The organism is Hanamia caeni (assembly GCF_003721595.1).
GTDB lineage: Bacteria > Bacteroidota > Bacteroidia > Chitinophagales > Chitinophagaceae > Ginsengibacter > Ginsengibacter caeni.
This window is the reverse complement of the sequence record NZ_RJJR01000014.1, coordinates 173,015-223,342: the sequence shown is the minus strand read 5'-3', so window position 1 is coordinate 223,342 and position 50,328 is coordinate 173,015. Positions and strand designations below refer to the sequence as shown.

44 protein-coding genes (1 of these 44 running past the window's edge) are annotated in these 50,328 nt (G+C 39.1%); 20 read left to right on the top strand and 24 right to left on the bottom strand.

Annotated elements, in window-relative coordinates; translation table 11 throughout:
• Positions 1 to 379: 379 nt before the first annotated feature.
• From EFY79_RS16755 to EFY79_RS16730, 6 genes are all read left to right on the top strand, one after another.
• A complete protein-coding gene (locus EFY79_RS16755) occupies positions 380 to 850 on the top strand; it encodes an RNA polymerase sigma factor (RefSeq protein WP_123121876.1) in 471 nt (156 codons plus the stop codon).
• A gap of 5 nt (positions 851 to 855) precedes the next feature.
• Complete coding sequence (locus tag EFY79_RS16750; RefSeq protein WP_123121875.1) at positions 856 to 1,413, top strand: hypothetical protein; 558 nt, start codon at positions 856 to 858, stop codon at positions 1,411 to 1,413.
• Positions 1,414 to 1,498: 85 nt separating this feature from the next.
• Positions 1,499 to 1,978, top strand: a complete 480-nt coding sequence (locus tag EFY79_RS16745; RefSeq protein WP_123121874.1) for a VOC family protein — start codon at positions 1,499 to 1,501, stop codon at positions 1,976 to 1,978.
• A gap of 759 nt (positions 1,979 to 2,737) precedes the next feature.
• The gene (locus EFY79_RS16740) at positions 2,738 to 3,991 is read left to right on the top strand and encodes a hypothetical protein (protein WP_199727562.1); all 1,254 of its coding nucleotides are present in this window, start codon (positions 2,738 to 2,740) and stop codon (positions 3,989 to 3,991) included.
• A 50-nt stretch (positions 3,992 to 4,041) separates the two neighbouring features.
• Positions 4,042 to 5,286 (top strand): dipeptidase, encoded by a 1,245-nt coding sequence (locus tag EFY79_RS16735; protein WP_123121872.1) that lies wholly within the window; start codon positions 4,042 to 4,044, stop codon positions 5,284 to 5,286.
• Between the two features lie 223 nt (positions 5,287 to 5,509).
• On the top strand, positions 5,510 to 6,355 hold the full coding sequence (locus EFY79_RS16730) for a sugar phosphate isomerase/epimerase family protein (RefSeq protein ID WP_123121871.1): 846 nt from the start codon (positions 5,510 to 5,512) through the stop codon (positions 6,353 to 6,355).
• 614 nt (positions 6,356 to 6,969) lie between these two features.
• Here the strand turns inward: EFY79_RS16730 and EFY79_RS16725 are convergent.
• The 3 genes from EFY79_RS16725 to EFY79_RS16710 form a co-directional block, all read right to left on the bottom strand.
• The gene (locus EFY79_RS16725; RefSeq protein WP_123121870.1) at positions 6,970 to 9,825 is read right to left on the bottom strand and encodes a sugar-binding domain-containing protein; all 2,856 of its coding nucleotides are present in this window, start codon (positions 9,823 to 9,825) and stop codon (positions 6,970 to 6,972) included.
• Positions 9,826 to 10,257: 432 nt separating this feature from the next.
• Positions 10,258 to 11,034 (bottom strand): hypothetical protein, encoded by a 777-nt coding sequence (locus EFY79_RS16715; protein WP_123121868.1) that lies wholly within the window; start codon positions 11,032 to 11,034, stop codon positions 10,258 to 10,260.
• Positions 11,035 to 11,381: 347 nt separating this feature from the next.
• Positions 11,382 to 14,552 (bottom strand): type ISP restriction/modification enzyme, encoded by a 3,171-nt coding sequence (locus tag EFY79_RS16710; RefSeq protein WP_123121867.1) that lies wholly within the window; start codon positions 14,550 to 14,552, stop codon positions 11,382 to 11,384.
• A gap of 202 nt (positions 14,553 to 14,754) precedes the next feature.
• Here EFY79_RS16710 and EFY79_RS16705 point away from each other — a divergent pair, with 202 nt between their 5' ends.
• The 3 genes from EFY79_RS16705 (at position 14,755) to EFY79_RS16700 (ending at position 16,836) form a co-directional block, all read left to right on the top strand.
• Positions 14,755 to 15,216, top strand: coding sequence for a PIN domain-containing protein (locus tag EFY79_RS16705; protein ID WP_123121866.1), 462 nt, complete (start codon positions 14,755 to 14,757; stop codon positions 15,214 to 15,216).
• Positions 15,209 to 15,373, top strand: a complete 165-nt coding sequence (locus EFY79_RS21465; RefSeq protein WP_158605235.1) for a hypothetical protein — start codon at positions 15,209 to 15,211, stop codon at positions 15,371 to 15,373. The genes EFY79_RS16705 and EFY79_RS21465 overlap by 8 nt, the downstream gene beginning before the upstream one ends.
• Before the next feature lie 317 nt (positions 15,374 to 15,690).
• Positions 15,691 to 16,836 carry an alpha/beta hydrolase gene (locus EFY79_RS16700; protein WP_199727561.1) on the top strand — a complete coding sequence of 382 codons (1,146 nt, stop codon included), beginning with the start codon at positions 15,691 to 15,693 and terminating at the stop codon, positions 16,834 to 16,836.
• 42 nt (positions 16,837 to 16,878) lie between these two features.
• Here EFY79_RS16700 and EFY79_RS16695 read toward each other — a convergent pair whose 3' ends face one another.
• Positions 16,879 to 18,069 carry a toll/interleukin-1 receptor domain-containing protein gene (locus EFY79_RS16695; RefSeq protein WP_123121865.1) on the bottom strand — a complete coding sequence of 397 codons (1,191 nt, stop codon included), beginning with the start codon at positions 18,067 to 18,069 and terminating at the stop codon, positions 16,879 to 16,881.
• 344 nt (positions 18,070 to 18,413) lie between these two features.
• Here EFY79_RS16695 and EFY79_RS16685 point away from each other — a divergent pair, with 344 nt between their 5' ends.
• Positions 18,414 to 21,029, top strand: coding sequence for an MGH1-like glycoside hydrolase domain-containing protein (locus EFY79_RS16685; RefSeq protein ID WP_123121863.1), 2,616 nt, complete (start codon positions 18,414 to 18,416; stop codon positions 21,027 to 21,029).
• A 49-nt stretch (positions 21,030 to 21,078) separates the two neighbouring features.
• On the opposite strand, the gene EFY79_RS16680 is transcribed toward EFY79_RS16685, so the two are convergent.
• The 6 genes from EFY79_RS16680 to EFY79_RS16655 all read right to left on the bottom strand — a co-directional run bounded on the left by EFY79_RS16680 (position 21,079) and on the right by EFY79_RS16655 (position 26,146).
• Positions 21,079 to 22,653, bottom strand: coding sequence for a carboxylesterase/lipase family protein (locus EFY79_RS16680; RefSeq protein WP_123121862.1), 1,575 nt, complete (start codon positions 22,651 to 22,653; stop codon positions 21,079 to 21,081).
• Between the two features lie 96 nt (positions 22,654 to 22,749).
• Positions 22,750 to 23,352 carry a dephospho-CoA kinase gene (gene coaE / locus EFY79_RS16675; protein ID WP_123121861.1) on the bottom strand — a complete coding sequence of 201 codons (603 nt, stop codon included), beginning with the start codon at positions 23,350 to 23,352 and terminating at the stop codon, positions 22,750 to 22,752.
• A gap of 73 nt (positions 23,353 to 23,425) precedes the next feature.
• Positions 23,426 to 23,767 carry a preprotein translocase subunit YajC gene (gene yajC, locus EFY79_RS16670; protein ID WP_123121860.1) on the bottom strand — a complete coding sequence of 114 codons (342 nt, stop codon included), beginning with the start codon at positions 23,765 to 23,767 and terminating at the stop codon, positions 23,426 to 23,428.
• A 48-nt stretch (positions 23,768 to 23,815) separates the two neighbouring features.
• Positions 23,816 to 24,259 carry a DUF1573 domain-containing protein gene (locus tag EFY79_RS16665; protein ID WP_199727560.1) on the bottom strand — a complete coding sequence of 148 codons (444 nt, stop codon included), beginning with the start codon at positions 24,257 to 24,259 and terminating at the stop codon, positions 23,816 to 23,818.
• Positions 24,260 to 24,271: 12 nt separating this feature from the next.
• Positions 24,272 to 25,204 carry a transcription antitermination factor NusB gene (nusB, locus tag EFY79_RS16660; RefSeq protein ID WP_123121859.1) on the bottom strand — a complete coding sequence of 311 codons (933 nt, stop codon included), beginning with the start codon at positions 25,202 to 25,204 and terminating at the stop codon, positions 24,272 to 24,274.
• Positions 25,205 to 25,441: 237 nt separating this feature from the next.
• Positions 25,442 to 26,146 (bottom strand): head GIN domain-containing protein, encoded by a 705-nt coding sequence (locus EFY79_RS16655; RefSeq protein ID WP_123121858.1) that lies wholly within the window; start codon positions 26,144 to 26,146, stop codon positions 25,442 to 25,444.
• Between the two features lie 198 nt (positions 26,147 to 26,344).
• Between EFY79_RS16655 and guaA the strand changes: the two genes are divergently transcribed.
• Both guaA and EFY79_RS16645 read left to right on the top strand, forming a co-directional pair.
• On the top strand, positions 26,345 to 27,898 hold the full coding sequence (gene guaA, locus EFY79_RS16650) for a glutamine-hydrolyzing GMP synthase (RefSeq protein ID WP_123121857.1): 1,554 nt from the start codon (positions 26,345 to 26,347) through the stop codon (positions 27,896 to 27,898).
• Positions 27,899 to 27,928: 30 nt separating this feature from the next.
• A complete protein-coding gene (locus tag EFY79_RS16645) occupies positions 27,929 to 29,107 on the top strand; it encodes an ABC transporter substrate-binding protein (RefSeq protein WP_123121856.1) in 1,179 nt (392 codons plus the stop codon).
• Between the two features lie 47 nt (positions 29,108 to 29,154).
• Here the strand turns inward: EFY79_RS16645 and EFY79_RS16640 are convergent, their stop codons facing one another.
• From EFY79_RS16640 to EFY79_RS16585, 12 genes are all read right to left on the bottom strand, one after another.
• A complete protein-coding gene (locus EFY79_RS16640) occupies positions 29,155 to 30,003 on the bottom strand; it encodes a formate/nitrite transporter family protein (RefSeq protein WP_123121855.1) in 849 nt (282 codons plus the stop codon).
• 323 nt (positions 30,004 to 30,326) lie between these two features.
• Complete coding sequence (locus EFY79_RS16635; protein ID WP_123121854.1) at positions 30,327 to 30,932, bottom strand: TetR/AcrR family transcriptional regulator; 606 nt, start codon at positions 30,930 to 30,932, stop codon at positions 30,327 to 30,329.
• A gap of 457 nt (positions 30,933 to 31,389) precedes the next feature.
• The gene (locus tag EFY79_RS16630; protein WP_123121853.1) at positions 31,390 to 31,902 is read right to left on the bottom strand and encodes a hypothetical protein; all 513 of its coding nucleotides are present in this window, start codon (positions 31,900 to 31,902) and stop codon (positions 31,390 to 31,392) included.
• A 162-nt stretch (positions 31,903 to 32,064) separates the two neighbouring features.
• Positions 32,065 to 33,135, bottom strand: coding sequence for a fatty acid desaturase family protein (locus EFY79_RS16625; protein WP_123121852.1), 1,071 nt, complete (start codon positions 33,133 to 33,135; stop codon positions 32,065 to 32,067).
• A gap of 33 nt (positions 33,136 to 33,168) precedes the next feature.
• Entirely contained in the window at positions 33,169 to 33,903 is a 735-nt protein-coding gene (bshB1, locus tag EFY79_RS16620) for a bacillithiol biosynthesis deacetylase BshB1 (RefSeq protein WP_123121851.1), read from the bottom strand.
• A 133-nt stretch (positions 33,904 to 34,036) separates the two neighbouring features.
• The gene (locus tag EFY79_RS16615) at positions 34,037 to 34,696 is read right to left on the bottom strand and encodes a DUF4294 domain-containing protein (protein WP_233578042.1); all 660 of its coding nucleotides are present in this window, start codon (positions 34,694 to 34,696) and stop codon (positions 34,037 to 34,039) included.
• A gap of 105 nt (positions 34,697 to 34,801) precedes the next feature.
• Positions 34,802 to 37,318, bottom strand: coding sequence for a cytochrome c biogenesis protein CcsA (ccsA, locus tag EFY79_RS16610; RefSeq protein ID WP_123121850.1), 2,517 nt, complete (start codon positions 37,316 to 37,318; stop codon positions 34,802 to 34,804).
• Positions 37,319 to 37,327: 9 nt separating this feature from the next.
• Positions 37,328 to 37,732: a cytochrome c maturation protein CcmE domain-containing protein gene (locus EFY79_RS16605; RefSeq protein WP_123121849.1), complete on the bottom strand. Its 405-nt coding sequence runs from the start codon at positions 37,730 to 37,732 to the stop codon at positions 37,328 to 37,330.
• A gap of 147 nt (positions 37,733 to 37,879) precedes the next feature.
• Complete coding sequence (locus tag EFY79_RS16600; RefSeq protein WP_123121891.1) at positions 37,880 to 38,434, bottom strand: cob(I)yrinic acid a,c-diamide adenosyltransferase; 555 nt, start codon at positions 38,432 to 38,434, stop codon at positions 37,880 to 37,882.
• Positions 38,435 to 38,644: 210 nt separating this feature from the next.
• Positions 38,645 to 39,352 carry an ABC transporter ATP-binding protein gene (locus tag EFY79_RS16595; protein WP_123121848.1) on the bottom strand — a complete coding sequence of 236 codons (708 nt, stop codon included), beginning with the start codon at positions 39,350 to 39,352 and terminating at the stop codon, positions 38,645 to 38,647.
• An 86-nt stretch (positions 39,353 to 39,438) separates the two neighbouring features.
• Positions 39,439 to 39,729: an Asp-tRNA(Asn)/Glu-tRNA(Gln) amidotransferase subunit GatC gene (gene gatC / locus EFY79_RS16590; protein ID WP_123121847.1), complete on the bottom strand. Its 291-nt coding sequence runs from the start codon at positions 39,727 to 39,729 to the stop codon at positions 39,439 to 39,441.
• Positions 39,730 to 39,888: 159 nt separating this feature from the next.
• Complete coding sequence (locus tag EFY79_RS16585) at positions 39,889 to 40,482, bottom strand: DUF3575 domain-containing protein (protein ID WP_158605234.1); 594 nt, start codon at positions 40,480 to 40,482, stop codon at positions 39,889 to 39,891.
• Between the two features lie 220 nt (positions 40,483 to 40,702).
• On the opposite strand from EFY79_RS16585, the gene trpS reads away from it, so the two are divergent.
• Together trpS and EFY79_RS16575 are read left to right on the top strand one after the other, a co-directional pair.
• A complete protein-coding gene (gene trpS / locus EFY79_RS16580; RefSeq protein ID WP_233578041.1) occupies positions 40,703 to 41,743 on the top strand; it encodes a tryptophan--tRNA ligase in 1,041 nt (346 codons plus the stop codon).
• Between the two features lie 116 nt (positions 41,744 to 41,859).
• Positions 41,860 to 42,495 (top strand): deoxynucleoside kinase, encoded by a 636-nt coding sequence (locus EFY79_RS16575; protein WP_123121845.1) that lies wholly within the window; start codon positions 41,860 to 41,862, stop codon positions 42,493 to 42,495.
• Between the two features lie 90 nt (positions 42,496 to 42,585).
• On the opposite strand, the gene EFY79_RS16570 is transcribed toward EFY79_RS16575, so the two are convergent.
• The gene (locus EFY79_RS16570) at positions 42,586 to 43,200 is read right to left on the bottom strand and encodes a phosphoenolpyruvate carboxykinase (ATP) (protein ID WP_158605233.1); all 615 of its coding nucleotides are present in this window, start codon (positions 43,198 to 43,200) and stop codon (positions 42,586 to 42,588) included.
• Positions 43,201 to 43,361: 161 nt separating this feature from the next.
• Between EFY79_RS16570 and EFY79_RS16565 the strand changes: the two genes are divergently transcribed.
• Genes EFY79_RS16565 through rsmI form a run of 4 tightly spaced genes read left to right on the top strand, consistent with a single transcriptional unit; the run spans position 43,362 to position 46,414 of the window.
• Complete coding sequence (locus tag EFY79_RS16565; RefSeq protein ID WP_123121843.1) at positions 43,362 to 44,654, top strand: aminopeptidase P family protein; 1,293 nt, start codon at positions 43,362 to 43,364, stop codon at positions 44,652 to 44,654.
• 21 nt (positions 44,655 to 44,675) lie between these two features.
• Complete coding sequence (locus tag EFY79_RS16560; RefSeq protein WP_123121842.1) at positions 44,676 to 45,440, top strand: CDP-alcohol phosphatidyltransferase family protein; 765 nt, start codon at positions 44,676 to 44,678, stop codon at positions 45,438 to 45,440.
• The gene (gene purS / locus EFY79_RS16555) at positions 45,437 to 45,682 is read left to right on the top strand and encodes a phosphoribosylformylglycinamidine synthase subunit PurS (protein ID WP_123121841.1); all 246 of its coding nucleotides are present in this window, start codon (positions 45,437 to 45,439) and stop codon (positions 45,680 to 45,682) included. The genes EFY79_RS16560 and purS overlap by 4 nt, the downstream gene beginning before the upstream one ends.
• 48 nt (positions 45,683 to 45,730) lie before the next feature.
• Positions 45,731 to 46,414, top strand: coding sequence for a 16S rRNA (cytidine(1402)-2'-O)-methyltransferase (gene rsmI, locus EFY79_RS16550; protein ID WP_123121840.1), 684 nt, complete (start codon positions 45,731 to 45,733; stop codon positions 46,412 to 46,414).
• A gap of 19 nt (positions 46,415 to 46,433) precedes the next feature.
• On the opposite strand, the gene EFY79_RS16545 is transcribed toward rsmI, so the two are convergent.
• On the bottom strand, positions 46,434 to 47,993 hold the full coding sequence (locus tag EFY79_RS16545; RefSeq protein WP_123121839.1) for a hypothetical protein: 1,560 nt from the start codon (positions 47,991 to 47,993) through the stop codon (positions 46,434 to 46,436).
• Between the two features lie 279 nt (positions 47,994 to 48,272).
• Between EFY79_RS16545 and EFY79_RS16540 the strand changes: the two genes are divergently transcribed.
• The gene (locus tag EFY79_RS16540; protein ID WP_123121838.1) at positions 48,273 to 49,247 is read left to right on the top strand and encodes a hypothetical protein; all 975 of its coding nucleotides are present in this window, start codon (positions 48,273 to 48,275) and stop codon (positions 49,245 to 49,247) included.
• Between the two features lie 197 nt (positions 49,248 to 49,444).
• Positions 49,445 to 50,328, top strand: the 5' portion of a protein-coding gene (locus EFY79_RS16535) for a M1 family metallopeptidase (RefSeq protein ID WP_123121837.1). The gene runs 982 nt beyond the window's last position; 884 of the gene's 1,866 nt are visible here — the first part of the coding sequence; it begins with the start codon at positions 49,445 to 49,447; its stop codon lies beyond the right edge, outside the window.

Sequence of the window (50,328 nt, the reverse complement as noted above, 5' to 3'; positions counted from 1 at the left end):
TTCTTTATCAGTAAAGGAAAGCTTTAGATCCATTTTTCACCATTAAGATTTTCTTACTTCAATTTTAGAAAATAATTTTTATCCGAAACACAATATCAGAGCAGTTTTTATACACATATTCTCCAATGGCCGCCATTAGAAAAATTAGCTAATGAACTTTTTGGGTTTAAACCTTTCCCATTCTGAAGGTTTTTTTTCCCCTGCCAAAAGGGGACGCAGGCGGAACTATCTTCGGCAGACCGTCTGAGTAGTTCAATTAACTACTAAAAATATTTTATAAACCTGTAAGATTTTTCACTAATTAAGCAACCTATGCATTATATAACGTATTTAAAAACGTTATAAAGAAATTCTTAATGACTAAAAAAAGAACGATAGTATGGAAAAGGAATTTTTAGCGCTGGTCCACGACTATCAAAATATCATCTATAAAATTTGCAGGTTATATAGGGATAACAAAGAAGATCAGGAAGACTTATTCCAGGAAATAGTTTATCAACTTTGGAAATCTTATCCGGCCTTCAAAAGAGAATCTAAAGTAAGTTCATGGATGTACAGGATTGCGCTGAATACTGCAATCGCTATTTACCGGAAATCAAAAATATCTGTTGATTATTACCAGGAATTTCCCGAACACCTTCATCTCTCTGACGAAAAATCCATTTCAGAAAATGAGGAGCGGTTATTTTGGGCATTGCGAAAATTGAACGATTCAGAAAAAGCCGTCATATCTCTATACCTCGAAGACTTCAATTACCATGAAATTGCTGCAATAACAGGATTAAGTGAAAGCAACGTAGGTGTACGATTAAACAGAATTAAAAATAAATTGAAACAAATATTAAAATAAAAATTATGGAACTAAATGATCTAAAAGCAGGCTGGCAAAATACGACTGGAGAATTCAAAAGTGAAGAAGATTTAGAACGAATGACCAGAATGGTCAATCACTCATCTATAAAAAAAATAAGAACAAAACTGGTAATTGAGACGATTATCCTGGTATTCTTTTTACTTATTTACTACGATTGGTTTGATGGTGATAAAAAACCGTTTTATGCAAATCTGGCCTTGGTAGTTGGTTTGTTATTATACATTTTCAATGATATTATAGGTTATATTGCCATAATAAGACCTATCAGGGGAGCGAACCTGAAACTGTCAATTCAGGATTATTTAATGAGCGTGAAGCGACTTTCCATTTCTTCAATAATCGTCACTTCCCTGTATAGCCTCTCAATCATTATTTTTTTTACATCAGTAATCAATTTTACAAAGGAAAAAGGGCTGATACTGGTATTTAGTTCAGTGATTGTGTGCCAACTGATTCTTTTATCTTTTAGGATATGGACCAAATGGATTAAAAAATTGAAGCAGCAAGTAAAGGATTTTAACCTTGATGAAGAGGAGTAGTTACTCTTTGCTTCAACGTATGCACAACTAGCAAAACATCTATACGAAAACTGGTTAAACAAAACTTCATAAGAAAATAACAGCTATGACAAAAAGTAAATTGATTGAGATGAACAATGTGGGTATTGTTGTTCAGTCCCTCGACAATGCCATTTCTTTTTTCACAGAAATAGGGCTGAAACTTGAAGGACGGGCAATGATTGAAGGCGAATGGGCAGGGCGGGTGACAGGACTTGGCAATCAATCGGTGGAGGTGGCTATGATGGTTACTCCAGACGGACACAGCCGGCTTGAACTTTCACGATTTCTAATCCCGGATACCATAGCAGATCACAGGACTGCCCCGGTGAACGCTCTTGGCTATCTCCGTGTTATGTTTAGGGTGGACAATCTTGACGAATTGCTATCCAGGCTTGCGAAGCATGGTGCTGAAGTGGTTGGAGAAGTGGTTAATTATGAGAACATTTACCGGCTTTGCTACATTCGCGGGACGGAAGGACTTCTTATCGGATTAGCCGAACAACTCGGTAATCAAACGGCGACAGACGTTTTAGAAAACGCTTGACAAAGCAATTTTGCAAACAACCTGATGGCAATAAAAATCAAGGTTGAAACGGAAATATTGATCATAAAATTTCACACAGCTTTGTTAGGATATTAACTATCGTCTTTGGATTGAAAACTTCTTTCTCAGCAACGGCTCACGATAGTGGACATTGCGCACAGTATGTAATTATATCACATCAATTTCATAACCTCTCGGTTTGGCTGCATGGTCTTTTGCGGAAACTCAGTGAAGCGATAAATAAGATTGATTTTTGTTTCTCAAAAAAGATTTATGATGTTCATTAATGAGATTGCTTCAACACCATGAACATTCCTCAAAAAAATAAAGTTTCCTCCGGTGCTTCGCAATGACGTTCAAAGTAAGTTTTTACTATTAACACGGATGCCAAGCAAAAGCAACCGCAAAAGAGAATTAATACTTCAGCCGGTGTACCTTTTAAAAGTGGAAGCCGTCGTTTTATCCCCAGCCAACAATACCGGTCACCCCATTTTATCTTAGGGATTAGCCCTATTAATCAAATTTTTAAATTTCATCTGCAAAATTTTGTGAGGATGGAATAGATCGTTTTGGAATGGTGAAACATTACTCCGGCAATTGAATTCTGACTCGTAACTTTATTCAAAATCGGGAATTTTAAAAACAATGTCAAAAAAAGGAACAGAGATCGAAGCTGGTAACGAAAAATCAATCCACATTTCTGAAATTATAGAGTCAGACGTACTCTTCAACCGGCGCCAGGTACTTACTATGTTTGGTATGGCGGGTATCACAGCCCTGGCCGGCAACGCAGCCGAAGCTTTTCCCGGGGTTCAGCAAAAAAAACCTCGTATAGCAGTCCTTGCCAGCTATTGGGCTGCTCCACGATCCCATGCGGACTGGATTGCAAATAAGCTGATAGACGGGTATTGGTGGGATGGAGCTTATAAACCTTCACGCGTGGAAGTGGTATCCATTTATATTCACCAGCTTGAAGAAAGCCAGTTGGGACAGAAGGTAGCCAAAGCCAAAAACATCCCCATCTTTAAGTCAGTGAGTGAGGCGGTGACCCTTGGAGGTAAAGAATTGGCGGTGGATGGCGTAGTCATCGTTGCAGAACACGGGAACTACCGGACTGATCTCAAGGGCCACTGGCTGCTGCCACGCTGGTGGATTTACCAGCAGGTTATGCGCGTTTTTGAAGATAGCAAGCGCTCGGTGCCTGTGTTTAATGACAAGCACCTTTCCTACAACTGGAACGAAGCCAAATGGATGTTTGATAAATCCCGGGAGCTAAACTTTCCCCTGACGGGAGGATCTTCCATACCGACTTATTATCGCACGCCCGAGGTGGAAGTTGATATTGATACGCCAATAAAGAATTCGATCGTGTTGGCAGATGCCGCAGATGAGGGAGCCATTTTCCATGCTATAGATGTGCTCCAGTGTTTCGTTGAGCGGCGCAAAGGTGGTGAGACAGGAGTTAAATCGGTACAGTCAATCCGCGGCCCCGAAACCTGGGAATGGGTAAAGCGGAATTCATGGGCATCAAAACTGGTTGAATCCGTGTCAAATAAATTTGAATTGAAGCCGGGACATTTCCAGGAAAACGCCCAGGCAAATACCTGTATCGTAGAGTATAATGATGGAACCAAAGCCGCAGTAATTTCCGGCCATGGCGTTGGCTGGACCTGGGCGGGGGATATCGAAGGGCGTGGTGAACCAATTATAATCTCTATGCTTGGCTGGCCGGGCCCCTTCAGCCAGTATCATGCTTCCAACTCCCAACCCCATTGGATCACAGAAATGATGGTAACCGGGAAGGAACCGTTCAATGCGGAACGGCTGCTTTTATCGACCGGTATTACCAATCACTATATGGATTCGAACTGGGAGAACGGCCAATACTCTCCGTTGGGGCGCCGTATCGAAACGCCATTCATGAACATGACGTATCGTTCTACACGGGGCGCACAATTCAGCAAGGGCGAGCGGCCACCAAACCGCCCTTACATCAGGGGTTTTTCCGATTAAACTTTTGCGCGACAATTGTGAATGCCTGATAAATAAATGAACTGAAAACTATGAAACGGAGAGACCTGATTAAGAGTTTAGCGTTATTGCCTTTAGCCAAAAGTGGCTTTCCACTGGAATCTTTTTTTGCCGGTTCTGTCGATGGAGGCAATCTTCCTTTAGCGGCCAAAAGCGGCCCCATGCCAAAACTGCATCGCGAAGCATTTGTGATGGACGGGCATGTACATGTAATGACGCGTGAACTTTTATTGGGAACAGATATCGGCCAGCGTTACCCGGATGGGACTGTGGATTTACCAAGAGCTAAAGAAGGCGGGCTGGATGCAATGTTCTTCACGGTATATACTCCTGAACAATATTATCCCGGCAGGTTCGAGGTGAAAAACACATTCCGGGTAGTGAACCTTGCATTGGATCAAATAAAAAAGAATCATTCGATGATTGAGCTGGCGCTTACAGCTTCTGATATAGAACGTATCAATAAGAAAGGCAAGATGGCGGCTTTCCTGGACTTGGAAGGCGGCTACGATCTTGATGGCGATATCAACCTGCTGCGCGCGCTGTATCGCTTAGGGCTGAGATCCATGCAGCTTACGGCTCATAATACAACGAACGCTTTCATTGATTCATGCAATGACGTCAGTCGTTGGGGTGGCATAAATGATCCTGGCAAAAAGATCATCGCCGAAATGAACAGCCTCGGCATGGTTATCAACGTTGCCCATGCATCTAACGACGCCATAATTCAAAGCGCGCAGGCAAGCCAGCAGCCAATAGTCTATAGTCATGGTGGATTTTATAGCATTGTGCCACATCCGCGCTGTATTACAGACGAAGCGGCAAAAGCGGTGGCATCAAAAGGCGGAGTAATTGGTATCCAATTCGGAAGCCTGTTTAATAATCCAAAATATTTTGCATGGCAGAAAATACCTAATGAGACGAAGCCGGGAACAGTACATCAATCTCCCTTGAAAACCATTGAAGAGGTTGATAAGGAACTGGCAAAACAGGTTCCATTAAATTTCAAAGGAACCATTCCTGGCGAGTACTGGATGCACGTAGATCAACTGGCTAAAGTGATCGACTATGGCGTCAATTTAGTTGGCGACGATCATATTGCCCTTGGTTCGGATTTCGATGGTGGGCCGGAATTGCCAAGGGAAATTAAAGACATCAGCGATTATCCGCAGATGACCATGGCGATGCAAAGATTGGGCTACAGTGATGAAAGAATAAAAAAAATATTAGGCCTCAACTGGCTACGTGTGATTCGCCAGGTAACTGAGAAAAAATAAGGAATGAAACTTTTGAAAAGGTGTCCTTTGTTCAGACGAAGAGCTCTTGGCCTGTGCCAGATGAAAACCTGCAATCCCTGAATAAAAATCATGATAATTTCTTTTTTTACTGAAGAAATCTTTATAGCCTCTTACATTTATCTTTGATGAGTAATTTTAATTTTTTTCCTTCGCTTCATAAAATTTAAAATACTTTTCTTTTTAAAATATACAATTTCTCCAGATGAAAAAATACCTCACACTTTTATTATTGCCGGTATTGTTTGTTGCAAGAAATGCATTTGCACAAAAATTATACACCGCTCCTCTTGGCATTGAATCATATACTTTCCGAAAAAGTTTTCCTGTTGATATTGTTAAAACACTCGACACGATTCAGCAACTTGGCTTCACTGAATATGAAGGCGGAAGTTATGGAATGCCTGCAAAGGAATTTAAACAACTGTGCAAAGAAAGAGGCATTAAGATCATTGCTACGGGTGCCGATTATAATGAGCTGGCGAAATCTCCTGAAGCAGTAGCGCATACGGCAAAAAGCCTGGGCGCAAAATATGTGATGTGTGCCTGGATACCTCACGCCAATTCAGGCTTTACTTTAGAGAATGCAAAACAGGCGGCGGAAGATTTTAATAAAGCCGGTAAGATTTTAAAGGACAGCGGAATCACTTTTTGTTATCATGCTCATGGTTACGAATTTCAGCCATACCAGGATGGCACTTTGCTTGATTATCTTATTAAAAATACCAACCCGGATGATGTTTCTTTTGAAATGGATATCCTCTGGGTACACTTTGGCGGCGGCGATCCTGTTGCCTTGCTCAAAAAATATGGGAACCGGTGGAAACTGATGCATTTAAAGGATCTGAAGAAAGGAACTAAGAAAGACCTGAGCGGCGGCACTTCCCAGGAAAATGATGTAGCATTGGGGACGGGCGAAATTGATATTCCTGCGATATTAAGAGAAGCCAAAAAAGTGGGAATAAAACATTATTTTATTGAAGATGAAAGCAACCACCCGGGTGAACAAGTACCAAAGAGCATTGCGTATTTAAAAAGCTTGAAAGAATAAAATATTTTCAGGAAAATCATTGCTTCTGTTTTCCTGCACAAAGAAAAGAAGGGGTACAAACGGTGTTTCTTCGTTCTTCCTGGTTTACTTCGTTCTGCTTCGTGGTTTCGTAAGAAGAAAAAAAGAAACGGCCTCATGTCAGAAGGTTTAGTTCCAGGCCGCCATTTATTTTTGGTACAAAAAGTTTAAACCATTTTTCATTTAAATAATTTCTAATTGTTCATTAGATAAGATTTGTTGTTCGTCTGCAATTTTTGGAAGTGCTGCCAGTTTGTTTTTAATTTCCGGTTTCATCTGTTGGTTTTAATATTTTCATCCAATCAAATCCCCACATACGGCAACTATAAATAAAAATGCCGTGAGTAAAGCCTAAAGCGGAACTGGAACGTTTTCAATCTGCAGCTTATGCTATTACACAAAAAATAAAAATCAGAGTAAAAGTTTTCAAAGTAAAAATATGTCGGGTTTGACATCTTTGAAAATTCAAATTCAGGTTATTTCTTCGTTTACTCTACAAATTATTCATTTTGCAACCACATATGTCTTCCGGATTTCTTTGCACCTGATTAGGAAAGGCGAACGGTTGCTACTTTCGCCTATGGGCAAATCTTCCTCTACAGATCTGTAATGTTTTTTACAGGTACGCTGGTTTGCGGTTTGAAACTATTGCTACCCATATATTCTTCGAGGCTAAATAATAATTGTCTTGCCTCGGGCCTTTTATCATTATCGGTAAGCAGATCTATTCCTGAGACAAGCAATTTCCCTTTACCTACTTTACATTCAAATAATAATCCCAACGGCTTTGCCGTAACCCAATCATCAATTACCCTTACAATCGGCTGAAGCCCTTTGGCGACCGAGTCAAGATTAATTGCGTTGGAATGAGTCATCGCATCCCACCACTGCCAGTTACTATAATATTGAGTAGGAAAATCTTTTAAAGCAGGATGCGCCGGATTACATAAAATACCCAAAGTAGTAGGCGGCTGGCCATGAGTCCAGGCAGTGTTCCAAAAAATGCTTGAGAAACCTATTTTGACATCTCCTCCATTTTCTGCTTTTACCGATCCTTTTTCTAAGGTAAGTAAAACTTTGCCGCCTTTATTAAGGACTCGAATCGCGTTTTCATCCAATTGTTGTGTTACTAAAATCCCATTATCTATTTCAGGCAAAGACGCAGGATAAACAAATATTTCCCATGAATTTTCATAGCTACCTATAGAAACCGAAAGCACGAGCCTGGATGCTTTGGTAACAGTGCTTAAAGATTGTTTGATTTCTCCAAGGCTGATTGCATTTCCCAATGGAATATTTGTCTTCGGTAATTGGCCCTGAAATAAAATTTTTCCGGATGCATTTTTTATTTTCCAAACCGGGATTACGTTGTTTAAAGGCACTCCACTGAATTGTGCTACTTCAACAGGCACTGAAAGTTTTTCATTATTCAGATAGATCATTTTTGGCAACAGCGCTAACGGAACAACTGAGTTGCAAAACTTACTATATTCTTTACCGGTAATGTAACCTTTGTCTTCCCAGAAAGGATTTAGAACGCCGACTAAAGCTGTTCCCTGTCCGGGAAAATCATGAAGGTCGAGCAATTGAAAACCTCCAAAACCCGGTGTACGCAAGGCTGCTTCAATATCTGCTTTGTAGCATAAAGCCTGCAATTTCCCGGATGCCAACAGAAAACTATCAGCCAGTCGCCCCATACCGTTTTCAGTCAGTTGATCTTTGAATATTTGAAAATTTTCAGGTTTTAAAATACCTGTATATTCTTTCATTTCTTTAAAATCAGGATAGACACACCATTGTCCTATCTCATGGCTTACGGTAGGATGCTCCCATTTAGAAATAATTTCCGACCAGTTATAATTGCCTTTTGGTGGCTGACCATTAATAATGCTTTTCAGTCCTTCTCCCCAGCGTTGAATTCGTGGGTCTGAGGTGCTGTTATAATTACTTTCAGGAACAACAGGCCAGCCGGCTGCTGTTGTATAAAGGTGTCTTGCATCTTTCTTTTTCCAATAGTTCACAAAGCTGGTAAGAAATTCCTTATAATTTTTGCCTGCTGGCTCATTTCCATAAGCCATCATGCAAAATGAAGGATGATTGCCAAAGGCTTTGACCACACGATTACTTTCATCATAAATATATTGATCAAGCGGCTTGCCATCCCCGATCGTTGCACCCTGGTTAGCCCACGAACTATTTTCTATCTGGAGATAAAAACCTGAACGGTCGGCCGCTGTAAACGCGGCTTCTGGTGGCGTCCATGAATGGAAACGCATGTGATTAAGCCCATAAGAACGGCATATTTTAAAGATGCGCATCCATGATTCCACATCCGTTGGCGGAAAACCGGTCTTGGGAAAAATGGCGCATTCTAAAGTGCCGCGAAGAAAAGTAAGGCGACCATTGATGGTAAACTGTGAGCCTTGGGTTTTAAATTCACGCATTCCAAAACCGACTATTTTCTCATCTGTCCCACTTTTGGTATTCAGACTTACTTTCATTGAATACAGATTTGGATGAAATTCGTCCCATAGCAATGGATCATTTCCCATTGGATAAACCAGTTCAATTTCGGCGCTATCTGCTTCTGTTTTAATTTGCTTTTTTACAGGCTTTAACTTCTCAGAATGAGCATTGGCAGAGGTTGCTACTAATTCAATATAACCGGTACTGGCATTGCTATTTAGACTTTTAATTTTTATTGTAGCCTGCACCTGTTTGTTTCGGAGATCGGGGTACAATTGAATATCGTCAAGGTAAACAGCCGGCCGTGCTGCTACGAATATTTTTCCTATCATACCATTCCAGTTGGTCTGAGTATGGTCAGATATGCTGTGAGAATTTTGGCCTACGTTAAAATCCTTTATACGGTTATCCACCCTCACTGTAATTGTATGAGTTCCGGGAGTTAACTCTTTAGAAAGATCAAAATCGTGTGGCGATCCAAGACTATTCTGCATTCCAATTTCTTTATCATCAACCCAAACAATAGTTTCCCAATGGCTGCGCTCAATAAAAAATTCAATGTATTTGCCTTTCCATGATGCCGGAATGGTTACTGTTTTCTGATACCAGGCTGCTCCTTTATAATATTTTACCGGCTGTAGCCAGAAAGGAACTTTGATATTTCCGGGTTGCCTGTATTTGGCATATTCCGGTTTTAAAAACCAGGATGAATCAACGATACTTCCTGTCCATGGAGTGTTGATCGTAATATCATTGCCCTTGCCGTTCGTTGTCATTGAACCCGGCAGATTGATTTTATCGTCAAGCTTTTTGTCAAACCATTTTTCTGATATACCTCTGTCCAATGAATCAATCTGAAAACTCCATGTACCGGACAGATCAATTTTATTATTTTTTACCTGCGCGCCACAAGGATTGAATCCGGAGACCGCCAAAAAACAACTGAATAATACCAGGTATAATTTATTTTGGGAGAGGCTTTTCATCAATAATTATTTTAATCGTTTTGTCGGGTATTAAATTTCAAAATATCCTTTTACAAAAAGACGGAATTTATTATGAAAAGGTGAATATCCGCCTGTAAAGTTTTTAAGTTCTTTGATGAAATGGGATTGGTCGTAATAAAAATTATATAAATCATGTTTGTAAAAATCAGTTGCTTTGCTGTTTGCCCACAAAAAATAAAATTTCTGAAATCTTGTAAAAGTCAATGCGGAATGATGTAAACCAGTATAGTAGCCAACCTTAGCATTTACGCTGATATACACTACCCTATTTTACAATGCAATTTATTATCACGCAGTTGCAGTAAAAAAATAAATAACGATGATTTTTATTTTGTCCGTAGTTGCAAATAAATGCAAGAGGTGTCATCTTTCGGAAAGGTGACACCTCTGAGGTTCTGCGATTAGTTTTTACTAGACGCATTTATTTTTCTTGTTGCTCCATTCGCGTTGGATATTATATCCATGCAACTTTTTAAATTTCCATGCGCAGATATCGCCAATTTCTCCATAGTTGTCGTCATACCATCCACTCCCGGGAATGGGATCTGTAATGGCTTCACACAATTCATGGCTGCTCGTGCCGGTTAAAGCGTCCAGCACGTTATTGCCACCAAGACAGCCGCTGCAATCCGGGTAAGGCATTACTGCATAGAAAGTAGTATCATCGGCGTTATTATGATAGCCGCAAAAAGAACTGCAGGAACCGCTGCCGCCCATGGAAACGGTAATCCCGGAATCGAAATAAATAAAATAAAGGGTGTTTTCGTTCTGTTTCGGAAACGCTTTATTCTTTTTAATCCAATTTTTTAATTGGCTTTGTATCTGCGTATCGGTAATAGTTTGAGCTGGCGCATTTGCCGTAATGGTGATGGTTCCGTTCAGGGTGCCTTTTCCTATTTTATATTTAGGCGTGTCATATTCACTTAACTCGTTTATCAGCCTGCTTTTCAGAATTGTTTGATAAAATTGGTTTAATTCAGTAGCGGTATCTTTCAAGGTAGTTTCCCAACCTGTACCCCAGAAAATGGTAAATACCTCCACGTTGGCAAGCATTGGCCCGCCGCGGTATGATAACTGAACTGCAGCCTTCTTTTTTTTCTTTTTCTTCGCGATTTCTGCTGACACAGGCTGACGTAAAGGAACTACCCTTATACTTTCCGGGTAATGAAAAGGTTTTTTCTGTTCCATAGATGGTAATTTCAAGTGATAAAAAGAGAAGTACTAACAGATTTATCCGCTCAAAATATATGCCTTAAAATCGTGATAAACGATCGTCGCAACTGCCATCACTATGAACGATGTTGTTGGTATATTCAAAGTTGGTGAAGCATTTTTTTGACGAGTAGAAATACAACTTGCCAATATCCATAAAGTATTTACGAATTTCTGATGTGTTCCCTTTTTAGATATACCGGTTACATTTAAAATTTGTGGTTCGTGCAACAAGAGCCAGGGCTGGAGATTTCAATAATTTCGTTTGTATCCTTAGTAAAGCTGAGAACACCCTCGCACACTTGCTCCGGAAAATCCAGGTATTAACTCTTTTCCATCTCGCCAACCACCTTCATCGTTTCCACGCTCACCGTGCAAACCCGCTTCAATAAATCAATCACCTGTTCTTTATAATCGGCGAATTTGTACGTGTTGAACTTTTCGGCTATAGTCGGGTCTTTTGGTTTTTTTTCTTTGTATTGATCGAGTATCCATTCCAGCGCGCTGCGGTTGCCGAGTTTGTATTCCCAGGCAGTTGATGGAATGCCGTGCAGCTCTGTATTATCGTCTAACACTATGATGCCATCTTCTTTTATTGCTTTCAGTTTTGCTTTCGGATGTTCTTTTGTGGCAATTTCTTTTTGTTGCAAAGGATACGGTTCCACGGTTTCATAATTGATGTGCAGGTTCATTAATTGGCCGCCCCATTTAGCCCATCGCCAAAAGTTTTCGTATAAGGGTATCCGTGGAAATTCTCTTTTTAAATTCAACTCATACTTTTTGCGGTAAGCCGGATTATGCAACACGGCATATACATAATGAAAGATCGCTTCTTTGGTAATTGGCTTCGGCGGTGCTGTTTCTATTTTAAATTCTTCCCTTACTTCAGGACTGTTTGCATAACATACAGGCGAAGCCGATTCATTTAGTTGGTAATGTTCCTGAAATAGTTGCAATGCCCAATCAGTGACGTTGTCAATCCGATTACCTTTTACAAATTGGTAAAGAGGAATAGATTGCGTATCGCCAGTAAAATGAAGATCAACCAGTTGTTTTGTTCCTAACAAATGAAAATCTTTGTTTGCACCAGAAGTTAGAAAGTTAATCAGAATGTTTTCTTCTTTAAGCTTATCACCTAAAATTTCATAGTGATTTTGAGTTAATCTATGACCAAAAATTTTATCTGCATAATACTTAAGCTTAAAAAACGGTCTATATATAACATCAATAAATAAGTCATCCTCCAATAGTGCTTTCCTTTTAGCACCAAAACTATCCTTGAGTGAAGAGGTCCATTTTATTGATAAATCAACTTCGCCTGTTTCAATGCTATTATTATAATGATTAACTAAGTACTTTGTTTTATCTGATAAATTTGATTCTGATAAATCATAAACCCATTCATCCCTTCCTGTTTCAACTCCTCTTGAAAATAATTTGAAAATTGCATTTTCTGATTTTTTCGCTTTTACTTCTTTATCAATAATCGGTATTAATTCGTCCCAATCATTTTCATTTTGATTAATCCAATTGTTGTGCTTATCAGGAGATATTAAATCAAAATCGAGAAGCTCCATTTCTGCTTCTGATAACCATTCAAGTTTTTCTTTTGCTGTTGCCATCTCAGGCCTTCTTACGTAATAAATTCTTGTATTTTCAGTAGAGTAAAAAAGCTTGTTTTTGTATTCAACAACAGGTTCCTCCAATACAAATTCTCTTTTAAGTTCCCGGAATTCCTTTTTAGTTTCGGCTATAAATTTATTATTCTTTCTCACCAGAAACATAATAGCCACACCGGTTTGTATTCCAAATACATTGTTCTTTGTTCCCGATAATTTCGGATTCATTCTTACATCCCCACCCAAATCAATGATATAAATGTGATTAAATTCACTTGCAACTAATTTCCGAAAACCATCAAATGCTCTTCCATCAATAAAGCTTCGATTAGTAATGAATGCGATGATTCCGTTTTCATCTAACCGGTCTATTGCCCAACGATAAAACCTCGTGTACATATCATAAACTACAATCTGGTTTTGGGCAGTTCCCTGTTTGATAAATGTTTGTTTTATCCGGTCATCAATCTGTTTATAAGCTCTGTTTGCATTTTGATAATTATAATTTTCCTGCTTCGCATTATACGGCGGATTCCCAATGATCACACTGATCTTTTTTTCATTCTGCCTTCTTATTCTTTCCGCATTTTCTGCGCTCACACCAAAGAGATCGCCCTGCTTGCCCACCCAATGAAAACCGGTGTTATCCAGCGTATCCACAAAACATAAATTCTCAAACTCTTCATACGCATCCATCTTTTGCTTGTAGGTATATTCAATGTTGAGGTTGGCAATGTAATAGGGAAGAATGGCGACTTCATTGGCGTGCAATTCATTCTTGTATTTATATTTCAGCTTTGCTTTGGGCAGGTAATCAATAATGTCGGTAATAAAAGTGCCGGTGCCGGTGGCAGGGTCAAGAATTTCGACGTTCTTATCGGCCATCGTTTTTCCAAAATGCCTGTGCAACAAATAATCAGTGCTGTGGATCATAAACTGCACGATCTCGTTGGGCGTATAAACAATGCCCAGCCTGTCGGCGGCTTTTGGATTGTAGCCTTTATAAAAGTTTTCATACACCACTTTCAGGAATTTCTGTTTTTCGTGATGATCGGCGATGGAAGCGGCGCGGGCATTAATGGTGTCGTAATAATGTTTTATCTGACCGAGGGTTTGCCTGCGGATAGCGCCGGTAAAGAAAGTATTGATCACTTTATTCAGTTCGCGGGCAATATTATTTTCTTCGTGAAAATGCGGCTCATCAAAGATGGTGTTGAAAATGTCAGCACTTAAAATATGCTGTATCATCATTTCCTTTACATCTTCCTTATTGATCTCAGGATTGATGCTTGCCTTTGCCATTTCCAGGAAACTCTCCTGCGCTTTTTGCAAGTCAGGATTTGTCAATTCCTGTGCTTCAATTATTTCGCGGATGGCTACGGTAACTTTAGGAATATCTTCTTTAAATTTTTCTATGGCTTCCCGAAAATCTGACACTTCAGGCCTTTCATAAGAAAGAAATTTAGTGAGAATTTCATGCAGTTGCTCTTCATCGCGCATGTTGCGGCGCATCACTTCGTCGCCGTGCTGGTACAGAACGGCAGTCTGTGAATCTTCAAAAAGAATGTTATCAGAAGGATAGCCTTTTTCAAATTTTTTGCGGATCTCTTCATCAATATCATCGCTTTCATCTTTGCTTTCCCAATAGCCCCAGTCGTTGCGGATGCTGTCTTTGATGGTTCCGTCGGGCGTAATAATTTTTCCGGATTTATTTTTTGTAGAGATTTCCGGGATCAGCATCAGGTCTTTGCTGCGTGCGTATTCATTTAAAAGATTATAGAAACTATTGCGGATAGCAGTTTCTTTTTTGCTTCCTCCAAAGTGAATGATCTTCTCAAGTTCCTTGTGGTATTGCTGATTTGCGTATATGCTCATTAGATGGTAATAGGATGTTTCTCAAAGGTAAAGGAAAGAGAGTGGAACGGAATGCAACTATAGGTAAAAATGAAAGCGCATTATTTCTTTTTTTACTGCTGTTTCTGTCGAACAGCAGCTTCATTCCCCTCTGAAATGCTTTGACATCTTTCAACTTCAACTTTCATTTCGACAGGAAGCAACTCTTTTGTATTTTTGAGTAATGACCGTTTATACCGACACTTCAGCAATTGGTGGTTGCTTTGACAAAGAATTTCAGGAATGGTCTGTTGCGTTAGTTGAAGAGTTTAAGATTGGTAAAAAATTAATTATGCTTTCTGATTTGACATTGCAAGAACTTGAAATGGCAAGAGATGAGGTGAGGGAAAAAATAGTGGAAATTCCAAAAAAATATCAACAAGGTGTTGGAGTGACGGACGAAACCATTGAACTTGCAGAAACTTATATTAATGAAGGGGCATTAACTATTAAAAGCTACAACGATGCTTTGCATATTGCTCTTGCAACGTTAAATAACGCAGACGTTTTAGCAAGTTGGAATTTCAAACATATTGTTAATTTAAATCGTATCAGACTTTATAACTCAATCAATCTGAAACTTGGCTACAGAATGATTGAAATCAGAACGCCAAGAGAAATTTTAGAATTACACGACAATGAATAAGAATAAAAAAATTGATGCTGTTCAAACGATGAGAAACATCCGTGAAAAGTTGAGTGAGAGATATTGGAAACATCCTGATATTTTGAAAAAAGAAATGGAAGCGATTAGGAAAAAATACGACATCAAGATTAAGAAACAACAAGACCAATTAACTTGATTGTTTTCTTCTCCCCTGGAGATTTAATTCGCTCCACTCCCACCTCATCCGCCGCTCTTCAGTACATTACTTCAACACCAGAAATATTCATCAAAAAATAAAGGTTCCAGCCGGTGATTCGCAATGACGTAAAAAGTAAGTTTTTACTATTGCAGGAATGCTAACAGAAGCAAATCTCAAAAGAGAAGGTTTATGTTCCACGAACCACAATTACACAAAAATAAAAATCACTTTATTTGTTTTTTCACTGGCGGGGCAAAGACATATCTTTATTTCGTCATTCGTAACAATCTTCTTACTGCACTCAAAAAGAACAGATGAATATTCGAAAAATAACAGGATGCGCATTGGTTACCGCTGCATTGCTGATGAGCGGAAACCTGGCAACAGCCCAGTTACCAAATACGAAGCCATCTAATGCCGCACGCACGCCACCACCCACGCGCGACCCGCATACACCGGGCTATGTTACCGCCACGGAATTACCGGATGGCGCGGTTCCTTCACCGGATTCCAATGGAAATTTTATCATCGGGCCTACCCATAACCCGGCGCGCGAAATGACGGTGCAGGAAAATGTGCCGCAGGGAACCATTTATCAATTCACGATGGATTCCAAAGACAGTAAAATTTATCCCGGCATTGCCCGCGAGCCGGGAACATTTGGCACGGTGGATTCTGCCAATTCTGCACGGCTTATAGTAACCACCAGCCATCCCGCACCCTACACCCGCCATGTGGAGGTGTATGTTCCAAAACAATATGTTGCCGGTACGCCTGCCCCTTTTATTGTTGGCGCGGACGGCCCCGACCACATGCTGTTTACCGCTTTGAACAACCTGGTTGCGGAACACAAAGTGCCGGTGATGGTTGCCATATCTATTGGCAACGGAAGGGGAGATGCGCAAGGCAGCGAACGTGGCCTGGAATATGATGCGATGTCGGGTTTGTATGCAGAGTTTGTGGAGAAGGAGGTATTACCACTGGTGGAAAGTGAATGCCATGTGAAATTAACCAAAGACCCTGAAGGCCGCGCTACGATGGGCGGCAGCTCGGGTGGTTCATGTGCGTTGATAATGGCGTGGTATCACCCGGAATGGTATCATCGCGTACTTACTTATTCCGGAACCTACATCAACCAGCAGTGGCCCTATAACCCTGCAACACCGCATGGCGCATGGGAATTTCATGAACACCTGATTCCTGGAAGCGTTGCAAAGCCGATACGTATCTGGATGGAAGTGGGCGACCGCGATCTGTATAATCCAAATGTGATGCGCGACAACATGCACGATTGGGTAGTGGCCAATGAAAACATGGCCAGGATGCTTGCTGACAAGGGCTATAGTTACCAGTTTATTTTCGCGCGCAATGCCGGGCATGTGGATCATAAAGTGAAACAACAAACCTTGCCGGAAGCGCTGGAATGGCTGTGGAAGGGGTATGAGGCAAAGACGGAATAGGAGTTAGGAATTATGAATTATGAGTTATGAGTTATGAGTTATCTATTCAGCTTTGCTAAACGTAAATGCATATTCAAAAGGCTGCAATTCTAATCCATAGCTAAGCGCGGTTGCTTTGTTTTGCAGCACTTTAATAACGGCTGTTTTATCATCTGTCAAATGCAGGGTAACAGAGGCCCGGATGGATTTATTGGAACCCGCATTCATCACAGTATCCCCAGCCTTTCCCCCACCCTGCTCATCTTCTTTTAAAATTTTATACGCCTGTGAACCGATGGAAATATCTTCCACCTCGAGTTTCATGTTATCTTTTAGCGCGCAGGAGGCACATCCTGCAAAGCCATTAAAGACGGTCAGAAAAGAAGTATCGTTGGCTTTGAAATAATAAAATTGCACGTAGCTGCGTATGCTTACTTTTCCATCACCCAGCGCCTGAATCTTCAAATATCCTTTGTGCGATTTAGCTTTTGGCGCTACATCTGCCAATTGCCAGTTGCCTTCAAATGCTTCAATTAAATGTACAGGCGTATTGGTTTTATTGACAGGCCTTGAAGCAATTGAGTTTTTTTCACTTGCTTTTTTTGTTGCCAGGGGCTCGTTTGTGATTTCTTCTTTTGTTTCAGCGGCAGGTATTTCAACATTTATTTTATTACTATCAACAGCAATTTCCGTGGCAACTTTTTTCTCACCCGGTATTTTTTTATTACTTACAAAATACAGAATGGAAGCCGCTATGATAATTAGGACGCCAATAGCCGCTGCTATCAGTTTTGCATATTTTTTATAAAATGATTTGCCCGAAATGCTATTTGCGCCGGCCTCACCTGTCGTAAATGCGGTGCCATTTTTCTTAGTCCTCAGCTCACTGAGTAATTGGCTAAGCCCGTCTTCATAATTTTTTTCGAAGTCAATATGCTGTATCCGTTGCAGGCGAAAAGGCGTTTTGCTATCATGAACAATGAGCGGTATCACCTTTTTCTTTTGCTCCAATGCATAATATACTTCATCAAGTACATTATTGGATTCTACTGACTTTGCTGTTTCAATATATAGCAGGCAATCGCAGGTTTCCAGCGCTTTTTCTACTTCAAGGTCCCACTCCGTTCCTGCTTTTATATCTTCCTGGTCTATCCACACATCATAGCCTTGTTTTTTGAGGTCGATGGCCAGTTTCAGCGCGAAGTCTGAGCCATCAATTCTTGAATAGCTAAAGAAGATTTTTTGTACACTCATTGCTTATGGATAGGTGGAAATAAAGCTAAATATAAACGAAAAATATTATTTTATAATCTCATGAATGGCGGTATTCATGAACCTCAATTACGGTTCACAAAATCAGCCGCTACACAAAATATTTTCGTTGATGGAGCATTCCCAGACAGGCCGATTGATGAATACTTGTTCCAAACAGAAAATAAAAAATCGCCTTATTTTTCTTTTCACTGGCAGGTAAAGGTGATTCGGTTTAACTTTGCACCTTTTAGGCATTGAGTATCAATTTGCCAATTTGTCCATAAGGATTGGCATGAAATAAGCTACATCCGTATCAGATGACGAGGCAGAATTAAACAAAAGGAATGACAACTGAACATCAGCGGCTTCAAAATAATTTACAGAAAAAAGTGCCCCTCGAAAAATGGGGGCCTTATGTAAGCGAAAGACAATGGGCTACCGTACGCGAAGATTATTCATACACCAATGACGCATGGAATTATTTTCCCTTCGACCAGGCGCATTACAGGGCCTACCTGTGGGGCGAGGATGGTATCGCCGGTATTTCCGACTACTTTCAAAATCTTTGTTTTGCCCTGGCATTGTGGAATGGCAAAGACCATATTTTGAAAGAGCGCCTTTTTGGCCTGGGCAACCGCCAGGGCAACCACGGAGAGGATGTAAAGGAATTATATTATTATCTCGATAATATTCCTACCCACTATTACATGGAATTTCTTTATAAATACCCTCAACAGGAATTCCCCTATGATGAGCTTAGAAATGTGAACAAAGACCGCTCAAGAAATGATTCTGAATATGAAATTCTTGATACGGGTGTTTTTTCTGAAAATGAATATTTTGACGTGAGCGTTACTTACGCAAAAGAAGATTCGCAGGATATCTTTGCCAGGATTGATATTAAAAACCAGTTTTCAGAAGCCGCGCCGCTCACGGTATTGCCAACACTTTGGTTTTATAACCGCAGCAGTAACCAGCAGTTAGAGGAAAAACCGGTGATCACCTATATCAATCCAAATAAAGTAAAGGCATCACATCAAAGGCTGGGCAGTTATTATTTATATTTCCAGGCGCCGGAATTGCTATTATTTACCGACAACGAAACTAATTTAAAAAAAGTAACCGGCCAGCCCAACCAAACGCCATTTGTAAAAGACGCTTTTCACAAAGCTATCATTCACAAAAGAAACATTGAAGCGCTGAGCGAAAGAAAATACGGAACAAAATTTTCACCGGTATATGAAATGACTGTGGAAGCGGGCGAAACTAAAACCATTTATTTAAGATTGTCTGATAAGGATTTGGAGAATGGCTTCGAAGAGGGTTTTGAAAAAATATTTGCAACCCGCAAAAAGGAAGCGGATGAGTTTTATGATGAAATTCTTCCGAAAAACATTACTGAGGATTACAAAAATATTCAGCGGCAGGCGCTGGCAGGCATGCTGTGGAGCAAGCAATATTATCATTTTGATGTAGAAAGGTGGTTAACCACCAGCGATGGCATAACGCCGGTAAATGATTTTAAGCTTCATGGCAGAAACCACGACTGGAAGCATTTGAAAAACCAGGATATCATCCTAATGCCTGATAAATGGGAATATCCATGGTATGCCGCCTGGGATTTGGGATTTCACTGCATCCCCATGGCCATGATGGATCCTAATTTTGCGAAACACCAGCTCTTGCTCATCATGCGCGAATGGTATATGAAGCCTGATGGCCAGCTTCCCGCCTACGAATGGCACCTCGGCGATGTGAACCCGCCCGTGCAGGCGTGGGCCGCCCTACAGGTGTTCCGCACCGAATACCAGCAAACAGGAAAAAAAGACATCACCTTTCTCAAAAAAATATTCCACAAGCTAATCATCAATTTTACCTGGTGGATAAACCGTAAAGATGAAAGCGGAAATAATATCTTTCATGGCGGATTTCTTGGTCTTGACAATATCGGCATTTTCAACCGCAGCATAGAAATACCCGGCAAACGCAGGCTGGAACAGGCGGATGGCACAAGCTGGATGGGGATGTATGCACTGAACATGATGGATATGGCGCTGGAAATTGCTGTGGAGGACAATTCATTTGAAGATGCTGCTACCAAGTTTTTTGAGCATTTTGTGCTGATTGCAGAAGCGCTTAATATTTATGGATTGTGGAACGATGAAGACAAGTTTTTTTATGATGCGCTTTCCCTGCCCGGTGGCGAGGTGATACAATTACGCATTCAATCGATTGTAGGGCTTACCACGCTTTTTGCCGTATCCACCATTCAAAAGAAAGTAAGGGATCAACTGGCCGATTTCAAAAAAAGAACGAATTGGTTTGAAAATTACCGCAAGAAAAATAATAAATTCTGGCCTAATGAAGAACGGACAGATGGCAACGATATCCTGTTGTCGCTGGTGCAGCAGGATCGGTTAAAGAGTATTCTCAAACATTTGTTGAATGAAGAGGAATTTCTTTCGCCCGGCGGCATTCGCGCGTTATCCAAATTTCATGAAAAGAATCCTTACGCAGTAACGATTGATGAAGTAGAATACGGAATTCAATACGACCCGGGGGATTCCATCTCCAATCTTTTTGGTGGAAATTCAAACTGGCGTGGGCCGGTGTGGGTACCGATTAATTACATTATCATCCAGGCCATAAGGAAATATGGGGCATTTTACGGAGATGAACTGGTGGTGGAATGCCCGACCGGTTCCGGAAATTTAATGAACCTGAAGCAGGTAGCTGACGAGTTGACGCGAAGAGTAATCAGCCTTTTTGAAAAAGATAATGAAGGCAAAAGAAGAATATTTGGTGAATACAATTGGTTTTACCAAAAACCCGAAAACCAGCACTTGTTTCAATTCTTCGAATATTTTCATGGCAACAGCGGCAAAGGACTTGGCGCCAGCCATCAAACCGGGTGGACAGCGCTGGTGGCAAGCCTTATCAATGAATTGGCAAAAAATTGATATGGTCCAAAATACGATAATGAATATTACGTGTTTGCTCTGCTAATGATTATTTCGACATGATTTTATCCAAAGCGAGATACCGGTCGCGGTGCTGTTCTTTTTGGGCTTCCGTATTTGCATTGATATGCATCACTTCAGCGGGGCCGCCGCTTTTCACCGCCGGCCACCAGGGTACGCCAAGGCCATTGGGATTCCCCGTTTTAATAAAATTGGCAAAAAAGCCCTGGAAAATTTCGGAGATTTTATAATCTACAGGCTGCCAATCGTAAACCCGGTTGGTTGGTAAATTGCCCATAGCATATTCGATGTCGGCTGAATGAACAGCTCCGGTAGCGGGTTTGTAATTTTGGTTTTCTTTTTCATCGCGCAATGCGGGCCGCGGATGAGCATAAAAATAGCGATATACCGGTTGATTGCTTGTCTGGCTCTGCATATCAGACCACTTCCAGGTGCCATAAGCAATAAATAATGCCCCGGCCAAATCGGTTCCTGCTTCCTTCACAGATTCGCTGTCAGACACCTTGTAGGCCCTTAAAATTTCGCCGGCATTTTCACCAAACCTTTTTTGAACGGCGCTATTAAAATTCTCTACAGTTGGTGCTTTGCCCTGCAACAGATTGGCATAATTTCCTTCCGCGGAATTCCAGCCAACAAGTAAAGGAACTTTGGCCTGTTCACCCGCAGCATAAATTTCGATCGGTGGCTTTGGGAAAAAGTAGCCATCCACATCTACAGAAAATCTACCGCTGCCCGGCTTCATGCTTTCATCCAGCAACTTATCAGCAGGGACGTTTCTTAATTCTGCTATGGTAGCCGCACCGATTTTTTTACCAAAATCTTCACCGGTTTTTTCAGCGGCAGAGAGAGACACGGTTGAATTTTTGCCAAGCAATGAGCCGCTTTCGCCTATCGCTCCCGCAATGATATTTTTTGAAAGAGGCGAAGCCATCTGCGCGCTCACAGAAAATGAGCCCGCCGATTCACCAGCAATTGTTATTTTATTCGGGTCGCCGCCAAACGCGCTGATATTTTGCTGCACCCATTTTAAAGCTGCAGCCTGGTCCAAAAGGCCATAATTTCCGGAAGCATGATGAGGAGACTCTTTCGTAAGTTCAGGATGAGCCATAAAACCAAAAATTCCCAGCCGGTAATTTACTGTGACAGCTACAATTCCCCGGCGGGCCATGCTTTCGCCATCATACCGGTACTCCGAGCTTCCGCCTGCAATAAAGCCGCCGCCATAAAAATATACCAGCACCGGAAGGCGGTCTTTTGCTGACTTCGCCGGCGTCCATATATTTAGATACAGGCAATCTTCGCTCGCACTGTCTGAGCGGAATTTCATATCCGTAAAAATAAATTTTTGCATAGGCCTTGGCCCAAATTTATCTGCCTTTCTCACGCCATTCCAGTTCGGAAAAGGTTGTGGCGCTTTCCATCTTAAGTCGCCCACAGGTGGTTTGGCAAAAGGAACGCCTTTAAAAACAGATACGCCTGATTCGCTAACGCCCTCAAGCAGGCCATTAGCCACTCTCACTTGTAACAAGGTTGACTTCATTTCCTGCGCATGGCTATAAAAATAAAAGAAAACAAAAGAAGAAAGGATAAAGAGCTTTTTCATAATTGAACTATAAATTATCGAATGAAGGTAATTTACAAAAACGAAAATAAAAATGCTGATTATTTGCTGCTTTACTCCGGTGGGTATGGGGAAGAATTATAGAGCTGCAGTTTCCCTGCTTTCTTTCAAAAATTCTTCATGTAGTTGCAACACTTGTGGAATCAGCATTTCCCGTTCATCGTTCACGATAACATAATCGCATAAACGTAATTTTTCTTCTTCATCCATCTGCAGGCTGATGCGCTGCAATACTTGTTCGCGGGTAAGATTATTGCGGTGCATGGTGCGTTCAATTCTTAATTCAAGAGGGCAACTTACGCCGATTATTTTATCAAGCATTTTATCGGAACCGCTTTCAAAAATGAGCGCGGCTTCTTTTATCACATAAGGCGCGGTTTGTTGTTTTATCCATTCTTCTGCGTCTCTGATGGTAGCAGGATGCACAATCGAATTGAGCAACGAGGTTTTTTGTTCGTTATTAAAAACCTGTGCGGCTACATATTTTCTATCAATCTTTCCCTCTGCGTAGGAGGCTTCACCAAAATTTTCAATTATCTGTTTCTTAAGGAGGGCGTCTTCAGACATAAGCCTTTTTGCCGCGCTGTCTGCATCATACACAGGAATGCCCAATACGGAAAATATTTGAGCAACGGTGCTTTTGCCACTGCCAATACCACCCGTAATTCCTATTCGAAGCATTGGATGATGATAAAGATTGAATGATGGAAAATAAAAAAGCGCCGGAATTAAAAAGATCCCGGCGCTTATTCAATTATTTTATGGGAGCGGCGGTAGCTACCTTATTCAGGTTGGCAGTCATTTCCATGCTCACAGCGCTTTTTTCCATTTTAATATAAGAGCCCGGATTTATTTCCAGCATAAAAGTTCCGTCCTCATTTATTTTATTGATTGTGCCATGTATGCCTGCAATCGTAACTATCTTATCGCCCTTTTGCAAATTAGACATGAACGTCTTTTGTTGTTTTGCTTTTTTTGCCTGTGGCCTAATCATAAACAGCCAGAAAACGAGGATCATTAATCCCAGAAATACAAATTGAAATCCTCCGCCGCCTTGACCCTGCCCTGCCATCAAAAATACTGTTGCTAAATTCATTTTTTTTGTTTGTTTACTGTTTATAAAATGTATTGATGTATTAAAAATTTAATGCTGTGCCTCTACCTCTCCCTTCAAAAGTAGAACTGGAAATTCAGGATACGCATTTGAAACCACCGTGATGGTTTTATGCGCGGGCCCTGGCCTGTCGGTGGTGTTGAACACTACTTTTAAAACTCCTGTTTTTCCGGGCTGAATTGGCTCTTCGGGCTTTTCAGGCACCGTACAACCACAACTGGCATGTGCGGCGGAAATTATCAACGGCTTTGTTCCCGTATTTTTAAACCTGAAATTGTAGGTTACTTTATTGCCTTCTGCCGCTTTGCCAAAATCATACACGGAATCAATCACCTGAACGGAAGTAGTGTCGGTAAATGCCGCATTAGATTGGGGAAGATTTGCCAAATCGTTATTGCGCCTGATGTTGCACGAAAGAATAAATCCGGTCACCAGGAATAAAGAAATCCACCGTATGATCTTATTTTTTTTCAAGTTGCAAAGGTATTATAAAGTGCTGTTTTTATAGTTGGTCTTATGGATTTTATTTTGTGATGTCAAATCCTTATGAATATTGTCTAAAATTCCGTTTACGAAGTGGCCGCTTTGTTCTGTACTGTATTCTTTGGCAAGATCAATATACTCGTTGATGGTAACTTTTGTGGGAATGGTTTCGAAATACAACAATTCACAAACCCCCATTTTTATCAGGATCATATCAAGAAGAGCAATTCTTTCAGAATCCCAGTTTTTTAATTTTGGTTTAATCAGCCCAAGGCAATATTCATCTTTCTCAATCACTGTTTTCAACAGCTCCAATGCAAATTGCATTTTCTCGTCGCCAATTAGCTGTGCGAAATTAAAGGCAGATGGTTTGTGAAAAAGTTTTTCCATCAGCACAATCATCATTTCTGCGTCATCATCCCAATGAATAAATTTTTCTTCCACATCGCTGAGAAAATCTTCATTTTCTATCATGATTTCGGAAAAAATGGTTTCAAGGATTTGGCGCTCGGCTTTTTTGTCGCGCGATGGCTGGGAAATATATTCTTTATAATGAGGCAATGCAATAAGCCTTAAGTAGCTTTTTCTTACCAATTCGCTGTCAATAAGAAATTTTGTTTTAAATTTTTCAAGCGACTGCTGAAATGAAGAGTTTTCCAGAATGGACCACATCAACTCATTGCCAGCAATTTTGGTATTCACTTTCAGGTCACTTTCTGTAGGCAAATATTTTTGGGATTTTTGTAAGGCATCCTTTTCTGAATAGCGCGCCACTTCAAACAGGTGATATACCAGGTAAGTAAAAAGCTGTTGGGCATTTTCGAGATTTTTTTTAAGAATCTGCAAAGGCTCCCCCGGCCTGGTATCTTTGTTCATTGATTCAATACTGTAAAGTGTTTGCATCACTTTCACGCGGATATTTCTTCTGCTTAGCATTTGTAGTAAGAACTTATTTTGGCCTGCGAAGATAGGTATTATTGGCAAACGGGATATTGATAAGCTCCGCACGCCCGCTACTATCTAAGACGCAAATAAAAAAATAACATTATTTATTGATTTACTGTCAATGCCCTATTGAATTGTGGAGGCTTGGGTCAAAAATAATTTTGATATCCACAACCAACAGTTAAGGGAATATTATTGATGTTGAACGAATAGAGGGATAAACTTACTTTAATTCACTGCTTTTGCTGTGCCACTTCCGGTGATGTGAATTTCAGGAGAAGAAGGGTTTCCGCCATAATACACATCGCCGCTGCCTGTGATGTTTACCTTCAGGCTTACGCTGGCAAAAACGTGCACATCCGAGCTACCTGAAACACGTATCTCGGCATTTTCAGATTTTAGCTGAGCACATTTGGCGTCGCCGCTTCCGCTGATGGTGCATTTAAAATCTTTGGTAGATCCAGAAAGCTCTATATCACCACTGCCCGAGCTGCTGGCCGTAATAAGTGGCGCATCTACATTTAGTTTAATATTACCTGAGCCTGAAGTACTGATACTCAGTTGGTTTGAATTTAAAATTACGCCATCGCCTGATACATCTGCGGATCCTGATGTAGCTATTTTTTCAATAGAAGGCACAGTCACAAAAACCTTTGCATGATCGTTATTAATAGAGACATCATTCTTATAACGGATAGATAATTCTCCATCTCTTACCTCCGTGATTACATAGGGCAACAGGTTTTCGTCATTCTCAACCGTCACCTCGTATTGATTCCCGTTTTTAATCTCCACATCGATTGAGCCTGAAGTTCGTATTTTATTAAAATCAGAAATACCCCGGTTTTCTTTAATCACGTTGCCATTGCCGGACATGGAAGCGCATGAGCCAAGAAAGCCCGCCGCCGCACAAAGAATAAGAAAATATTTCATAAGTATTATTTTATACTGCAAAAAATCCGAGGCAATTTAAACATTATAAATTAATTAAATACGCTTTCGCCAATTTTGACGTTCGTCGCCGCCTTAAAAATCATTTTTGTTTTTTTTATAAAAAGGAATAAGAAATAGAATACTTTATACAATAAATTTGGCCTGAGTTCGCAAGCATAAAACATTTTACCTTCGCGCATGCCTGAAAAAATTCTCATTCTCGATTTTGGTTCCCAATACACACAATTGATCGCCCGTTCCGTAAGAGAGGCAAATGTTTATTGCGAAATCATACCTTACAACAAAAAAGTTGAAATCACACCCGACCTGAAAGGCGTTATTCTTTCGGGCTCGCCCTTTTCGGTTAATGATGCCAATGCATTGGATATCGACATACAATACCTGAGTGAAAACCTTCCGGTGCTTGGCGTTTGCTATGGCGCGCAACTGATTACAAAAAATTTTGGCGGGGTGGTAGAAAAAAGTGATAAGCGCGAATATGGGAGATCAAAACTGCAAATTAGTAAAAAAGATGATTTATTGAAAGGAATAAAAAGCGAAACGGATGTGTGGATGAGTCATAGCGACACTATCAAAAAGCTTCCGGATGATTTTATCATTACCGCTTCTACCCCTAATATTCCGGTAGCTGCGTTTAGCAGCAAAGAAAATTTGTCTTCCGGCAGCAATGCAAAATATCCTGTGTTTGGATTACAATTTCATCCTGAAGTGTACCATTCTGCTGAGGGTAAAAAAATTATAAAAAATTTCCTGGTAAATATTTGCCATTGCCGCCAATCGTGGACGCCAGCTCATTTTATCAGTGATACAGTAGAAGATATCAGGAAAAAAATCGGGGATAAAAAAGTGATCATGGCTTTAAGCGGCGGCGTAGATTCTACTGTGGCTGCTACGCTCATTCATAAAGCCATCGGGAAAAACTTATTTGGAATTTTTGTAGACAATGGCGTGCTCAGGAAAGATGAATTTGAACAGGTGTTGCAATCCTGTACAAGCATCGGCCTCAACATTAAAGGCGTGGATGCTAAGGAATATTTTTATACAAAGCTTGCCGGGAAAATCGATCCCGAAGAAAAAAGAAAGGCTATCGGCAATAGTTTTATAGAAATTTTTGACAGGGAAGCGCATGCACTGGATGGAATTGAATTTCTTGGCCAGGGAACTATTTATCCTGATGTGATTGAATCGGTTTCTGTTCATGGTCCTTCCGTCACTATTAAATCACATCATAATGTGGGGGGCCTGCCGGAAAGAATGAAATTAAAACTGATAGAACCTTTGCGCTCGCTTTTTAAAGATGAAGTAAGGAAAGTTGGCGCTGAACTGGGTTTGCCCGATGCCTTACTCAGCCGTCATCCGTTTCCCGGACCAGGGTTAGCCATCAGAATTTTAGGAGAAGTGACTGAAGAAAGAGTTCAGCTTTTGCAAAAAGCCGATGCCGTTTTTATTAACAATCTCAAAAAATCCGGTTTGTACGCAACCGTATGGCAGGCAGGCGCTATCTTATTGCCAGTGAAGAGTGTCGGCGTAATGGGTGATGAGCGAACTTATGAATTTACAGTTGCACTTCGCGCTGTCACTTCAGTTGATGGAATGACAGCGGATTGGGCACATCTCCCCTATGAATTTCTTTCGGATGTTTCAAACGAAATCATAAATAATATCAAAGGGATTAACAGGGTGGTGTATGATATCAGTAGCAAGCCTCCGGCCACAATAGAGTGGGAATAGTCTTCCGCGAGCTAAGTTGAATTAAAAATCATGAGGAAAATACTCTTATTTAGTGTTGTTTTTTTTGCGTTAACCGGAATTGAAAAATCTGTGGCCCAGCAAAAATCATATCCTGTATATAAAACGTACAGGGTGGCTATTTTCGCTCCCGTTTACCTTGATTCCATCTTCGATGGTTACCATTTAAAAGCAGAAAGTACAATCCCCAATTTTGTAACCGGTGGCACAGATTTTATCCAGGGGGCCGAAATGGCGCTTGATACACTTAATCTTAACAACAAGCATGTGGAAGCTTTCCTTTTTGATTCAAAATCGGTAACGCAGCCGGTGGCTACCCTCATTAAAAATGGCAAGCTGGATCACATGGACTTAATAATAGGTTCTGTAAAACCACCTGAATATTACCAACTGGCCAGCTTTGCCAATGAGAAAAAAATTCCTTTTCTTTCAGCAACTTATCCCAATGATGGCGGCGTCAGGCAAAATCCTTTTTTGCTGATTGCCAATTCAACCCTCAAAACGCATTGCGAAGGAATCTTCAGCTATATTTTACAAAAGCACGGTTCCGACAACATTTATCTTTTCCATAAAAAAAATGACAACAGGATAAGCAATTATTTTAAAGAAATCAATTCAGCAGATGGCAAAAATCTTTTAAAGATTAAAGACATAGTGCTTGATAGTTCTGTTACCGCCCAGGGCCTGAAATACCTGGTTGATACTACCAAGCCCATCGTAATTATAGGCGCCAGCCTGGAACAGGAATTTTCTCAAAAGCTTGCTGATGCGTGCTACCCTATTCAAAAAACAAACCCGATGATTTTGATAGGCATGCCCAACTGGGATGGCTTTGCCTGCTGGTTCCGGAAAGATGCTTACACTGGTTTCCCCATCAGGTACACCACGCCTCATTACATATCAAAAGACAATCCATTTGAGTCATACCTAATGTCAAAATATTTCCAGGTATATAAAATTGATCCGAGTGATATGGCAGAGAAAGGATTTGGGCTCACTTATAACTTTACCTCCCTTTTGATAAACCATCCAGGCGCTTTTATGGAAAACATGAACGATACCCTATATTCCCCATTTCATACTCTTAATTTTAAGCCGGTGTATCATGGCAAAAATCCTCAACCTGATTATTATGAAAACAGGCACCTGTTCTTTATGCAAATCCTTAACGGGGAAATTTCAAAAGAATAGAATTACGGGAATCACTTTTAGTTTGTACAAATCCGTCTGAGGCCATTTTACTTGCCCTGATGATCCTCGAGATCTACGATTTCTTCTTTTCCGCTTAGTAAAGTATGACTATATTTTAAAATTGCTACAAAAAATACGCCCCCAATAATGTTTCCCAGCGTAACCGGCAAAAGAAATCCCATATACTGGCCAAATGAAATATTACCGCTAACCCAGCCCACAGAAGCTTCTATATTTCCAACAATAGAATGTGCAAGACCAGCAACGCCAATACACGCTGTAATAATCCAAATTAAAATAATCTGGCTTATTGTTTCTCTTGCGGCTGCTACAAGCCACGCCAGCAATCCCATTAGCCAACCCGCCAGCGCTGCGCTGAACAATAGACTTTTCCAGGAATGAGCCGTTGCTTCAATACTTATTTTCGCTAAAGCCCAATCCTTTACAAGGTGCAGAGAATCTCCAAAATAAACCAGGATTGAAGTAAAAATTAATCCACCCGCAACATTACTTATATACACAATAGCCCACAGTCTCAACAATTTCTTAATAGGAGCAATGCCCTGCAAAACAGGTAACACCGCAAGGGTTGTATGTTCGGTAAATAATTCAGACCGGCCTAAAATAACGAACATAAAACCGAGCGGATACATGTTTGCTACTAAGACGTGAACTATGGGCTCGGGAAATACACCGTTAAATAAAGATAACACCACTGCCATCATCAATACTGAAAAGCCAATATCCAGTCCGCCGGAAAGGCCGGACAGCATCAGCCCCAACGATGAACGGTTCAATTGGGTGAGGGCCGCTTCTTCAGTATGTTTTAAAATCAGCTGCTGGCTCTTCTGCGGCTTTTTTTCTTCCTCCTCCAATGTGCTTTTTTTCCTTGACATAAATTATAATTAACTCATCCGGATCTTAAGATTTTAGCAACCGGCATTTGGTGGTTTGAAATTAAAAAAACAGTAAACGGAATTTTATGCCAAATTTTTATTTTGAAACTAAAACAGCCATGTTTTAAAACGAATGCAAAAATGGGATAAAGATTGAACAGGTAAGGCGAGAAAAATCCTATTTAATTTTGGTAAAAACAGAATTTAGAGATTTTAATTTACACAAGCCGGAAACGTTTTAGAAAATATTTTTCAATAATTAGATTTTTTTTTCTAAAAGTCATCATGGTAATTCGTGGAGGAACTTTTATTTTCTTTGAATGTTAAAACTGAACAACCTCAAACTCTTTTAATCCTTGTTGAGTTAAATAGGGAAAAATGAGGTTCCACATATAACTGCGAAAATTTTTTTCCTTTGGAGTTTTTTCATTTAGAATTTGCATAGGCAGCCAGGTATTTATAGAATTCAGTAACGCAGAAGCTAATAAGTCATACGTCTTTCTGCTGCCTTCTTTTATAAGCGATCCTCTGTCCACATTTTCATTTATCCGTTTTTTTAGTTTGGATTGAATTTTTTTATTGAAAGCCATTATTTTGCCATGAACGATAGGATAATTGCGCTTTATTTCCCAAAAATTGGTAAAATAAAAGATGTTTTTTTCCATGAAACTATACAGGTTTGAGAATTTCATATCAAAGCTATCTAGGCCGGGATACACTTTGTTCATTTCAAGAATCCCTGAAAGCTCACCCAAAATCTGGTTATAAACTCCCTGCACAATTTCTTCTTTATTGGCATAATGATAAGCAAGGTTGCCCACACTAATTTGTGTTTCATCGGCTATTTGCTGCAACCGGGTATTGGCAATTCCATTTTCAGAAAAGAGTCTTTTTGAATTTTGTATGATACGTTCTTTGGTTGTGGCCATAATGATAAATTTAAAATTAAACGCCTGTATAATTTACAAGAATTAGTAAATTTCTACTAAAATACAAATTCAATTTATTTTTATTAAAAAAAATCTTTCAGTTCAAATGTATAATCAGCAAAAAATTTTTCCCGGAACAATACATTATAGCTTACTCATTTTTATTTTATAAGAAGAATAACGGATAAGACCAAACGATAATTGAACCTGTAATTCCAGTCAAAAAAACGGGCAAAAGAAATTTTTTACCCCACCGGGAAATATTAGAGTACAACATGCGGCAGGAATCTAAAAGGAATCTGGTTTAGAAAAGGAATATCATTGCAGAATTTACAAATGTCATATCAGGGTGACAATTACAAAATAAAATTGCAGGAATTTATCCGTTTACTGGTAAGCAGGTTCTCTTATGGTAGCCGGATGGCAAAATGATATGGCTAAATTATTAATGACATTCTCAAAGGCGGCTTGATGGAATTCTTTTTGCAAGCCAGCTATCTTTGACAGGGATAATCCAATTATTCATCAATTGCTTTTTGGTAAGAATGGTATTGTTGAAATATAATGTATCAGGATTTATAATATCATTCTCGATAGAATAATTAATGTCTTCAATCGGGATGAGGTAAACTTTATTTTTTACAATAAAAGCAAGTGTTTGACGGTCGAGGAGCTGAACATCGTATTCTTTTTCAATATTTTTAATAAATCTAAAAGAGCTATCTGTACTGCACCCGCCTACTTTCACGTTTGTTTCATCTGCCATCAAAATAATAAAATTGCCATACAACAGCTTTGCAAATGATTTTACTGCGCTTCCATGGCTGTTCCAGAAAGAAGCAAACTGCTCAAGTTTTTTCTCTAATTCCGGGACTTCCTGCTTTGTAAATTGTCGATTAGCCTGGTAAATCCAGACCCTGGAATTATCATCAAAATCCTCCGGTATATATTGCTTAAAGCGAGTGTTCATAATGGAATTATTAAACAGGACTTGCGTGCAATTAGCTAAAACCTGTAATAGTTCGGTATTTAAGTCAAAATGAAAGATACTATGTTGATTTGAAAAAAGCAAATTTTGCATCAGTCATTCTTTCAATTAATAATAATTATTAATACTGAAAGCCGTCAAAATTTAAGCCAATTGCCCTAATCGTTTCAGATAGTGGATATGCGACATAATGGCTTGTCTCATCTTTGGAAATTCTATGTAATTGATGTTATATTCCACACAGGTTTTCTTCGTTATCTTACTGATGGCCGGATAGTGAACATGAGAAATACGCGGAAATAAATGATGCTCAATCTGAAAATTCAATCCACCCAGGAGCCATGAAATGGTTTTGCTTTTGGTTGCAAAATTAGCTGTGGTATGAATCTGGTGAATGGCCCATTCACTCTCAATTTTTCCGGAAGTTTCGCTAGGCATTGGAAACTCAGTATGTTCTACTGTATGCGCCAGTTGGAACACAATACTGATTGCCAAACCCGTTACCATTGTAATTAACAAAAACCCCACCAGCCAGGTGGTAAATCCTAAGAGTAAAATTGGCAACACTATAAACATGAACGCATAAATGATTTTTGCCATCCAGAACGAAAAATGTTCATAAAAAGTCATCTTTCTCAACTGAACCGCACCAATTTTTCTGGTAAAATATTTTTTATAATCTGAAAAGAATATCCACAAAAGATGCAGCAGCGCGTAAAGAAACCAAAAATAATATTGCTGAAACCTGTGCATTTTCAATTTCTTTTGAGTAGATGCAAAACGCATCCACGGGCGTGCTTCAATATCATCATCTACGCCGTCAATATTTGTGTACGTATGGTGGATAATATTATGCTTCATATTCCACATGATAGCGCTGCCGCCTAAAAAATTAAGTGATGAGCCAGCAATCCTGTTTATCAATTTATATTTGCTAAAACTGCCATGCGCCCCATCATGCATCACGTTAAATCCTATAGCCGCAGTTAACAATCCAAAAAATATGCATTCCGGAAGGGCAATCCAGGTAGCAGGCGTAAAAAACACAAGATGGATATAGATGGCCAGGTATAAAACTGTGAAAAGCACAGCTTTGAACAGGAGCGAAAAATTACCGGTCATTGGCCGGGCTTGCTCAGTAAAATACTGATTAACACGATTTTTAAGCACGGTATAAAAATCGCCTTTGCCTTGCTTGAATTTGGGAGTGACCATTATCTTTATTGTTTTAAAATTAATTTTTTATTTTTAGGTGATGTTCTGAATCAACACATCAAAGGTTTTGATTCCTATCATTTTTTTTGAAACAAATCCCTCAGCATGTTTTACTCCAATCATTTTGCCAAACATTTTGGAACGGTTAATAATGCTTTCCAAAAATTCAGGAGTTGAAATATAGGTTTCAGGTTCGCTTTTATTCTCCAACCCGTTGAAAAATTGCGTTTTGAATGCCCTTATAGCTTCGATCTTCTTTTCAATTACCTCTGATATATCAACGACAAAATCCGGTTTCATGTAAGAATCCTGGATATAATTTAAGATAAGTTTAGGTTTCCAGGCCTCCTGTTTTACACCCGAATTAAAGGTTTCAATCTTGCGCAAACCCGATAAAAAACATGAATCAGAAACAAGCCGGGCTGCGCGGCCATGATCAGGGTGCCTGTCTTCTATCGCATTGCATAAAACCACTTCAGGCTTGTAGTTTCTAAGAGCAGTAATTATCTTACGTTGGTTGGTCTCATCATTTTTAAAAAAAGCATCGGCCATATCCAGGTTTTCCCGCACATCAACCCCCAATATTTTTGCTGAATTTTCTGCCTCTTCTTCCCTTGTTTCGGCAGTTCCGCGGGTGCCCAATTCTCCGCGGGTAAGGTCTATAATCCCTATTTTTTTGAGATTATTTTTTTCAACTAATAAAGTTCCTGCACAACTTAATTCAATATCATCGGGATGGACACCAAACGCCAAAAGGTCTAACTTCATTTTGTACTTTAAATTCCGGAGGAATATCAGAAAATATTGGCGCAAAGTTACTGTAAAAAAAAATACGCTTTTTACTGATTAACAAGAAAATGTATTTTATTGAAAATTAGTGGAAGATAGGCAGGTCTATCCATTATCCTGCATAGCCATACATTCTTTGCACCTCTTTCACGATGCTTTCTATTTCAGCATCTTTGCCGTAGGCGTCGTAAGGCTGTTTCAAATCGCTTCCAAAAACATAAGCAACTGTTTGCCAAAACCGGGCAGTAAATCCGCCTTTGAGCTCTTTTAAAATATCATAACAGTTAGTACCGCCAGTTTCACGATTAATGAGCTTCATCAAAACTTTTCCCTGGTACACAGAAAGATTCTTAAGTGGTTCAGTAAATTGCTTTTTTAATTCCTTTTCCCGGCTGTTGATATACTTGCTAACTGCGGCCTTATTTGGATTATTGGCAATATGTTTTTCGATATCGTTAAAAACGTAACCTGCTTTGCGGGCGTAAGGGTATGTTACATATACTGCATTTCTTAACCTTGTCCAGGCTGCCCGTGCGGCTGCATTACTTTTCCCCCACACGTACACGCCAGCCAGAATTTTTGCTTCAATGGTATCGCCTTCATAAACTACAGCCGAGCAAATCACTGTGTCGTTTGGGCCATGCATCGCAAAAATTGGATAATTATTTTGTGCACCCCCCTGCACCTGCGTTTGGGACTGAGCAGAAAAAGCAACCAGGAATAATAAAACTCCCACAAAGTATTTTGATATATAATTAAAGCAGGTTGCCATACTACCTGTAAATTTATTATTTATATTAATCAAAACAAAGATTGCGCTGTAAACTTTTCCTGAAAATTAACGCCCGAAAACCGGGAAGATAGCGGTTGGTGATATTTAATTATTTGCAATCAGGAATAAATAGAACAGGAAAACCAAAACTAACCCTATGGCAATATAGGACCCAGGCCCCGACGCCCTTACCCGATTAACAAGCGATATTACGAATCCGCAAGACATGATGACAAGGCCAAGCCAAACGAAATTGATGTATGGAAAGTAATATGCTTTCAGGGTAATAAAATCGGTTAACCTGTCCGTTTCTCTTGCATTGATCTTGAATTTATCGCCGTTTGCGATCCCGGAAAAATTCAAATAAAGATTTTGGCTCGTTACGGTATCATTGATAAAACTCAATTGATGATCTTTAATTCTCAATGCCGGGTAGGCTTTGTGCCTGGTGCCATCATTGGAATAAACAGTAATGTCTGCTACTAATGCGGTATCTGATGGAGTAAAATGGAATCTTTCGTTATCAGGATTTTTTTCTATGCTGTTTAAAATGAAAAATCCTTTTGAATAAAATACTGAATCGCCAATTTTCATTTCATGATTTCTGAAAGTAGCAGTATCACTGTCAGGATCAGGAGTAGAAATAGTAGAAATATAAGTGAAAATATCGTGAGTGAGATAATGCTTTGTTCCCGGATTGGAAGTCAGGTTATTGTCTTTCATCCTATAAGCATCCGGCGATAAAACAAACTCTTCATCTATTTTTCCGGTGAGGCTGTCTTTCTTTTCAAAATGAAGATTATAGAATGTACGATCTTTTTCGGTGGAAGCGGAATCATTGAGATAGGTTACGGTATATTTTCCCAATCTTGTAGGCACTTCTTTAAGAAGTGTCAGGTTTTCCATGGGGTTTTCAGGGCTCCGGCCTGTGGGATCTTTTACAAATGGAATAAACAGTCCCGTTTTGCTATTATCGCTGATTACTTTTTTGTTGCCGGAAGAAACAAGCATTCCGCCGATTAACATGGCAAAACCAAGGTGGGCGACTGCGGCGCCGCCAGCTTTTAAATTCCATTTTAATACAGATCTCAGGCACGCTGCGTTTGCCACCAGGGAAAATATTGAAGCAAAAAGCGCCAGGTAAATAGCTCCTAAAAATCCGGGGCCTTTTTTGGTATATTCAATAGGATAAAAAATTGCAAGCAGAATGGATGCAGCTAATGAAATGCCAAGTGGCCAGGATAACTTTTTTATTAAATATTGCTTACCGGTATTTCTATATTTAAGAAACTGCGAAGCTCCGGTAAGCAAGCCAACTATTACTGCAACCAGCACCAGCACTTTATTATAAGCAAATTCACGGTCTGCCGGGTCAGCCAGGTTAGTTCCGAATACTTTATTATAAACCGGCAGCGAGGTAATAGAAATAATGAATATTGCAGAAAGAAAAAGAACGAGAGAACCGATAAACATCCAGAATTCCCGTGAAGAAATATCTTCTTCTTTTTGAATAGCAGGAATTTTCCTGTAATTCCTGAAAAACATAAAGAATACAGGAACCGTAATTACCAGCACATATATTCCGATCAATACATTCATGGCCATACCTGCCTCTGTAAACGCATGAACCGAAGTATCTCCCAAAATTCCTGTACGGGTAAGGAAAGTAGAATACAATACAAAAAGATAAGAAAGAATTATAAAAAAATAAGAAGCCCTTAAAGCGTTTTTAGTTGAATTATATATTGCCATACAATGCAACCCTGCTACCATTATCAGCCACGGAACAAGGGAAGCATTTTCAACCGGATCCCATGCCCAATAGCCGCCGAACGATAATGATTCATAAGCCCATTTCCCTCCCATCATAATTCCGGTACCCAATACACAACCGCTGAATAAAGCCCACGGCAGCGCCGGTTTTACCCATCCACCCCAATCTTTATCAGCTAATGAAGAATAAGCAAACGCGATAGGAACAATGGTGCTTGCAAATCCAAGAAATAAAATCGGCGGATGAATTACCATCCAGTAGTTCCTTAACAACACGTTGAGGCCGACACCATCTTTAATATAAGTAAGATAATCCGGTTGGGAAAAAATAGGCCCCATAAGCTCATTCCTCGTAAGCACAAAAGGACTGCTACCGATTTTTGTACCAAGAATATAAATTCCCAGTATCATCAGTATTAAAAAGAACTGCGCAGTGTTGACGATCGTCATCACAGGCGCTTCCCTTTTTTTAGAAGTAAAAATGAGAATGCTGCCAAGAACGCAATGCCATAAAGACCAAAGGAGAAAGCTTCCCTCCTGCCCTTCCCAGATACAGGCCAGCAGGTATTTTGGCTCTAACTCTTTTGAAGCATGCTTATAGGCATAAAAATATTCGAAGTAATGATTGGAACATATATAATAGATACCGGCAAAAACGGCTAATAAAGAAAATACCTGTATGAAAAATGAACCCCTTGCAAAATTGATCCACTTTCTTTTTTCCGGCTCCAAATCAATTTTGGAAGCCATAAAATACGAAATGGCTGAAACGATAGAGGCTACAAAGGCAAGTACGATGAAAAACTGGCCTACCTGACCAGGAATCAAATGTTCGTTCTCAAAAGTCATGTCAGGGTCTTAATATTGAGTAACCGTTTTTTCTAATTGTTGCTTATCGTCTTTGTATTTGGAGGGGCATTTCAAAAGAATGTCATTACATTGAAAAACATCTCCTTCCATTTTTCCCTTCAAGACTACACGCTCACTTTGTTCAAGTTCTGCCGGCTTGGTATTGTGATAAATCACCTGCGTGCTATTGCCCAGGCTATCCACGGCATAAAAAGAAAGATAGTTAGGATCTTTTAATGCATCGTATTGAATCGGCTTCGATTTATCAAGCTTTGCGATGAGGTGAACATATTGTCCCTGCTTCTGTTTGGCAGAGCCAATAGTGTCGTAGGTAGAAAAATCAACTGAATACATTAATAACGCTCCAATAGCAGCAGCTATAACAACTAAGATTACTATACTTGAAGTCTTCATTTTATGTGTGATTTGGATTGGCAAATTTAGTGAAAAATGAGAAGCTAATTTTAATAAAAAAAATTGAAATGTATTCTAAAAATTAGCCTCTGCCGGGGATGGAATCTTTTTAGGAAAAAAGCCAGTAAAGCAATAAATATTGAATATTTACATTCTGGCTTTCCAAATTATCTCAGGCGCATTATTTTTCATCCCGAGGTATCTTGCCAGCACAAACAAATAGTCACTAAGCCTGTTAAGGTATTTAATTATTAGTTGATCAACAGCACCACTATTTTCCTGCAAATTCACCGTACATCTTTCTGCTCTTCTGCACACGCACCGCGCCACATGAGCAAAGGAAACTGCCGGGTGGCCGCCGGGTAAGATAAAGTTTTTCATCACCGGCAATTCTTCCTGCATTTTATCAATTTCTTTCTCTAAAAATTCTATATCACTTTCATGAAGATCCGGAAGCGGCATCTTGGAATTTTTATCCGGGTCACACGCCAATTCAGCGCCAATGGTAAACAGCCTGTCCTGGATTTCTTTCAGGATACTTTTGGCATTATCATCATTGGAAAAATCCGATAAAAGCCCAATGTAAGAGTTCAGTTCATCCACTGTGCCGTATGCTTCAATCCTCGGGTTATTTTTGAAAACTTTTGTACCACCCAGAAGACTTGTCTTTCCGCTATCGCCCGTCTTTGTATAAATTTTCATTGCCATAATTAATTCAAATTTTATTAGCAGAAATCATTTTCTGCGAAATATAAAAGTACAATCTAAAACTTTTGTAAGGTGATAGCTACTCTTCATCGCATCATCAAGATCCTGATACAAACCTTTCAAAAATTAAAAGACAAGAAGCAGCCGCCATCGTGGCCGGGGATGAAGAAAAATAAAATGAGTTGAACATGACTTTAAAGAATTCTATTCAGCAGTTACCATATTCTTTTTGTGAAGATGATCGCTTTCAATTACTCCATCTTTCAGACGGATAATCCTATGCGCATATGCTGCAATATCTTCTTCGTGAGTAACTAAGATAACCGTATTTCCTTCAGACTGTATCTTATCAAAAATATGCATGATTTCAATTGACGTTTTTGAATCAAGATTGCCGGTAGGCTCGTCCGCTAAAATAATGGAAGGATTATTTACCAATGCCCGCGCTATAGCCACTCTTTGATTTTGGCCTCCGGACAATTCATTCGGCTTATGATGGCTTCTATCCGCCAAACCAACCCTGTCAAGCATTTCAAGGGCTTGCGCTGTTCTAATTTTTTTTGAGGTGCCATTATAAATTAAAGGTAACGCCACATTTTCGGCAGCCGTTAACCTGGGTAAGAGATTGAATTGTTGAAAAACAAAACCGATTTCTTTGTTGCGCACATCAGCAAGATCATCGTCCTGCATTTTACTAACATCCTCGCCGTTCAAAATATACTTACCGGAAGAGGGAGAATCCAGGCAGCCCAGAATATTCATCAGGGTTGATTTTCCACTTCCGCTGGGCCCCATCAGCGCAACATATTCATTTTTAAACACCTCGAGCGAAATACCCTTCAGCACTTTTAATTCCTGCTTTCCGAGGTAATAGCTTTTCTTAATATTTTCTAATTGAATGATGGAAGCCATATTGAATAATATAGTATTATTTTAAAATTATCAGTAAACGTACAAATAAGCCGGTTTTTTATTTTTAGCAGAATAACTGCGAACCTTCACTTCTTAATTACTTTGGGAACTTTAAAAAAATCATTATCGTGCAACGGCGCATTCTTAAAAACATCTTCTTTGCTCATTTCTCCTTTCACTTCATCCTTCCTGAAAATATTTACGTTTTCGCTCATATGCAGCAAAGGTTCAACGCCCGAAGTGTCTAACTCATTAAGCTTATCAATAAAGCCTATCATTTTTTCGAGATCGTTTTTTATTTCCTCTTTTTCAGACTCTTCAAATTCAAGCCTGGAAAGATTCGCTAATTTTTCAATTAATGCGTCATTCACCTTCATCCGGCAAATATAAATGGAATAATTCTTTAATTTTTGTCGCTGGTATTCTGCTTATCCCCGCTCATCATTTTTTTGAGAATTGGAAGAAAGGTGAGGAATGCCTCGGAAGCACAGGCAAAGTATAGCACCAAATTAAATAAATATATGTATCGATAAGTATTAAAAGTAATAACCTACAGAAGTCCATATTTGAATATCCAGATAGCCATTTGAATAAGTATCTGGATCGTTTTTGTCAATATTTATATATCTGCCATACCCTAAACTCGATTGCAAATCTATTACAAAATTGTTTTTTAAAAGCCATAAACCTCCCATTGAAAATCCGCTCGGAATGGAGTTTGCTGAAAAATCTCTGTCAGGGTAACCAAATAAACCAGACTGCCCGACCGTATGAATATTTCTATGCAGAACCCCGGTGTAGGCTCCAATATAAGGAGTTATATCTCCCTTATTAATTTCATGGAAATATTTCTTTCCTCTTAATAATAATCCATTATAATCATAATGATCAGTAAGTAAAAAATCGTTGAACTGGCCTTTCATATATGCAAGCACAAAAGAAAATGATTTACTTAAAAATTTTTCAAAAGAAATGGATGGCCCTTTTGCGGCTAAATTTAAAAGATTCGTCTTTACTATTAATGTTTCTGGTTTTTTACTCTTTTTATTTTGACAAAATGCAGGAGCTATTAATAGGAAATATATAATAGATGTTATTATAAGTTTTGGTTGAAAAATATTATTTATCACCTGTTCTATTTGAATTGAAAGATTTAAAAGCAATTGAAAAATCAATGTATCCATTATATAAACTTATATAATTAAGAAAAGGTATGTTTTTTTGGCGAATTACAACTTTCTTCTATTTGTAAGGATTCTGTAGCCACTAAACTTTTTTAAAATTTCTAAACCTTCCACCCGTTCAATCCCAATAATACTTTTTCACAAATCTGATTATCTTCGCCAACTTATGAAAACGGAGAAAGAAACCATGCCTGGCGGCAGGCAGATTGTAATGAGTGGCATCCGCCCGACCGGCTATCTTCACCTCGGTAATTATTTTGGGGCGATGCAAAACTATGTAAAAATGCAGGAGGATTATGAATGCTTTTTCATGGTAGCCGATTTGCATTCGCTTACTACCCATCCTGATACAAAAGACTTGAAAGTCAATGTGCACAGGGTTTTAGCAGAAAATATTGCCTGTGGTCTCGATCCTGAAAAAGTAGCTTTATATTGCCAGAGCCACCTGTATCAAACATCTGAATTGTACCTATATCTGAACATGCTGGCTTACAAAGGAGAGCTTGAAAAAACGCCCACTTTTAAAGATAAAGTTCGCCAACATCCTGACAACGTGAATGCCGGATTGCTTACTTACCCCGTGCTGATGGCGGCAGATATTTTAATTCACCGCGCCAAATATGTGCCGGTAGGAAAAGACCAGGAACAGCACCTGGAAATCGCGAGAAATTATGTGAACCGTTTTAATCACCGCTATTCGGAAGTTTTTCCTGAACCAATCGCTTTTAATTTTAATCATAAATTGATAAAGGTTCCGTCGCTGGATGGTGGTGGCAAAATGAGCAAAAGTGAAAACCAAATGGCTACGCTTTATCTTTCGGATGAAGATGACGCTATCAGGAAAAAAATAATGAAAGCCAAAACAGACAGCGGCCCCACCGAAAATAATTCGCGAAAACCGGATTACATTGAAAACCTTTTTTTGCTGATGAAGCTTGTTAGCGCTGAAGATACGTTGAACCAGTTTCAGAAACAATTTGACAATTGCACTATCAGGTATGGCGATATGAAAAAACAGCTTGCGGAAGATATGGTTCACTTTATTTCGCCTATTCGAAAAAAAGTAAATGAAATTTTGAACAATGAAAGCTATTTGCAAAAAGTGATGAAACAGGGAGCTGAAAAAGCCAGCGCCAGCGCTGAAGCTACCATGAAGGAGGTGAGAAATGCAATGGGATTGAATTACTTTTTAAAAGCTAAAGGCTAAAAGCCAAAAGCTAAAAGCAAACAACTTATATTATTTTACATTTGAATTTATATTTACTTTTAAACATCTGCCTGCCGGAGGTTATAACAGTTGAAATTAAAAACAGGAATTAAGGTATGGCCAAATCGAAAAAACCCAAGCACATTGCAGTTGCCGGTAATATTGGAGCAGGAAAAACTACTTTGACTGAACTATTAAGCAAACACTATAAGTGGATTCCACAGTTTGAAGACGTGGAGCATAATCCTTATCTCAATGATTTTTATGAAGAAATGCCGCGGTGGAGTTTTAACCTTCAGATTTATTTTCTGAACAGCCGGCTGAATCAATTACTGGAAATAGAACGCGGCACCGAAACCGTAATCCAGGACAGGACAATATATGAGGATGCCAATATTTTTGCGCCTAACCTTCATGATATGGGCCTGATGACCAAAAGAGATTTCACCAATTATTATTCTTTTTTTGAAACTTTAAAATCGATGGTGAAGCCGCCCGATTTGCTTATTTATCTCAACGCTTCTGTTCCTACGCTTGTCGCTCAAATTCAAAAGCGCGGACGCGAATATGAAGAAAATATTCGTCTCGATTATTTAAAAAAATTAAGCGACTATTACAACAAGTGGATCGAATCTTATAAAGAAGGCCCGCTTTTGATTGTAGATGCCGACAAAAATAAATTTGCAGAAGACGAAGAAGATCTCGGCATTATCATTAACCAAATTGACGCTCAATTATATGGTTTGTTTTGACGGAAGCTGTTTCACCTCCATGATACCAGTAAAAGAATAAATACTTTGATTTTATTTTTAGCGAATTAAATTCTTGTAAATAAGAGCATTTCAAAGTGAATGTTCCATAAGAATTGAAAGAATCCTATGTTTTATATTAGTTGTGAAAATTGCACCACCGATCAACATCGTTTTAGTTTCATAATTGACCATAAAAAAATCTTTTTCATCGATACCGTCAATCGCTGAATCGGCAAAAAATTCTGGCGCATGAACAAGGTACCAGTCAGGATTAAAATTTTCCAATTCATTTTTTGAAGGCTCAGAAAACATATCTAACACAACTAAGTTTCCTGCCGGCTCTTCATTGATGCTCCTGATGTTCACTTTCTGCCCGCTATCATTGAGAACAAAAGCATCTCTAATCCATATTTGTTTTTTGCCAAAATGATCTATTGTTTTTTGATAAAGTTGTAAAAAAATCGTAGCGTCTATTGGCTTGCTACTGCCGTTGCACTCAATTGTATTTCCTGTAAAGGCATTTTTTACAACATAGACAGTCATTGATGTTGCGTCATTGACATTGCCAGCTTTTGTAACAAAAATTCCCTCCTCATTTAAAGCGCCCTCGTTTTTTCTGAGGCAATCTTTTATCAGGTTTTCATGCGAAGCCTGATAGATAATATTTTCAGCCGCAGGCAGTCCTGTGGAAAATAATAAATTCATTGGTACTTTGAACATTGAGGGAACAGACATCAGTTTTTTAGGAACAAAGTTAACAATCGTATTTTTGTTCGTCCGATAACTCAGGATATATTATTCATGTATATTGCAGGCAATTTTCAAAATACCTTTTGGTTATTTGAAATAAAATAAAAGAAAAAGGAATGAAATATTTACCATTAAATCCCCAAATTTTTATTGACAACAGGAAAAGATTCATTGCGAAAATGGAAAAAAATTCTATCGCCATTTTTAATAGCAATGATGAACTGCCAATGAATGGAGATGCGCTGCATCCATTCGTTCAGAATTCTGACCTGTTCTGGCTTTCAGGGATTGAGCAGGAAGACACGATGGTTGTATTATTTCCGGATAATCCTGATCCGCGGTTCAGGGAAGTATTAGTTTTGGTGAGGCCCAACGAATTAAAGGAAAAATGGAATGGCCATCAGCTTAGAAAAAACGAAGGTGAAGCCATTTCGGGAATCAAAAGAATAATATGGCTGGATGAGCTGGAAGGAATGCTACAGCCGTGGATCCACCTGGCGGATATTATTTATCTCAACACAAATGAAAATGACAGGAAGGCGAATGAAGTGCCGGTCAGGGATTACCGTTACGCTTCGTATATCCGTGACCGTTATCCTTTGCACAGCTTAAAACGCTCTGCGAAAATTTTGAAAGAGCTGCGCGCCATAAAAACTCCGCTTGAAATTGAAGTGGTGCAAAAAGCCATTGATATCACTGATAATGCTTTTAGACGTTTGTTAACGTTCATAAAACCAGGTGTAATGGAATATGAAATTGATGCGGAAATATGGTATTCCTTTCTTTCACAGCGCGCCTCAGGCCCCGCTTACGGCAGCATTATTGCCAGCGGCGACAGGGCAAGAACATTGCATTATGTAGAAAATAACCACGAATGTAAAGACGGCGAGCTCATATTAATGGATTTTGGCGCCCGCTACGGCAACTATTCAGCCGACCTTACACGTACCATTCCCGTGAATGGTAAATTTTCTAAAAGGCAAAAGGAAGTTTATAACGCCTGCCTTGATCTTCATTATTATTGTGCTTCCATTTTAAAACCGGGAATAACCATAAATGATTATACCGATAAAGTAGCAAATGAAGCCACCAGACTGTTTCAGAAAATAGGGTTATTAAAAAGAGAAGATATCAAAAATGAAGATCCGGAAAACAGGGCCTATCGAAAATATTTATACCATGGCATTTCTCATCACCTGGGCATAGATGTTCATGATGTTGGAACCAAAACGGAGCCTATAAAGACAGGTATGGTATTTACGATTGAACCCGGAATTTATATTGAAGAAGAACAGATGGGAATAAGAATAGAAGATAATTATTGGATCACAAAAAACGGGAACAAAGATTTGATGAAAAATATTCCAAAAACCATAGATGAGATTGAATCGCTGATGAAAGCGCGTTAACCGATTCCACAAGCGAATAAAATGAAACAAATTCCCAATCTTTTTACGCTGCTTAACCTGTTTGCCGGATGCCTGGCAATCGTTTTTGCATTGCAAACCAATAGTATAATTATTTACCTGAATGACCAATATGTAAGCAGTTTTAATATTCCCGAAAAGCTAAGCTGGGCGTCAATTTGCATTATCATAGCGGCCGTCATAGATTTTCTGGATGGGTTCGTGGCAAGACTATTGAAAGCTACCAGTGAAATGGGAAAGCAGCTCGATTCGCTGAGCGATGTAGTCAGTTTTGGAGTAGCGCCTTCCGTGATATTATACCAATTATTGCGGTTTAGTTTTGCAAGGGAAGAAAATGGATTGGAGGTTTCCATCATTTGGTTGTTGCCGGCCTTTATTCTTGCATGTGCTGCTGCTTATCGCCTGGCAAAATTTAACCTGGCTACAGATCAGCAATATTCTTTCAAGGGAGTTCCGGTTCCTGCTGTTGGATTATTGATCGCATCGTTTCCGCTCATTTTGCATTTTGATTTTATGCCGGCTGTAAATAATATTATTATCAGCAAATGGTTTTTGTACTTATCGATTATCGTGCTCAGTTATCTTATGGTAAGTAATCACAACATGATGGCTTTGAAATTTTCTGATTTTACCTTAAAGAATAATTTACCAAAAGTTATTTTGCTGATTGTGGCAATTATTGCTGCATTATTTTTGCAGTGGATTGCAGTTCCTGTTGTATTTATTTTTTATGTTTTACTATCACTAACCCAAAAAAAAGTTGAATGAATTTTTTAGCAGAAATAAAAATTATGCCCCTTAAAGAATTGCTCGACCCCCAGGGAAAAGCAGTATTAGGAGGGCTTGCCAACCTTGGTATCAAGAGTGTGGAAGATGTGAGAATTGGCAAACACATTCAGTTACGCATTGAGGCAGAATCTGCAGAAGAGGCCAAAGCAATTGCAGAAGAAGCTTCCAAAAAGCTATTGGCAAACCAGGTAATGGAAGATTTTACAATTTCAATTAGCTAATCTGCTAATTAGCCAATTAGCTAATTAGCACATCAGCACATTAATAAAATGCTTTATCTCGTTCCATCTCCCATTGGCAATCTTAGCGATATTACTTTTAGATCTGTGGAAGTTTTGAAATCGGTGGATTTAATATTGGCAGAAGATACCAGAACTTCCTCAGTACTTCTCCGCCATTACGAGATTGATAAGCCAACAACTCCGTATCACCAGCATAATGAGCACAAGGTGCTCGATCACTTGATTGCACAGTTATCATCCGGCAAAACGATGGCTTTGATAACAGATGCGGGAACTCCTGGCATTAGCGATCCGGCATTTTTGTTGGTTCGGGAATGCATAAAAAACGATATCAAAGTAGAATGCCTTCCGGGCGCTACGGCTTTTGTTCCGGCTTTAGTGAACAGTGGATTGCCGATGAATAGTTTTTGTTTTGAAGGATTTTTGCCATTAAAAAAAGGAAGACAAACAGCACTAAAAAAACTTGCTGAAGAAGAACGGACAATGGTTTTTTATGAAAGCCCTGTGCGTTTGGTAAAAACTTTAAAAGAATTTATAGCATATTTTGACGCTGAAAGACAATGCTCCGTCAGCCGCGAATTGACCAAAGTATTTGAAGAAACCCGCCGTGGAACATTGCAAAAAGTGCACGATCATTTTAATGAAAAAAATGTGAAGGGAGAGATTGTTATTGTAGTGGCAGGAAAAGAAAAAAAGGAAAAATTACAGTGAGCAAATAAATATCCCAATATTATATTTTGGAAGAACCGGCCCTGTTCAGTTTTTGACTTACATATTCCTTATAAGAAATCCCCATTATTTTACTTTCGAGCCAGCCATAATAATTAAAGTAAAGGAAATATAAATTGGTTCCCGGGTCGTTTCGGTATTTATCAAGCTGAACCAAGAATTGCGCCATCAGCGCTTTGGAAGTCCTTTTGGAAATTGTTCCTGACAACCGTTTTAGAAATAACATGAGCTGGCGTTCAAAAGGACGCGGCTTTTTTCTTGAATATAAAAACTGGTACGCGGCTTGCAAAGCGCTATCCAGCCTGATAAGTTCGCCCTGCTCATAAAGGATAAGCAAATGAAATAACAACGAAAAATAGAGCACATCTTCACGCTTTATTAGGTGATTTTGCTCTTTGATATTCATCAAAAGCTTTTCCGCATCGTCCCATTTTTCCAGCACAAAATAAGAAATGCAAACCGAAGAAAATACCGATAGCTGCTCGGGCGGCGAAAGGATTTCTGTGGTGAAATTAAAAATATCTTCTACCTCGCTGCTAATCAATTTTTCTACTTCATGGTACCTGGCGGTTTTTAAATAAATTTTTAATTCAGTATTAAATTGAATGATTTTAAAATGTTTTAGATAAAAGCGGTTGACAAGATGTGGCTCTCTTAGTAATTTATAGGCATTTAAATCCACTCTGACTTCATCAATATTTTTGAAAATAAAATTATTATAACATAGCGTATTGAAAGAGCTGGTAAAAAGTGCCGCATTTTCATTAATAAGATGCGGATTTGATTTCCATAATTCTGCAATCCTGCCGCAAGTTTCAGAGCATGCACTATTTTCATGAAGCATGTATTGGCACAAAGCCAGTGCGTTAAAATAAAATAATCTTATCAGCGGCTTTTGAATCTTGCCAATATCATAACTTTCCAAAAGAGATTTTGCAGCTTTAATTTCAATTAATTCATCTTCAGTAATCGGAAGCCACGAGCGCGAAGTCATGTTTCTCACTTTCTCAAACATCAACCGGTGTTGGGCAAATATTTTTTGTGCATTTATCGCTTCTTCAAGCTCAGCAAAAAGCATTTCTGACTGTTCTTTGAATTGCTTATAATCTTTATTTTCCAGCACGCGATTCCTCAGGTGAATAAACAAAATCATGAAATAGTATTTCCCGTACTTTTCTGCCAGGCTAATCGCTTTTCCGCAAAGCTTAAATGCCAGGTGCACCAACCCTCTTTCATAAAGCATCCTGATTTGGTCGTGCAAAAAATATAATTGTGTGTCTGTACTTTTGTTTTTTTCTTTAAAGATGATGGTGTTCAGGATGTCTTTGTAGAGATAATTTTTTATTCCCGAAAAATGAATTTTGTTTTTAATGCCAAGGGCAAGGCTAAGTTTTTTTTCATCATGAACTTCGCTTTCATCTATCAGCTTAAATAATTTAAGATGCAGCGAAGCATTTCGATCTGAATGCCTTTTGGCCAGCTTTGTATAATACGATTTCTCATTGCTGCTTAATCCTTTTATCAGCATAAAAATATCTGCACTATTTGCGGGTCCTTTCATGTTGTAGAAAGCCGATAGTTTATAAATGAAATGAGCGTCGGAATCCGAATTCTAAAAATACCACTTTTTTATAAACTGTTTTCAACTTAAAATTTTGCGTTTTCCTGTCAAAAAGAGGCCTTTTTCGCAATTTTCAATTACTAAAAAAAAGAAGAAATTCTATTTGCTGATGGCCACGTATGTCAATAATTTTATGACATAAAGAAAATATTACCTGAAGCCCGGAGATTTTCCCTTTCAAAATTCAATCTTAAAATTAATTCAAAGCCAGTCCTAAAAATGTATAAATCATCATCTGATATAGATACACATCTTGAAGACCAGATTTTTAACAGGCTAAATACTATCATTGAAAAAAAGGTCTTTTTTAAAAATAACTTCCTGAATAAGGAGGATTATTTTTTCAACAATTTTCTTCCGGATATGAAAAATTTTTTTGACAGGGAATCGCTACTTTATGTTTGCTTTTTGATTAAAAAATACAATGGTGTTCTTGACGAGTTGAGAAATAACAATTTTGAATTAGCTGAAATTTTTCTTTCTGAGATTGATGCGATGTTTTCATACGAGCCTACAATACCCAACCTGGTGATAAAAACTGTGGCCAATAATGTGATGGCTTACCGGGCATATAAATATGGAAAAAACGAAGACGTTTTAAATCTGCTGATAAATTCACTGGAAATAGATTGCACGCTTGAGGAGGAAGGGTTCGCCTGTATGCACTTCCACAAAATACAAACGCTCCACAATATCGCCCGCAACCATTTGAAACAAAATTTAAAATCGGGGGTCAATTTATCTCTTGAATTAATGAAATATCTATCTACCCGCCAGGGCGATTTCAGGTTAGGCAAATTTGTTCTGACCCAGGAAAAAAATGAGCTTTCAGCGGAGCTTTGCAGAAAATTATTCCTCCAGGTATTTAATGACCTTATTTTTCATTTTGTAAAATTTGAAGACAGCAACGATATGTATTTCCTTGAAATCTACAGAAGGAATTTGAGCACCCTTCGCCACAAGGAAAACTACCTGAATTTTATTGAAGAATGGTTGAATATAGTAGTACACCTGGATAAAAATCCATCCGTCCGCAATCTTTCGTCAATTACCAAATTTTTAAAGCTTTATAGCGACCGGCTATCCTGCCTGACTATTTTCCTAATAAAAAAACTGCTTTCATTTTATCCTTCTGAAATGGAAGGAAGCAAAAGGCTCAGATCCAATCTGGAAAATTATGGTTTCAGCATTTAAGATTTCCCATACATCTCAAAATATTTTTTCCAAAATATAAATTGCGCTCATTTGTTTTTCTACTGCCAAATTAGGTAGTGGGCTGGCTTATTATTCATTAGGACACTACGAGTCTTAACCGGTTATATTTTATCATTTCACTTTTTTATAATTCCCTTTTTACCGATTTTTACCACTTTTATTTTTAAAAAGAACCTATGGTAAAAAGATTTTTCTTTCTTCTGCTTCTGAATTTTTCGTTTCAACTTTTTTTAAGTGCTCAGCCAGAGCGTTGGCAACAGCAGGTAAAATACAATTTAAATGTAGACCTTGATGTAAATACCAATATGGTCACAGGCACAGAAAAGCTGGAGTATTTCAACAACTCACCCGACAAGTTATCGAAAGTATATTTTCATTTATACTGGAATGCTTTTCAGCCCGGCAGCGAAATGGATGTAAGAAGCAGGGAACTTGGAAAAAATCTGATCAATGGGCGGCCAGACTGGGACAATAGAGTAAAAGATCGCATTTCAAAGCTTGACTCTTCACAAATAGGCTATCAAAGAATAAAATCTTTGAAGATGAACGGTGTAGCGCAACCGATGATAGTACACGGCACCATTCTGGAAGTAGATCTGCAAAAGCCCATACCTGCCAAATCGAAAGTGACTTTTGATATAGTTTTTGAAGCCCAGGTGCCTGTTCAGATCAGGAGAAGCGGCAGGGATAATGCAGAAGGCGTCCGCTATAGCATGAGCCAGTGGTATCCAAAATTGTGCGAATATGATTACGAAGGCTGGCACACCCCTCAATATGTGGCCCGCGAGTTTTACGGTGTTTGGGGCGATTATGATGTGTCTATTAAAATAGATAAGTCGTATAAAATAGGTGCAACGGGTGTTTTAAAAAATGCCGGTGAAATCGGATGGGGATACGACAAACCGGGAACTTCTTTAAAAAACATTACCTCAGCCAAAAGAACGTGGCATTTCATTGGTGAAAATATTCACGATTTTGTTTGGGCCGCAGATCCCACTTATGAACATATCGTAAAAAATGTCGACGGCGTAACTATCAATGTGATTTATAAAAAATCAGA

Excerpts from the sequence above, each read along its gene's own strand:
- EFY79_RS16755 (WP_123121876.1), top strand. The coding sequence starts at position 380 with ATGGAAAAGGAATTTTTAGCGCTGGTCCACGACTATCAAAATATCATC.
- EFY79_RS16750 (WP_123121875.1), top strand. The coding sequence starts at position 856 with ATGGAACTAAATGATCTAAAAGCAGGCTGGCAAAATACGACTGGAGAA.
- EFY79_RS16745 (WP_123121874.1), top strand. The coding sequence starts at position 1,499 with ATGACAAAAAGTAAATTGATTGAGATGAACAATGTGGGTATTGTTGTT.
- EFY79_RS16740 (WP_199727562.1), top strand. The coding sequence starts at position 2,738 with ATGGCGGGTATCACAGCCCTGGCCGGCAACGCAGCCGAAGCTTTTCCC.
- EFY79_RS16735 (WP_123121872.1), top strand. The coding sequence starts at position 4,042 with ATGAAACGGAGAGACCTGATTAAGAGTTTAGCGTTATTGCCTTTAGCC.
- EFY79_RS16730 (WP_123121871.1), top strand. The coding sequence starts at position 5,510 with ATGAAAAAATACCTCACACTTTTATTATTGCCGGTATTGTTTGTTGCA.
- EFY79_RS16725 (WP_123121870.1), bottom strand. The coding sequence starts at position 9,825 with ATGAAAAGCCTCTCCCAAAATAAATTATACCTGGTATTATTCAGTTGT.
- EFY79_RS16715 (WP_123121868.1), bottom strand. The coding sequence starts at position 11,034 with ATGGAACAGAAAAAACCTTTTCATTACCCGGAAAGTATAAGGGTAGTT.
- EFY79_RS16710 (WP_123121867.1), bottom strand. The coding sequence starts at position 14,552 with ATGAGCATATACGCAAATCAGCAATACCACAAGGAACTTGAGAAGATC.
- EFY79_RS16705 (WP_123121866.1), top strand. The coding sequence starts at position 14,755 with ATGACCGTTTATACCGACACTTCAGCAATTGGTGGTTGCTTTGACAAA.
- EFY79_RS21465 (WP_158605235.1), top strand. The coding sequence starts at position 15,209 with ATGAATAAGAATAAAAAAATTGATGCTGTTCAAACGATGAGAAACATC.
- EFY79_RS16700 (WP_199727561.1), top strand. The coding sequence starts at position 15,691 with ATGAATATTCGAAAAATAACAGGATGCGCATTGGTTACCGCTGCATTG.
- EFY79_RS16695 (WP_123121865.1), bottom strand. The coding sequence starts at position 18,069 with ATGAGTGTACAAAAAATCTTCTTTAGCTATTCAAGAATTGATGGCTCA.
- EFY79_RS16685 (WP_123121863.1), top strand. The coding sequence starts at position 18,414 with ATGACAACTGAACATCAGCGGCTTCAAAATAATTTACAGAAAAAAGTG.
- EFY79_RS16680 (WP_123121862.1), bottom strand. The coding sequence starts at position 22,653 with ATGAAAAAGCTCTTTATCCTTTCTTCTTTTGTTTTCTTTTATTTTTAT.
- coaE (WP_123121861.1), bottom strand. The coding sequence starts at position 23,352 with ATGCTTCGAATAGGAATTACGGGTGGTATTGGCAGTGGCAAAAGCACC.
- yajC (WP_123121860.1), bottom strand. The coding sequence starts at position 23,767 with ATGAATTTAGCAACAGTATTTTTGATGGCAGGGCAGGGTCAAGGCGGC.
- nusB (WP_123121859.1), bottom strand. The coding sequence starts at position 25,204 with ATGCTAAGCAGAAGAAATATCCGCGTGAAAGTGATGCAAACACTTTAC.
- EFY79_RS16655 (WP_123121858.1), bottom strand. The coding sequence starts at position 26,146 with ATGAAATATTTTCTTATTCTTTGTGCGGCGGCGGGCTTTCTTGGCTCA.
- guaA (WP_123121857.1), top strand. The coding sequence starts at position 26,345 with ATGCCTGAAAAAATTCTCATTCTCGATTTTGGTTCCCAATACACACAA.
- EFY79_RS16645 (WP_123121856.1), top strand. The coding sequence starts at position 27,929 with ATGAGGAAAATACTCTTATTTAGTGTTGTTTTTTTTGCGTTAACCGGA.
- EFY79_RS16640 (WP_123121855.1), bottom strand. The coding sequence starts at position 30,003 with ATGTCAAGGAAAAAAAGCACATTGGAGGAGGAAGAAAAAAAGCCGCAG.
- EFY79_RS16635 (WP_123121854.1), bottom strand. The coding sequence starts at position 30,932 with ATGGCCACAACCAAAGAACGTATCATACAAAATTCAAAAAGACTCTTT.
- EFY79_RS16630 (WP_123121853.1), bottom strand. The coding sequence starts at position 31,902 with ATGAACACTCGCTTTAAGCAATATATACCGGAGGATTTTGATGATAAT.
- EFY79_RS16625 (WP_123121852.1), bottom strand. The coding sequence starts at position 33,135 with ATGGTCACTCCCAAATTCAAGCAAGGCAAAGGCGATTTTTATACCGTG.
- bshB1 (WP_123121851.1), bottom strand. The coding sequence starts at position 33,903 with ATGAAGTTAGACCTTTTGGCGTTTGGTGTCCATCCCGATGATATTGAA.
- EFY79_RS16615 (WP_233578042.1), bottom strand. The coding sequence starts at position 34,696 with ATGGCAACCTGCTTTAATTATATATCAAAATACTTTGTGGGAGTTTTA.
- ccsA (WP_123121850.1), bottom strand. The coding sequence starts at position 37,318 with ATGACTTTTGAGAACGAACATTTGATTCCTGGTCAGGTAGGCCAGTTT.
- EFY79_RS16605 (WP_123121849.1), bottom strand. The coding sequence starts at position 37,732 with ATGAAGACTTCAAGTATAGTAATCTTAGTTGTTATAGCTGCTGCTATT.
- EFY79_RS16600 (WP_123121891.1), bottom strand. The coding sequence starts at position 38,434 with ATGAAAATTTATACAAAGACGGGCGATAGCGGAAAGACAAGTCTTCTG.
- EFY79_RS16595 (WP_123121848.1), bottom strand. The coding sequence starts at position 39,352 with ATGGCTTCCATCATTCAATTAGAAAATATTAAGAAAAGCTATTACCTC.
- gatC (WP_123121847.1), bottom strand. The coding sequence starts at position 39,729 with ATGAAGGTGAATGACGCATTAATTGAAAAATTAGCGAATCTTTCCAGG.
- trpS (WP_233578041.1), top strand. The coding sequence starts at position 40,703 with ATGAAAACGGAGAAAGAAACCATGCCTGGCGGCAGGCAGATTGTAATG.
- EFY79_RS16575 (WP_123121845.1), top strand. The coding sequence starts at position 41,860 with ATGGCCAAATCGAAAAAACCCAAGCACATTGCAGTTGCCGGTAATATT.
- EFY79_RS16570 (WP_158605233.1), bottom strand. The coding sequence starts at position 43,200 with ATGAATTTATTATTTTCCACAGGACTGCCTGCGGCTGAAAATATTATC.
- EFY79_RS16565 (WP_123121843.1), top strand. The coding sequence starts at position 43,362 with ATGAAATATTTACCATTAAATCCCCAAATTTTTATTGACAACAGGAAA.
- EFY79_RS16560 (WP_123121842.1), top strand. The coding sequence starts at position 44,676 with ATGAAACAAATTCCCAATCTTTTTACGCTGCTTAACCTGTTTGCCGGA.
- purS (WP_123121841.1), top strand. The coding sequence starts at position 45,437 with ATGAATTTTTTAGCAGAAATAAAAATTATGCCCCTTAAAGAATTGCTC.
- rsmI (WP_123121840.1), top strand. The coding sequence starts at position 45,731 with ATGCTTTATCTCGTTCCATCTCCCATTGGCAATCTTAGCGATATTACT.
- EFY79_RS16545 (WP_123121839.1), bottom strand. The coding sequence starts at position 47,993 with ATGAAAGGACCCGCAAATAGTGCAGATATTTTTATGCTGATAAAAGGA.
- EFY79_RS16540 (WP_123121838.1), top strand. The coding sequence starts at position 48,273 with ATGTATAAATCATCATCTGATATAGATACACATCTTGAAGACCAGATT.